This is a genomic window from Nocardia higoensis, assembly GCF_015477835.1.
GTDB lineage: Bacteria > Actinomycetota > Actinomycetes > Mycobacteriales > Mycobacteriaceae > Nocardia > Nocardia higoensis_A.
This window is the reverse complement of sequence record NZ_JADLQN010000006.1, coordinates 1-57,671: the sequence shown is the minus strand read 5'-3', so window position 1 is coordinate 57,671 and position 57,671 is coordinate 1. Positions and strand designations below refer to the sequence as shown.

Genomic DNA, 57,671 nt, shown 5'->3' with positions numbered 1-57,671 from the left:
CAGCCGGTGCGCGAGATCGGCGGGCAGCAGCTTGCGCAGGGTGTCGGCGCGCTTGTCGCGGCCGGGCACCGCGCTGATCCAGGTGGGGCTGCGCTGCAACATGGTCACCGATGCGGCCTGCTCGGCCATCGAGGGCACCAGGGTGACCGCGGTCGCGCCGCTGCCGATCACCACGACCTTCTTGCCCGCGTAGTCGAGGTCCTCGGGCCAGAACTGTGGGTGCACGATCTGCCCGGCGAAATCCTCCGCGCCGGGGAACTGCGGGTCGTGACCGCGGTCGTAGTCGTAGTAACCAGCGCAGACGTAGAGGAAACCGCAGGTCAGCGTGCGCTCGACCGTCGCACCGTGCGCGTCGCGGGACGCGAGTGTGAGCGTCCACCTGGCCCGCGCACCGGACCAGTCCGCCGCGATCACCTTCGTCGAGTAGCGGATGTGGCGGTCGATGCCGTATTCGGCCGCGGTCTCGCGCAGGTAGCGCAGGATGGACGCGCCGTCGGCGATGGACTTCTCGTCGCGCCACGGCTTGAACGGGTAGCCGAGGGTGAACATGTCCGAGTCCGAGCGGATGCCCGGATATCGGAAGAGATCCCAGGTGCCGCCGAGCGCCTCGCGCGCCTCGAGCACCGCGTAACTCTTGCCCGGGCATTCGGTCTGCAGCCGGTAGGCCGCGCCGATACCGGACAAGCCGGCTCCGACGATCACGACGTCGAGGTGTTCCACAGGCGAATCGCTCCCGTTCATAGCGTCCATTCTCCCCGACGTCACCGCCACCATTCTTGACTTCACACGACAACTATTTGATTCTCGACGACATGTCGGTGATTCGTTCGGCGGGGTTACGAGGTTTCCGCTCCACCGTGGCCGAACTCGGCGGCGACGCGGAGGCACTCGCCCACGCGGCGGGCATCCCGGCGGCCGCGCTCGACGCGGACGACCTACTGGTCCCGGATCAGGCGGTGGCCGCGGTCCTGGAGCTGGCCGCGCACCGGCTGCACTGTCCCGACCTGGGCCTGCGCATCGCCTACCGACAGGATCTGGACATGCTGGGCCCCCTGGCGCTGGCGATCCGCAATTCCCCGACCCTTGCCGACACACTGGCATGCACCTCGCGCTACCTGTTCGTGCACGCGCGCTCGCTGAGCCTGGACATCGAGCCCGACCCCTACGGCGATCCGGAGATCGTCGCCCTGCGCTGCGGCGTGCGGCCCGGCCTGCCGGTTCCCGTGCAGGGCACCGACCTGAGCCTGGGCTTCCTGCATCGAGCGCTGCAACGCCTGGCGACCCCGCGCTACGGGCTGCGGTCGGTGGAACTGCCCTATCGGCCGCCCGCGCCCGTCTCTGCCTACGAGCGTTTCTTCGCCGCCCCGGTGCACACCGGCAGGCCGGGCGCCGCGCTGCGCGTCCCGGCCGCGCTGGCGAGCAGGCCGCTGTCCGGCGGCGACGAGACCCTGCACCGGCTGGCCCTGGCGTTCCTCGCCGAACAGACGGCGGCCGGTGGCGAGGACGGTGCCCCGACCCCGACCGCGCAACAGGTCAGGGCCGCGCTGCGGCAACTGCTCGGCACCGCCCCGGCCGAGATCGGTTCGGTGGCGCGGCTGCTGAGTACCCATCCGCGCACCCTGCAACGCAGGCTCGCCGCCGAGGGCACCGCGTTCGCCGTGATCCTCGACGAGGTGCGCCGCAGACAGGCCCGCCGTTACCTCACCACCACCGATATGCCGCTGGCACAGGTGACCTCGCTGCTCGGACTGGCCGACCAGGCCACTCTCACCCGCTGCGCCCGGCGCTGGTGGGGGCGGACGCCGACGGCGGTGCGCCGGGCCGGACCCGGCGCACCGCCGTCGTGACAGCGGGCTCAGTCCGCCTTGCGCACCTTGCTCACGGCGTCGAGGAAGACCTGATCGAAGGTCGACTGATCGACGCCTTCCTTCAGCGCGCCCACCCGCACGATCACGGTCACGCCGCGCACGACCGCCATGCCCTGGTAGGCGGTGGTGGTCAGCGGCTTGCCCTCGCCCACGGTGGAGGTGTTGACGGACTTGAACGCCAGCGCCTCGTCGGCGTTCAAGCCGTCCGGCACGCTCAGGGTCTCGACCTTGCCGACGGTGGTGATCTGCTTGCCCTCGATCGTCGAGACGACGGTGACCTCGGGACAGGTGGAGTTCGACTGCTCGACCTTCGCCAGGTCCCCGGCCCGCGACGCCAGGAACTCGACGTACATCAGGCCCTGGGCGCCGTCGTTGGCCGCGATCACATCGGAGTCGGCCAGCAGCTCGGAGGTGGACGCGCCCAGGTCTTGCTGGGTCCGACCGCACTCGGCCGGGGTGATGGTCGAGTTCTGCTGGAGGCCGGACAGATCGGTGACCGCGGCCTGCAACCGGTCGGCGGGCATGTCGATCTTCGAGGCGCCCTCCGGGAACTCCTCGATGCTCAGCAACAGCTGGTCACGAGGCGTCGTCGGCGATCCGGTCTTCGTGGTCTCCTCGCTGCCGCCGCAGCCGGACAGCAGCAGGGCGGCCGCCGCCAATCCCGCCGCCAGTCGTGTTCCCTGGTAACGCAGTGTGCTCATGCCGGTCAGCATGCCAGCCCTCGAGGGGATCCCCGAATCGGAGACGGCGGGTCCGGCCCGGCCGCACCCCGGTGTTCCGAACGAAAACAGCACCGGCATAACGCAATTCGAAACAGTGAAGTGGGCCACATTCCGTTCGGCACGCTCCGGCGAGCGCTCCCGGTGCTCTAGTTTCGGCCACAGTGCCCCACTCAGCGCGGAGTGCCCGACCCGGCACAGGGCACCCCTCCGCACAGTGCGCCCACTCGGCACGGTGCCCGCGTCGAATCGGAAAGGACTGCCCCGATGCCCGGTCCGAGCAGAATCGTCCTCGCGGTGCTGACCGTGCTGGCGAGCCTCGCCGCCACCGTGAGCTGGGCGCCCCGCGCGCACGCCGAGCCGGTGGTGCGCTGGGAGCACCGCGTCAGTGATCGAATCCTCGACATCGGGGTGTCCTCGCCGCACCTGGAAGGCCCGGAGCTGTCGGTGAAGGTGGTGCGCCTGTTGTTGCCGCCCGGCTGGTCGCCGGACGCCGACCGCACCTGGCCGACGATCTGGGTATTGCACGGCGGCATGGACGATCACACCTCGTGGACCGACAAAGGTGGCCTGGAAGCGCTCACCGCGGGCCGCGAAGCGATCTTCGTACTGCCCGAAACGAGTTGGTGCAGCGCGTACTCGGACTGGTGGAACTACGGCGCGTACGGCGCTCCCGCCTGGGAGCGGTATCTGCTCGACGACGTGCGTCCCCTGCTCGAGACCAGGTACCGGGCCGGCACCACCCGCGCGATCGCGGGCAACTCGATGGGCGGGCTCGGCGCCATGAAATTCGCCGCCGAACACCGGGACCTGTTCCTGGCCGCCGCCGCCTTCAGCGGCAATGTGGATCCGCTACGCGAATCCGGCGCCCCCGGCGGCCCCGACCTGCCCGGCCTCGGATGCGCCGCGGACTGGAAGCGGGTGTGGGGCGACCACGCCGTTCCCGAGCAGCGCGCCATCTGGCGGGAGAACAACCCGTACAGTCGCGCCGCCGACCTCACCGGCATCCCGCTGTTCGTCTCCTACGGCAGGGGCGACCCGGTCGAGGTGCCGGTCTACGAGCAGAATCTGCGCTTCGTCGCCCGGCTGCGCGCGCTCGGCGCCGACGTCGAGGAGCGCTATGGCCCCACCGATGGACACAATTGGGCGGCCTGGCAGGTGCGGATGAGCCAGGCCCTGCCGATGCTGCTGGCAGCGGTCGGCGCCTGATCCGCCGGCGTCTGATCTGTCGGCGCCTGATCTGTCGGCGCCCGATCCGCCGGGGCGGATCCGTCCGGCGGTAGAGTCCGATCATGTCCGGATCCGACGACTCTGCCTCGACGAACCCCGACGCCGAGGATTTCCCGGCAGGAGCGGGGCAGCATGTGGAGCCGCACTCCGAGCGTTATCGAGGACGGCTGAACTGGTTGCGCGCCGGGGTGCTCGGCGCCAACGACGGCATCGTCTCCACCGCGGGTCTGGTCGTCGGTGTCGCCGCCGCGAGCACCAGCACGCAGGCGCTGTTCACCGCGGGCAGCGCGGGCGTTGCCGCCGGGGCGATCTCGATGGCGGTCGGCGAGTACGTATCGGTCAGCACCCAGCGCGATTCCGAGCGGGCACTGCTGGACAAGGAGCGCAGGGAACTCCGGGAGGAGCCGGAGTACGAATTGCGCGAACTGGCCGCGAACTATCGCGCCAAGGGACTGTCGGCGGAGACCGCGCGCAGAGTCGCCGAGGAGATGACCGCGCACGACGCCTTCGCCGCGCACGCCGAGGCCGAACTCGGCATCGACCCGGAGGAACTGACCAACCCGTGGGCGGCGGCGGGATCCTCGGCGCTGGCTTTCGTCCTCGGCGCGCTGCTGCCCATGCTGGCGATCCTGCTGCCGCCGGTGAGCTGGCGGATTCCGGTCACCGTCGCCACGGTGCTCGCGGCGCTGGCGCTGACCGGGACGATCAGCGCGAGCCTGGGCGGCAGTCCCCGGACCAGGGCGGCGGTGCGTGTGGTGACCGGTGGCGCGCTGGCGATGGGCATCACCTACTGCGTCGGTGAACTGGCCGGCGTCGTGGTCGGCTGACACCCGCCCCTCTCCTTTCGGCCACCCGCGCGTCACGACATCGGGTGGATCGATTCCACTTGCCCCGCCGATGGGCGAGAATCCGTGTGTGCGCACCCAGTTCACCCATGAGCTCCACGACTTGACCAACAGCCTGACGCTCATGTGCCGGCTAGCCCATGACACCGTCGAGCGAGGCGTCGATGCCTTGGCCGACGCCGATCTCACTGCCGCGTACGAGGTGTTCGCGCTCGAGGAGCAGCTACGCGCGGCGCACCGGACGTGCGAGTCGCGCACCGTGGCGCTGCTGGCCTTGCAGGCGCCGGTCGCTCGCGATCTGCGCCGTGTCGTCACCGCGATGCAGATCGCGGGACAGCTGGCCAAGGTCGGTGCGCTGAGCAGCCGGGTCGCCGACCAGGTCTATCGCCGCCACCCCGAACACGCCGCGCCGCAACCGATCCTGGAGGTGCTCACCGAACTCGGCCGGGCCGCCGCGCTGCGGATGGCTCGCGTCGGCACGGCGATCGCCTACGATCATCCGCCGTCGGACCGGGTTCGGGAGGACTCCCTGCCCGCCGATCCACCTCGGCGCGAGCATCGCCGGGCCGAACACCGCCTTCCGGACAGCGGCGTCGGCATCGAATCCGACACCACCCCCGCGCAATTGCTCGAACGGCTGCACGCCGCCCTCACCGACCCCGGCAACCCGCATCCGCCCGCCGACGTCATCGCACTCACCTTGCTCGGCAGCCATCTCGAGCGCTGCGTCGAGCACGCCGACCGCATCGACGGGCTGGTCCGCTTCCTGGACACCGGGGTGCCACCCACCGCGCAAACCACCGACAGCGACTCCCGACCCGCCGAGATCTGAGGTTGCGCCCGATTCGGCAAACGCCACTATGCTCTGCACGAGTCACCGGCTCCGGCCGGCGATCTCGGAGAGTGAATGCGGGACAGCCCGTCCTGGTCGTGAGGGAGTCGTTGTGAATGTGTCCTCGTCCCAACGGTTCCGACGCACCCTCGGTGTGATCGCGCCCACACTGCTGGCGGCCGTCCTCGCCTGCGCGTGCACGGTCGTCGAGAACAACGGCGGCGAGGTGGGCAACTCCGCGGGCGTCGTCTCCTCCGCCACCGAGGTCGAGGCATTGTTCGCGCAGGTGAAGGTCGCCGGGGAACGCCCGATGGCGGGATACAGCCGAGAAGAGTTCCCGCACTGGGACACCGCCAAGGCCGAGCACGGCTTCGGCGACCAGTTCAGCCGATACTCGCGCTGCACCACCCGCGAGGTGATGATGCTGCGCGACGCCGAGGGCGAGGTGACACTGGACGCCGCCACCTGCGATCTGAAGATCGGCGCGAACGGCGGCTGGCGCGACGAGTACGGCACGCTCGACCGAAAAACGGGTGCGCTCAAGCCCTACAAGTGGATCACCGACTCCTCCGGCGTGGACGCCGAGCACATCGTGGCGCTCGCCGAGGCGTGGCGTTCGGGCGCGGATCGTCTGGACAAGGACACCCGCAGGCGCATCGCCAACGACGCGCTGAACCTCGAGGCCTCCGACCCGACGGCCAACCGTTCCAAGGGTGATCAGGACGCCGCGAACTATCTGCCGCCCGGGAAGTTCCGGTGCGCCTATGTCGACCGTTACCTTCGAGTGAAAGTAAAGTACGGCCTGACCGTCGACACGGCCGAACAGGCCGCGCTGCGCACAGCGATCGACGAGTGCACCCGGCAAGGAGGGTTCCGATAAGCGACATCCGGCAGATCAGCGGCAAGGCCGCCGTGATGACCGACGAAGAGGGAACGGTCTCCGGCGAACTCGACGTCAGGCTCGACGATTCCGGTAGAGGCCTCGTCCGCTACCGCGGCACCGACACCTGGCTCACCATCGGCAACCTCGACGGCGAGCCCGCCCACCCGTGGGACAGCCTCGCCCGGCTGGCCGCCGCGATCGAAGCCGGAATCGGCCGACGCGATGCCGCGGGCAACACGGTCCCGTTCGAGGTGTTCGCCGAGGAGGACCCCGCGGAGGCGCTCCCCGCACCGGACGGCACTCCGCCCGACACGGCGCCCTCCCCCGACACGGCGGGACCGGCCGTCGAGCCGGAGACACCCGACGCCTCCACCTCCGATGGCGCGGGCGCGCCGGACCCCACCGGCGGTGTCCCGCCGTCGACCTCGCCGGATTCCGGGAGCGGTCCGTCCGCCGCGACGACCCGTTCCGCCGAGACATCAGCGGCCGGTCCCGCGCAGCAGACCTCAGCGACGGCTGGCCCGCCGGTAGCCGAGGGCGGCGGGGACCGCGCAGACCAGGATGGCGCCCAGCGACCAGGCCAGGATGAGCGTGAGGGGCCGGGCGAGCGGCCCGCCCAGGGATAGCGCCTTCATGGTGTCCACCGCCGCCGACATGGGCTGGTTGCGCACGACCGGCTGGATCCATTCCGGATAGGCCATCAGCGGCACGAACCCGGTGCTGAAGAACATCAACAGCGTGCTGAGGATCGTGATCCCCTCGACCAGCACCGTTTTGGCGGTGAACACGGCGACCGCGGTGACCAGCGTGGCGAAGGCCAGCCCGAACAGCACCGGCACGGCGATGAACGCCGCCGCCGCCATCGGCCCCTGCTGGAACCGGAAGCCGAGCAGATACCCCACGGCGACGACCACCAGCGTGCCCGCCAGGATCCGGCAGCCCTCGGCGAGTACCCGTGCGATCAGCCCCGAGGCCCGGTGCACCGGCAGCACCCAGAACCGCGCGAGCAGTCCGCTGTCGCGTTCGCGTCCGAGCATCACTCCGGCGGCGACCGCGCCGGACAGCGCTCCCACCGCCGCCACCATCGGCACCGAGCCGTAGAGCGCGTCCTCGCCGGTGAACCGCTGGATCTGCCCGCCGACCACGATGTCGAGCATGAGCAGCAGCAGGCACGGGATGATCAGAGTCTCCAGCAACGCCACCGGATTGCGCAGCCAGCGCAGCAACAGGCGTTGAGTCTGCACCGAGATGTTCGACAGCAGGGTCACTACCGAATTCTCGGCGCGCAGTTCGCCGCTGATCGTCGACACCATCACGACCTCCGCATCGCGAAACGAACGGCGAACGGCAGCGCGATCGCCAGAATGGCCCCGATCCACAGCAGCGACGGCGTCATGGTCGCCCAGCTCACCACCCCGGCATTGCCCTGGGTGTCGCCGGCCAGGGCGCGCAGCGCGGTCGCGAACTGCGAGACCGGTTGATTGCGTACGAACGGCTGCACCCACTCCGGGAACTGGGCCGCCGGGGCGATGCCGGTGGAGAGCATCCCGAGGATCAACGGCGGCAGCAGCAACGCCTGGGTGGTGGTCTCCGGACTCTTGGACGCGGTGCCGATGACATCGGCACCGATGGTGAAGGCGATGCCGATGAGCAGGCCGAGTGCGACGAATCCCAGGGTGTGCGGCCAGTCCAGCCGAAAACGGAACCCGATGACGTGCCCGCAGGTCAGCGCGGCGGCTTGGGCGATGACCAACCGGATCACATTGCCCGACATGCGCGCCGAGAACGGGATCAGCCGTGCCACCGGCATGGCCGCGAACCGGCGGTCCAGTCCCGACACCGCGTCGGTGGCCGAGCGGAACGCCGCGCCGATGGCGGTGAAGGCGGCCGCTTGCAGGATCACCAGCGGCATCATGAACTGCGCGTAGCTGCTGAAACCGAGGCCGGAGAAGCTCATCACGGTCTTCAGCGGAATGTAGAAGCTTGCCGTGAAGGCCGCGGGAGCGACGATCGAGGTGAGTATCTCGCCGGTCTTGACCGCGGGCGTGATGAGCCGGATGGTCAACACCCACCACTGCCACAGCCGCACCGGCGCGGCGCGCAGTTCGGTCACCCACGCACCGCTGTGCGGTCCGGCCGGGGCGGTCAGGGCTACCGGCCGGGCGGCGCTCACGCGGGCACCTCGCTGTCGACGGCGACCTCGGCGGGATGGCCGGTCAGGTGCAGGAAGACCTCGTCGAGCGAGGGCCGGCGCAGGGCGATGTCGAGCAGTTCGACATCGGCCGCGTCGAGCCTGCGCAGCGCCTCGGCGAGAGTCTTGGCGCCGTCGGGGGCCGGGATGGCGAGCCGGTCGGCGTCGGGCGCCAGCGCGGCCAGGGTTTCCGGCGGCAGCAGCGGGCCGAGCGCGGTGACGATGACGGGCAGATCCTCGAGCCGCAACGGCACCACCTCGCAATAGCTGCCGCCGGTGCGGGATTTGAGTTCGTCGGCGGTGCCCTCGGCGATGACGACGCCGTGGTCGATGACGACGATCCGATCGCACAGCGCGTCGGCCTCCTCCAGGTACTGCGTGGTCAGCAGGGTCGTGATGCCGTGTTCGCGGAAGCCGCCGACCAGATCCCAGACGCCCTGCCTGCTGCGCGGGTCCAGGCCGGTGGTGGGCTCGTCGAGGAAGACGACCTCGGGGCGCACCACCAGCCCGCAGGCGATGTCGATGCGCCTGCGCATACCGCCGGAGTAGGTGCCGACACGACGGTCGGCGGCGCCGGTGAGGTCGAATTCCACCAGTAGTTCCCGTGCCCGCGCCCGCGCCGTCTGTTTGCGCAGGCCGAGCAGCCTGCCGAACATGACCAGGTTCTCGTAACCGCTGAGCATGTCGTCCAGTGCGGCGAACTGGCCGGTGAGCATGATGCGGCGGCGGACGTTCGCGGCGTCGGCGACGACGTCGTACCCGGCGACCGAGGCGCGTCCGCGGTCCGGGGTGACCAGCGTGGACAAGATGTTGACCATGGTGGTCTTGCCCGCGCCGTTGGGTCCCAGGATGCCGAGCACCTCCCCCTGCGCGGCGGCGAAGTTCACCCCGCGCAGGGCGCGCACGTCGCCGAAGGACTTCTCGACGCCTTCGATCACCACCGCTGCGTCGTTCACTCCCCTGCCTCCACGGTCGTTCACTGCGTGCCTCCAAGGTGCCGGTCGAGCTGCCGGGCGATTCCCGGCAGGATGTGCGGTGCGGTCAACTCGTCGTGGGTGGCGTCGATGTCGTAGCTGGTGATCGGGCCGGTGATGTAGGGCCGCCAGCCGTCGGGACCGAAGATGCCGTCGGTGCCGGGAGTCGGCACGGCGGCGCGGAAGTAGACCGCGTCACCGTGGAAGACCGGGCGCCGGTAGCCGGTGCGGGTGCGGGCCGAGGCGTTGTAGGACGCGGCCATCCTGGTGAGGGTGTCGGCGTCGAGCACCTGCGCGCCGCCCATGCGTGCGCCGATGTGCTCGGCGGCTTCTCGCGCGGTGGCGGTCTCCGGGATGTCGTCGATGCCGAAGACCGAGCCGAAGGTGTGCGCGAACTCGCCCGGCGTCAGCGGTGCGATGCTGTCGCCGTCGATGTCGCCGCTGTCGGCGTCGAGGAGGGCCAGCACGCCGACCCGCGCCCCGTCGCGTTCCAGCTGGGCCGCCATCGCGTGCGCGATGAGCCCGCCGAAGGACCAGCCGAGCAGGTGATACGGGCCCTCCGGTTGCACCGCCCTGAGCTCGGCGACATAGCGGCGCGCGAATTCCTCGATGCTGCGCGCCGAGGGCTCGCGTCCGCTGAGGTCGGGGGCCTGCAGGCCGTAGATCGGGCGGCCGGGGGCCAGGGCGTCGGCCAGGCCGAGGTAGGTCCAGGCCATGCCGGAAGAGGGGTGCACGCAGAACACCGCGGGCCCCTCGCCTTCGGTCCGGATCGGCAGCAGCACGTCGAGCCCGAGGCCGGGCGGCGCGCTCGGCGTACTCGCCGCCGCGCGCTCGGCGGCGGCGCGACGTTCCTCCTCGCCCGCGCGTCTCCCCTCCGGCGTATGCGCGAACCGCGCCGAGGCCGTGAGGAATTCGATCCACAGATCCGCCAGTTCGGCGACGTCGGCGCGGTCGAGGAGAGTGGCGGGGAAGCCGAAGCTCGCTTGCAGGCGGTCGCCGACCACCACCGCGTTCACGTCCACCTCCACCTGCGCGGGCACGCTCGGGTGCTCGACGGCGGGCAACTCGCCCAGGTCGTCGGTGGGCAACCAGCCCAGGCCCTCCAACCCGGCGGGGATGTCGGCGGTGGAGTAGCGGCCGAGGTAGTTGAAGGCGATCCGGCCGGGCATTGCCCGCGGAAGCTGTCGCGCGGTCTCGGGGTTCAGGTAGCGGAGCAGCCCGAAGCCGATGCCCTTGTCCGGGACAGCGCGCAGCCGGTGTTTGACCGCCCGTACGGCCGAGCCCAGCGCCGCCGGGTCGTCGAGGTCGCCCGTGCTCAAGCGCACCGGATGGATGGTGGTGAACCAGCCGATCGTCCGCGAGAGATCCGCGCCGGGGATCACCTCCTCCTGGCGGCCGTGGCCTTCCATCCGGACCAGCACGTCACCGGTGTCGGTGCCCCGCCGGGCCCGCCAGGTCCGCACGGCGCAGGCCAGTGCGGTGAGCAGCGCGTCCTCGACGCCGCCGTCGAACAGCGCGGGCAGTGTCGTCAGCAGATCGGCGGTGACCGGTGCGGGCACCTCGACCTCGACCTGCTCGAGCACGCCCGCCGTGTCGACGCCGGAATCGAGATCCCTGGTCCCGAAACCCGGGTCGGGGCCGTCGAGCACGTCGAGCCAGTAGCCTAGTTCGGCCGCGCGCCGGGGGCTGTTGGCGTGCTCGGTGAGCGCGTGCGCCCAGCGTCGCACGGAGGTGCCGGTGTCGGCCAGCACTGGCCTGTTGCCGGTGGAGACCTGCGCCCACGCCGCCATGAGGTCCGGCACCAGGATGCGCCAGGAGACGCCGTCGATCACCAGGTGATGCGCGACGACGATCAACCGGCCCGAGCGCGGCCGCGCGCCCGCCACACCGACAGGGTCGAGCCAGATGAACCGCAGCACAGCGCCGTCGGCGGGATCGAGGCCGTCCAGTGCCGTCTCGAGTTCGGTGACCGCGAACTCGCGAAGGTCGACCGGGTCGGCGTCGGCGGGGAACTCCACCCGCCACACCAGTGCGGACACGTCCACCTCCGCCGGATCGCGAGTCTCCAGGCGCCACTGCGCCCCGTCGCGGGTGAGCCGCGCGCGCAGCATGTCGTGGCGGTCGAGCACCGCCGCCAGCGTCGCGGTGAGCCCGTCGGCGTCGATGCCCGGTGGCAGTTCCAGCACCGCTGTCTGGGCGAAGCGGTCGAAATCGCCGCCCCGGCCGATCATGTAATGCACGATCGGCGTCAACGGCATCTCGCCCACACCGCCGCCCGGCAGTTCGTCGAGGGTCGCCGCGACACCGGCCTCGTCGGCGACGACGGCCAGCGCGCCGATCGTGCGATGCTCGAAGATCTGCACGGGCGTGAGTGTGATGCCTGCCGCTTTGGCCCGCGAGACCAACTGGATGGCCAGGATGCTGTCCCCGCCGAGCGCGAAGAAGGAATCCGTCGCGCCGACCCGTTCGCGGCCGAGCAGTTCGGCGACGATACCCGCGAGTGTCTGCTCGGTCGGGGTGGACGGCGCGACGTACTCGCCCTGGTCCGCACCGAACACCGGCTCCGGCAATGCTTTCCGGTCGAGCTTCCCGACCGCGTCGAGCGGGATGGCCGCCAGCACGACGAACGCGGCGGGCACCATGTGACCGGGTAGTGCGGCGGCGGCGTGCGAGCGCACCTGGGCCACGTCGATCTCGCGGCCGGGTTCGGCCACCAGATAGGCCGCCAGCGCCGTGCCACCGCCCGGACCGGGCACACCGCGGGTGAGTGCGAACTCGACCCCGTCGGCATCGGTCAGGACCGCGTCGATTTCGCCGAGTTCGACCCGCTGACCGCGCACCTTCACCTGGAAATCGGTGCGCCCGAGGTATTCCAGGCCACCGGCGCCGGTCCACCGCACCAGATCGCCGGTGCGATACATCCGCTCCCCCGGCACACCGTAGGGATCTGCGACGAACCGCGCGGCGTTCAGCTCCGGTCTGCCGTGATAGCCACGCGCCAGGGCGGGACCGGCGAGATACAGCTCGCCCGCCACGCCGACCGGGACCGGGCGCAACCGCGCGTCCAGCACCAACGCGCTCATGCCCCGGATCGGGCCGCCGATGGTCACCAGCTCACCCGGCCGCAGCGGCGCCGAGGTCGCCCAGATGGTCGTCTCGGTCGGCCCGTACAGGTTGATCATGGTGCGACCCGCCGCCCAGCGCCGCACCAGCTCCGCGCCCGCCGCCTCGCCCGCCACCGCGAGCACCCGCACCGACGGCACCGAGTCCGGCTCCAGCGTCGCCAGCGCCGACGGGGTGATCACCATGTGCGTGACCCGTTGTTCGGTGATCAGCTCGGCCAGCGGCGCCCCGCCGAAGACGTCCGGCGGGGCGACCACGCTCGTCCCGCCGGAGCCGAAGGCCATGATCGCCTCGAACAGCGAGGCGTCGAAACTCGGTGAGGCGACCTGCAGGACCCGCGCGTGCTCGTCGAGCTGCAGCGTCTGCCGTTGCGCGAGGACCAGATCCGCGATTCCGCGGTGGGTGACGGTGACCCCCTTCGGGGTGCCGGTCGAGCCGGAGGTGTAGATCATCCACGCCGGCTGGTCGGGGTGGAGCGCGGCCCGATGCCGCGTCGCGCCCTCGAGCGCGGCGGGATCGGCCGCATCCGTCTCCGGGGCGATCGCCGGATCGGGCACGCCGGGCACGCCGGGCACGCCGGGCACGCCGGGCACGCCGGGCACGCCGGGCACGCCGGGCACGGGAGCAGTGTCCTCCGCTGAACGGTGCCCGGACGGACCCGGCCGGGCGGGTGAAGGCACGCGGGATCCGGGCGGGCTCGGATCGACATCGCGGTACTCGTCCAACAACAGCCAGCGCGCCGATCCGGGCAGGTGGTCGCGGTGCGCGGTGCGGGTGAGGCCGAGGACGGCTCCCGAGTCGGTGAGCATGTGCTCGACGCGCTCGCTCGGGTACGTCGGGTCGACCGGCAGGAAGGCTGCTCCGGCGCGCGCGACGGCCCAGATGCCCAGGAGCAGCTCCGCGCCACGGGTCAGCCCCAGCGCGACCACCGTCTCCGGGCCCGCGCCCGCCCGCACGAGCTGTTCGGCGCATCGGCCGGCGCGCTCGTTCAGTTCCCGGTAGGTCCAGGCGACGCCGTCGGCGACCAGCGCGGTCCGGTCGGCGTGCGCGGCGGCGGTGGCGGCGAACAGGTCGGGCAGCGTACGGAGTTCGTGGCGGTACTCCGGTCCGCGTGGCTCAGGTCCCCGTGCCGGAACGAGTGCGCGTTCGGCGGGCAACAGCAGGTCGAGGTCGCCGACGCGGGTCTCGGGGTCGGTGAGCGCGGCGTCGAGCACAGTCAGCCAGCGCCGCGTCATGGCCTCGGCGGTCGCGGGCTCGAACAGGTCGGTGGCATAGGTCAGGACCGCCTCGATGCCGGCGTGTTCGCCGCCCTCTCGACGTTCCCGCAGGTCCAGCGCCAGATCGAACTGGGTGGCGTCGCGGTCGAGGTCCTCGACGGCGACGCGCAGGCCGGGCAGTTCCAGGACGGGTTCGACGAAGTTCTGCAGCGAGAGGGTCACCTGGAAGATCGGGTGGTGGGTGGTCGAGCGCGGCGGGTCGAGGTGCCCGACCAAACGCTCGAACGGGACGTCGGCTCGGGCGAAGGCCGCCAGGTCGCCCTCTCTGACATCCGCGAGCAGCGCGCGGAAGGACCGTTCGGGATCGACGGCGGTGCGCAGGGCCAGGGTGTTGACGAACATGCCGACCATGCCGTCCAGCGCGGCCTCTCCCCGGCCCGCCACGGCGGTGCCGACCAGCACGTCCTCGGTGCTCCCGAGCCTGGACAGCAGTACGGCGAAGGCGGCGTGCGCCACCATGAACAGGCTCGCGCCGGAGGCGGTGGCCAGCTCACTCATCCGCCGATGCAGCTCGGCGGGGACGGTGAACGACAGGTCCGCGCCCCGCATGGACTGGACGGCCGGGCGCGGGTGATCGGCCGCTAGTTCGAGGGATTCCGGTGCGCCCGCCAGGGTGTCACGCCAGAACGTCGTCTGGTCGGCGGCCAGGGAGGCGGGATCGTCGTCCGCGCCGAGCAGCTCCCGGTGCCACAGCGCGTAGTCGGCGTAGTGCAGCGGCAGCGGGGCGAGCTCGACCGGTCGGCCCGCCGACTCCGCGGCGTAGGCCGTGACCAGATCGGCCGCCAACGGCGCCATCGACGCGCCGTCGGCGCTGATGTGATGGACCACCAGCACGATCACGTGCTCCTCGACGGCGGACACGCGCAGCAGCAGGGCGCGCAGCGGCGGATCAACGGTCAGATCGAACCCGGCGCCGGCGCACGCCGCGATGCGGGCACGCAGGTCGGCGCCGTCGGCGACGGTCTCGACAGGTAGCTCCGGCACGGCGTGCGCGGTGTCGATCACCACCTGACGCGGCCCTTCGGCGTCGGCCGGATACACCGTGCGCAGCGTCTCGTGCCTGCGCACCACGGCGGTGAGCGCCCGGTGCATGGCCTCGGTGTCCAGCGCGCCGGTCAACCGCAGGGCGACGGCGATGTTGTAGGCCGGAGACTCCGGTTCGAGACGGTTGAGCACCCACATGCGTTGCTGGGCGGGCGAGAGCGGCACCCGGTCGGGACGCGGACGCGCGGCGAGCGCGAATCGGGCGCGCTGCCCTGGCTCGGCGGGCACCACCCGGGCGGCGAGCTGCGCGGGCGTGGGCGCGTCGAACAGATCGCGCAGGGCGATCCTGGCGCCGAGGGCGGCGTCGATGCGGGCGACCACCTTGGTGGCGCTGAGCGAATTGCCGCCCAGGTCGAAGAAGGAGTGATCGATGCTGACCCGCTCCAGCCCGAGCACCTCGGCGAACACCTCGGCCACCGCCCGCTCCACCGGCGTGCGCGGAGCGAGGTATGGGCGGGCCGAGATCGAGAAGTCGGGCAGCGGAAGGGCTTTGCGGTCCAGCTTGCCGACCGGCGTCAGGGGGACATCGTCCAGTTCGACCACGACCGAGGGCACCATGTATCCGGGAAGCGCCGCGGCCACGCGTGTGCGCAGCCGCTCGGTGTCGAGCCGCGCGGGGGGCACTGCGCCCTTCGCGAGGACGTAGGACACGAGCACCGTTTCGCCGGAAGGTCCGGGGCAGCCGAGGGTGGCGGCGTACTCGACCTCGTCGTCGGCCGAGAGCACGGCGTCGATCTCGCCGAGTTCGATGCGCAGGCCGCGGATCTTGACCTGGAAATCGCTGCGGCCGAGGTACTCCAGCTCGAGAACGGCCCCTGTGGGGTGCTGGGCTTCGCCCCAGCGGACCATGTCGCCGGTGCGGTACATCCGCTCGCCCGCCCCGCCCCACGGGTTCGCGACGAAACGCGCCGCGGTGAGGGAGAAGCGGTTGAAGTAGCCGCGGGCGATGGCGGGGCCCGCGAGGTAGAGCTCGCCTTCCACGCCCACCGGCACCGGACGCAGCCAGGCATCGAGAACCAGTGCGGCGGCGCCGCGGATGGGTCCGCCGATGGTGACCCGCTCGCCCGTGCGCAACTCGCCGGGGCCGGTCGCCCAGATGCTGAACTCGGTGGGGCCGTACAGGTTCAGCAGGCGTCTGCCGGGCGACCACTGCGCGGTCAGTTCCGGCCCGGAGGCCTCGCCCGCGACCGCGAGCACCCGCAGGTCGGGCAGCCGATCGGGGTTCATGGTGGCCAGCACCGACGGGGTGATGACGGCATGGCTGACCCGCTGCTCGCGCAGCAGCCGTTCCAGTTCGGTGCCGCCGTAGACTTCCGCGGGCGAGACCACCAGGGTGCCGCCGGCCGCGTGGGCGGACAGCAGCTCGAACACCGAGGCGTCGAAGCTCGGGGAGGCGACCTGCAGAGCGCGGGCCGAGGGGTCGAGGGCGAGCGATTCGCGCTGCGCGGTCACCAGATCCGCGATACCGCGATGGCCGAGCAGCACCGCTTTCGGTTTGCCGGTGGAACCGGAGGTGTAGATGAGGTAGGCGACCTGGTCGAGCCGGATGGCGCCGCCGCGTTCGACATCGGTGATCGGGTCGTCGGGCACGGTCATGACGCGGCGGATGGTGTTGAGGTCGTCGAGCAGCAGCCAGTCGATGGTGCCGGGCAGGGTCTCGCCGGTGGCGCGCACGGTCACCCCGATGGGGGCCTTGGAGTCGGTGAGAATGTGCTCGATGCGCTCGACCGGATGGTTGGGGTCAAGGGGCGCGAACGCGGCGCCGGTCTTGGCCAGCGCCCACACCGCCACCACCGACTCCACCGAGCGGGTCAGCGCGAGCACCACGAACACCTCGGCCCCGATCCCGCGCCGCAGCAGCACCCGGGCGAAACGGTTGGACCACGCGTCGAGTTCACGGTAGGTCATGGTGTCGGCGCCGGAGCGGATCGCGATCGCGTCCGGGTTCAGAGCGGCCGCGGCGGACAGGATCTCGGGCAGCGTGCGCGCGGGCACGGAGGCCGGGCCGTGCACCGGCAGCAGGGCGGCGCGTTCGACGGGATCGCAGTGCTGCAGGGCCGCCACCCGCCGCCCCGGGTGCGCGGCGATCTGGTCGAGCAGGGCGACGAAACGGTCGAGCAGTCGCGCGGCCTCGGCTTCGGGCAGGTGATCGGCCATGTACTTGATCGACAACCGCAGCCGGTCCCCCGGATCGCCGGGTTCGCCGTGCAGCGGAATCACCATGAGGTTCAACGGATACGGCGTCGCGTCGGTGCCCGCCACGTCCAGCACGCGCATGCCCGCGATGTCGAGGGATTGTGACAGCGCCGCGCGGTCGATCGGGTAGGACTCGAACACGGTGAGGGTGTCGAACAGCTCGGGCAGCCCGACCGCCTCGTGGATGGCGGCCAGGCCGACGTGCTGGTGGTCGAGCAGCGCGGCCTGCTCGGCCTGCACCCTCGCCAGCAGGTCGGCGACCTGCTCGGCCGGGTCGAGCCGCACCCGGACGGGCAGGGTGTTGATGAACAGCCCGACCATCTCCTCGACGCCGGGCAGTTGCGGCGGCCTGCCCGAGACCGTGCCGCCGAACACCACGTCGGTGCGGCCGGTCAGCATGGTCAGCAACAGCGCCCAGGCCGCCTGCACGGCGACATTGACCGTCGCGCCCGCCGCGCGGGTGGTGGCCTCGAGTCGCGCGACGGCCGTCGCGGGCAGATCCACCGACACCGTGCCGGATTCGGTGGAGCGGATTCCGGCCAGCGTCGGGATCGCCCGGGTGGGGGCGTCGATCCCGGCCAGCGCGGCCCGCCAGGCCGCCGTCGAATCCTTCCCGTCGGCAGCGCCGGCCTGCTGCTGCTCGGCGAGCCAGGCCAGGAACGCGCGGTAGGACGGTGCGGGGGCGAGCACCTCGGAGGGCTGCGCGCCGACGCCCGCGGCGATGTAGACGGTGAGCAGTTCACGCACCAGCAGCGGCGTCGACCAGCCGTCGAGCACGAGGTGATGATTGGTCATCAGCAGCGTGCAGACGTCCTCGGATTCGCGGACGAGCTGGAAACGCAGCAGCGGTGGGCGGGTCAGGTCGAAGCGGGTGTTCGCGTCCACGGCCAGCAGCCGTTCCAGTTCGCGGCCCCTGTCCTCGCGCGGCAGCACGGTGAGGTCGGTGTCGCGCCAGGAGACCCGGGCATCGGCGAGCACCAACTGCCGTGGTCCCTCCGGGGTTTCGACGAAGGCCACTCGCAGGTTCTCGTGGCGGTCCACCAGGACCTGCGCCGCCTGTCGCAACCGGTGCGCGTCGACGCGGCCCGCGAGGGTGAGGCGGGTCTGCACGGTGTAGCCGTCGGCGGTGTCGGTGTCGTAGCGGGCGTGGAACAGCAGGCCGTACTGCAGCGGCGAGAGCGGCCACACCTGCGCCAGATTCGGGTATGCGCGTTCCCACTGGTCGATCTGGGCTTGGGTGACGGTGGTGAGCGGGAAGTCCGACGGCGTGTGCCCGCCCGCGCCGGGCGTGGCGGCGTGCGCGGCCAGCGCGGACAAGGCCGCGGCCCAGTGCGCGGCGAATTCGGCGACCTCGTCCTCGTCGAGGATGTCGCGCGCGTAGGTCCAGGTGACGTCCAGTCCCTCGCCGCCGAGGATGGCGTTGATGTCGACGACGGCGGGCAACGGCGCTCGTTCGTCGGTGGTCGAGGCGAACCGCCTCGGCAGCCAATAGTTCTCGCCGCCTTCGGTATCGGCCGTGACGCGCCCGAGGTAGTTGAACCCGATCTGCGGTACCGGCCCGCGGGCGAGCTGCGCCGCGGTGTCGGGATTCAGGTGGCGCAGTATGCCGTAGCCCACGCCTTTGTCCGGGATCGCGCGCACCTGCTCCTTGATCGCCCGCACGGCCTGCCCCGCCGCCGGGCCGCCGGCGAACGCCTCGTCCAGATCGATGCCGCTCAGGTCGAGGGCGAGCGGGTGGACGGTGGTGAACCAGCCCACCGTCCGCGCGAGATCCGCGCCGGGCAGCACCGCTTCCTCCCGGCCATGGCCCTCCAGCGTGACCAGCGTCCGCGGCCGGTTCCGCCACCGGCCCACCGCCATGGCGAGTGCGGCCAGCAGCACGTCGTCGGCGCCGCAATGGAACAACTCCGGCACGGCATCGACCACCGCGCCGGCGACCTCGGCGGAGACCACGGTGCGCAGTTCCCCCGCCGTGGCGACCACGTCGCGCGCTGGATCGGCGGCCCGCCGCCCGAGCGGCGGGTCCTCGCCCGCGAGAATCCGCTGCCACAACGGCGATTCGACGGCCCGCGCCCCGGCTTGCTCGACGAGCGCGCGCGCCCAGCGCCGGAACGACGTCCCGGTCGCCTCGGGTTCGCCACCCGCCCACGCGGTCACCAGGTCCGGCAACAGGATGCGCCACGAGACGCCGTCGACCACCAGGTGATGCAGCACCAGCCACAGCGACGGGGCCGCGCCGGGATCGGCGGGCTGGACGAGCGCGAATCGCGCCATCACCCCCGCCGCCGGATCGAGCCGGTCGGCCGCGGCCTGCAACGCGGCATCGAGCACACCGTCCCACGCCGCGTCGCCCGGCACGGCACCACGACCGCGCGCGGCACCATTTTCGTGCGCGGCGTCACCGCCGTCCGCACCACCATCGCGCGCAGCACCGCCGCCGATTCCGGCAGCAGCGCCACGCGCGACACCGCCGGGGGTGACACCGTCACCGGCGGCGCCGCTCTCGAACGCGTCATTGCCACGCGTGGACGACGCGGTGACGACGTCGATCAGCGCGGCCGCGTCCACCGACCCCGGCTCGGCGACGACCCACTCCCACCCGTCGCCACTCGGGCGCAGACTGCTGCGGAGCATGTCGTGCCGGTCGAGCAGCGCCTGCACGGCCGGGACCAGCTGCGCGGCGGTGGTCCCTGGCGGCAGCTCGACGAGCGCGGCCTGGCCGTAGCGGTGCCAGGTCGGCCCCTGTTCGAGCATGGCCGCCACGATGGGCGTGATGTCGACGGGGCCGACACCGCCGCCGGGCAGTTCGGTGACCGCGTCCTCGGCGGCGTCGACGGCCACGGCGGCCAGCGCCGCCACGGTCTTGCGCTCGAAGACATCACGAGCGCTGACGCGCAGGCCCGCCGCCCTGGCGCGGGAGACCAGCTGGATGGAGATGATGCTGTCGCCGCCGAGTGCGAAGAAGTTCTCGTCCACGCCGACCGCGTCCAGCCCGAGTACCTCGGCGAACAGCGCCGCGAGTGTCTCCTCGCGCGGGGTGGCGGGACCGCGGTGCACGCCGGGGCGTGCGCCGAAATCCGGTGCGGGCAGGGCGCGCCGGTCGACCTTGCCGACCGGGGTCAGCGGCAGCGCGTCGAGGACCATGATCACGCCGGGCACCATGTACGCCGGAAGCGACTCTCCCACAGCGGCTTTCAGCGCCTCCGGCTGCACCTCGCAGCCGGGGGCGGCGACCACGTAGGAGGCCGTCGCCGTGGCTCCGGCGGGCGTGCTCACTCCGACGGTGACGGCCGAGGCCACCTCGGGCCTGCGTTCGAGCGCCGCGTCGATCTCGCCGAGTTCGATGCGGTATCCGCGCACCTTGACCTGGAAGTCGAGGCGTCCGGTGTAGTCCAGCTCCCATCGGTCCCCCGACCGCCGCCAGCGGACCAGGTCGCCCGTGCGATACATACGCCTGCCCGGCGCGTAGGGGTCGGCGACGAACCGGCCTGCGGTCAGGCCGTTGCGCCGGTGGTAGCCCCGCGCGACGCCCTGGCCGCTCAGATACAGCTCGCCGACGACACCGGGGGCCACCGGCCGCAGCCAGGGATCGAGCACCAGCGCTGTGACGCCGGTCGTCGGCCCGCCGATGGTGACCGGGCCGTCCGTCCGCAGCGGCGCGCTCAGCGTGGTGGTGACGGTGGTCTCGGTGGGGCCGTAGCCGTTGAGCAGGCGCCGCCCGGCCCAGCGCGTCACCAGTTCGGGCGGGCAGGCGTCGCCGCCGACGACGACGGTCGCCAGGTCGGGCAGTGTCGCCGGATCGAGCGAGCCGACCACCGCGGGTGTCACGTTCAGGCAGGTCACCCGGTGCTCGCGCAGCACGGCCGCCAGCTCCTCGCCCGCGTACGCCGCGGGCGGCACGATCGCCACGCTCGCCCCGGCCGCGAACGCCACGAGCAGTTCTTCCACGGAGATGTCGAAACTCGGCGAGACCGCGTGCGCGACCACCGAGGACGCGTCGACGCCGAACGCGGTCCCCGAGCCCGCAACGAGATTGGCCAGCCCACGGTGGGCGACCATCACGGCCTTGGGCAGCCCGGTGGAGCCGGAGGTGTAGATCAGGTAGGCGATCTGGTCGGGGCGCACGGGGGCGAGGCGGTCGGCGTCGGTGACCGTGGCCGGGTCCTGGTCGTCGATGATCTCGGCGGTCGCGGTGTCGTCGAGGATCAGCCAGGTGATGTGGCCGGGCAGGGCCGGTCGCGCCGAGGCCACGGTCAGTCCGGCGAGCACACCGCTGTCGCCGATCATGTGCTCGATGCGGTCGGCGGGCAGCGCGGGATCGATCGGCGTGAACGCCGCGCCGGTCAGCGCCACCGCCCAGGTCGCCAGCACCGATTCCAGCGAGCGCGGGATGGCCACGGCCACCGCGGTTTCCGGTCCGGCGCCGTGCTCGATGAGCAGGCGGGCCACCCGCGAGGCGTAGGCGAGGACCTCGCGGTAGGTCATGGTCCGCTCGCCGGCGCGCACCGCCACCGCGCCGGGATCGCGGGCGGCGCCCTCGGTGAGGATCTGCGGCAGTGTCCGGAGCGGGACGTCGGCCGGGCCGCGCGCGGGCAGCAGGTCCGCGCGCTCGGAGTCGTCGAGCAGCGGCACCGTGTGCCACGGCGCGTCCGGGCCCGCGGCGAGGAAGGCGTGCAGGAAGGCCAGGAAGCGGCGATGGTGCCCGGCCAGTTCGCGCGCGTCGTAGAGGTTGGGGTTGGCCTGGAAGTCGATGTGGGTGGTCTCGCCGCCGATGCCGGGATACAGGTTCAGGAACAGGTCCTCGATCATCCCCGACGTGAGCACATGCGTGCGGCCGACGACCTCGCCGAGGCCGATCCTGGTGTCGATCATCATGAGATTCACGGTCGGGCCGAAGGAGCCCGGCTCGTCCAGCGGTCGGCCCAGATCGCGGACGATGTCCTCCTGCCGGTAGCGCTGCCTGCGCAGTGCCGAGGTCAGCTCGCCCTGGGCCGCCCGGATGAGGGCGCCCGTCGTCACGGCGGCCCCGGTCTCCACCCGCAACGGCACCACGTTGGCGACCATGCCGCCCGAGCGGCGCAGCACGGCGGTGGTGCGGCCGGAGACCGGCAGGCTGAGCGTGACCTCGGACGAGGAGGTCATGGCGGCCAGATAGGCCGCGAACGCGGCGACCACGACCGGCGCGACGCCCGAGTTCTCGGCTGTGGCCACCCGGTCGAGCAATTCCGCTGTCGCGGAGGGGAGTTCGGCCGAGGCGACGATCGGGTGCGCGTCCACCGGCGCGGTGCGCCCGGCGAGCCCGACCGTCTCCGGCATCCCGGCCAGATGCTCGCGCCAGTACCGCGCGTCGGCGCGGAAACGATCCGAATCCCGGTACGCCACATCGGCTTCGACGATCCCGCGTAGATCCTCGGCCCGGCTCGGCGGCGGTTGTTCCCCGGCCGCTGCGGCGGTGTACAGCTCGGCGATGCGTCGCACCATGGTGACCGCGCCGAATCCGTCCAGCACGATGTGGTGGATGCGCTGATACCAGTACCAGTGGTCGTCGGCCAGGCGCAGCATCGCGAAGGCGCCGAGCCGCTCGCCGAGCAGGTCCACCGGGGCGCTGTACTCCGCGTGCATCCAGGCCAGCGCCGCCGCGGCCGGATCGGGCTCCCCGCGCAGGTCCACGATCGTCAACTCGTGCTCGATCTCGGTGTCGACCACCTGATAGGGCAGCCCGTCGACCTCGATCAACCGCAGATAGCCGGTGCCGAACTCGCGGCCCGCCTGTCGCGAGGCCGCCGCGAGCAGGTCGAGATCGACCGGTCCGGCGAGCTCGACGTACTGCGCGATGGAGATCGGGGTCCGGCCGGCGAAGTGCTGGGCGAACCAGATACCGCGCTGGGCGGCCGAGAGCGGGAAGGCGCCTGCGGGCAGGTGCGCCTGCGCGGCGACCGGGGCGGCGGAACTCTGGGGCATGAAATGTTCCTGCGTACTCGGGAGGGAGTCGGCTGGGGGACGGATCCATCGAGGAACTCGGACCGGCTCTGTCGAGATCGGACGAGCTCTGTCGACATCGGAGTGGTGGTGGCACGCCGCGCCCGCGAGGGCGGGCACACCCCAGCCGTCGGCGGGCCGGGCCCGGCGACGAGGCGCCCGGCGGGTCGATCGACCAGCATGCGTGGAGAGGTTCCGCCGGGAATTTTACCGCCGGGCGGTGCCCTGCCAGCTCGGAATGCGCATGTCCGCCGCGTGGGCGGGCGTGCCACGGCTCAGGAAGCCGGGCGCAGCCCGCCCAGGTCGGCGTCGGTGATCGGGGCGTCCGAGCCGGTCAGGTACCGCAGCAGGGTGGATCGGTCGTCGAGCACCAGCCACGGGATCGTGTCGCCGAGCGCGCCGCGCGTGTCCTCGGTGGTGACGCCGAGCACGGGCGCGGGCACCTGGGTCCCCGCCGGGACCGCGGTGGCGCCGATCTTGGCGACCGCGGTGCGGGTGACCAGATCCTCGATCAGCGGCTCGACGGCCACGGCCACGACCGCGCCGGGACCGGCGCCCCTGCCCAGCAGCACCCGCGCCAGCCGGTTGGACCAGCTGTCGAGTTCGCGATGGGTGAGCGCGCCCTCCGGCGTCCAGACAGCGATCGCGGCGTCGGAACGGAAGGTGCGGGTGGCGGTGGTCTGCATGAGGGACTCCTGACGAGTCGGCGGGTCGGTGTCGAGGTGGTGTCTCCACTCTGTCCGCGAGCGGGCGCCGTCGACAGGAACCCCAGTGCTGCACCGCCCTCCTCCGAGGGTGAGCGTTTGCCCACCCTCGGTGGACACCGCGATCAGGCTCCGATGAGCTCTTGCCGGACCGGCGCCGCCCAGTCGATCCGATAGCCGCGCTCCGCGGCGGTGCGCTGGTCGGTCTTCATGACAGTTCGCGTCATCACCGGCATCAGCATGTTCATCACCGCCCGGCCCACCGGACCGGGCGTCTTGCTGCGATTGATCCTGGCCGCGCGGGCGGCGATGCCCTCGACCCTGGGGCGACGCAGCCGCTCGTAGGCGGTGAACGCCGCGACGGGATCGGGCAGGTCGCGCAGGCAACGAGCCAGTTGCACGGCACTCTCCACCGCCAGCGAGGCGCCCTGGCCCGAACTGTTGGACGGCGCGTGCACGGCGTCGCCGACCAGCACCATGCGACCGCGGAACCAGTGCGGCACCGGCGGCATGATGTGCAGCCCGCCGGTCACTTCGAGCTGGTCCGGCCGCGTCCGGCGCGCGAGTTCCCCGCCCGGGGTGTCCGCGCCGTAGGTCTCCCGCAGGATCTCCAGCCACCGCTCCGCGGGCACCTCACGAGCCTGTGCCAGCGTCAGATACTGCTCGGAAGGCAGATTGGCGCCCCAGCCGACCCGCCCGGCGCGGTCGGCCCAGTACAGGTAATAGGCGCGTCTACCGTAGGCGAAGACCATCGTCCCGGGCGGGGTGCGCACCTCGCATTCGACGGTCGCGCCGAAGCCGAGCAGTCCGGTGTAGTCCGGTCCCGGCGCCGCGGGGTCGATGAGAGTGCGCACGGTGGAACGGATTCCGTCGGCGCCGATCAGGATGTCGGCGGTGGCGGTGGAGCCGTCGGCGAAGCGTGCGGTGACGCCGTCGGCGTGCTCGTCGGCGCCGACGAGCCGATGGCCGTAGTGGAACGGCACCCCCGCGGCGCGCGCGTGCTCGTGCAACACGGTGTGCAGTGCGGCACGGTCGACCAGCTGCAGGGGCGGCTCGCCCTCGGCGACGGGCAGGCGGTGCGTGCGGCCACCGATCGCCAGCATCATGGCCGAGACCGGAATGGCGATGGCGCGCACCGGATCTCCGGCGCCGAGCAGGTCGAGGGCGGCCAGGCCGTTGGGCGCGAGGGCGAGCCCGCTGCCGATGCCGTAGGAGGGGCCGGGATAGGCCTCGTAGACGCGGGCGTCGATACCCGCTTTCAGCAAAGCGGTGGCGACGACGGGGCCTGCGATGCCGCCACCGGCGACGATGGCGGAACGTGGTGCGGACATGGAGATACCTCCGAAAGGGTTTGTTCGGGAAACGGCGAACCGCCGCGCCTGACCCACCCGGAGCTATCCTGTGGTTGCCAGCCTCGTGGCCGGGTGTGCGTTCGCGTGCGCGGTTCGAGTCGGTTGCCGGTCCCGGCGGCGGTGTTGCCGCACCGCCGTCGGGAGCGGGTTCGTCACGGATGCTCCGGGTCGGTCGTCCCCCTTTCCGCGAATTCTTCGTGGACCGTGCGCCACAACGCGAGATCGGGGAAGGTGCCGTCGACGAGTTCGGCGCGCCAGCCGCGCGCCCAGGCCGCCTCGGCCTCCAGCATGGCCAGCCCGTACTCGCTTTCGATCACGAACAATCGAGGCAGGCTTTCGGCCAGTTCGGCGAGTTCGGCGCGCACCCCGGCGACAATGGCCTCCAGCGCCGCGATCCGGGCGCCGAGCAGTTCGATGACCTGTTCCGGCGGCAGCATGGCCGTCACCGACAGCCCCGCGGTGAACGCGTTGCGTTCCGGACGCGGTTCGGCCAGCAGTTCCCTGGTCCAGTCGATCATCTCGGCGCGGCCCGCGTCGGTGATGCGGTAGATGACCCGTTCCGGCCGCGCACCCTGACGTTCGCTGCCGACTTCCTCGAGGAAACCGGCCTTGGTCATGTTGCGAACGACGGTGTAGAGCGATCCCCACTTGATGTCCATGTCGCGGTCCTTGCCGCGCTCGCGCAACGTGGAGGCGATCTCGTAGCGGTGCATGGGCCGTTCGGCGATCACCGAGAGGATCGCCAGCGCCATCAGATTGTCGACCTTGCGTTTGGTGGGCACCACGCCTCCCTACTCGCCTACAAATATACGTCTGCGAGTATTCGGCAGCAACCACCTTCGGTGTTCGATGCCGACGAAGGCAAGCGGGTCAGGGATTCTCGATCAGCGAGGCCGCCACCGGCACCAGCAACTCCACCAGGTCCGCGATCGGCGGGCGCGGATCGGAGAGCAGCCATTCGCCGGTCACCGCGTTGATCGCGCCGATCAGCGCGATCGCGGCCAAGCCGGGAGTGCCCCGAACCCGGCCATCGGCAACGATTCTCGGCACCACCGCGGTTTCGAGCATCACGCCCCATCCACGCCTGCGCTGCCTGCGGTGCCGCTCCATCCGCTCGCTGACACCGACCACCTCGACGAAAGCCAGCTTGGCCCGCCACGGATCGGCCCCGATCGCGCCGAGATAGGCGGTCAGCACCGCGGTCATCGCGTCCCGCCGGTCGGCTTCGTCGCCGATTCCCACGAGCGCGGCGACGACGGCGGCCGCGGCCTCGTCCTGCACCCGGTCGTACGCGGCGACCAGCACGTCTTCTCTGGTCTCGAACTCCTCGTAGAACTGCCGCTTGGACAGCCCGGCCGCGGCGCACACTTCGGCCAGCGAGCAGTCGGCGTAACCGTGCTCGGCGAACAACCGGGTCGCGGCGTCGAGGAAACGGGCGCGCCGCTCGGCCTTGCGTTCGGCCACCGCCCGCCCACCGTACTGCCTGCCCGCCGAGATCGTCACCAGCCAAAGGTAGCGAAGACGCGCGGGCGACTCCCGGTTTCGTCCGACACACGGCCCGGGAGTGTGCCCGCTCCCCTTCCGCCGAAACCTTACTTGGCAGTAAGGTTTCGCCCATGGCGTGGAACCCGACACAGATCCCCGATCAGAGCGGCCGGACGTTCGTGATCACCGGAGCCAACGGCGGCCTGGGAGCCGAGACGACCCGAGCGCTGGCAGCCAAGGGCGCGACCGTCCTGATGGCCTGCCGCAATGTCGCCAAGGCCGAGCCGGTGGCGGCCCGGATCCCCGGCGACGTGCGGGTGGTGCCCTTGGACCTGGCCGACCTGTCGTCGGTGCGCGCGTTCGCGGAGAAGACCGGTGAATTCGATGTGCTGGTCAACAACGCGGGCCTGATGTACATCCCGTTCAGCCGCACCGTCGACGGTTTCGAGACCCAGTTCGGCGTCAATCACCTCGGCCACTTCGCGCTCACCGGACTGCTGCTCGACCGAATCCGCGACCGGGTGGTCACGCTGTCGAGCATCGCGCATCGCCAGACCCCGAAACTGCGCGTCGACGACCTCAACTACGACCACCGCCGCTACTTCCGCAATCTCGCCTATTCCCAGTCCAAGCTCGCCAATCTGATGTTCGCGCGAGAACTTCAGCGCCGTCTCGCCGCGGCCGGATCGGCCGTGCGCTCCTACGCGGTCCACCCGGGCGTCTCGCCCACCGAACTGTTCGCCCGCACCGAGACCCCACTCGATGTCGTCTTGCGCCCGACCATGCGGATCGTCGGGCATTCCCCGGCCAAGGCGGCGCATTCGACCCTGTTCGCCGCGACGACACCCGATGCCGACCCGGAGACCTACTGGGGCCCCAACCGGCTGTTCGGCAGCCGGGGCCCGGTTGCGCCGTGCCCGTCGACCAGGCTGTCGAAGAACCGGGAACTACAGCTCGCGCTGTGGACCGAGTCCGAGCGCATGACCGGGGTCACCTACCGGTTCTGAGTGCGGTTTCCACGGGCGACCTGCTCCTACGGACCGCGTAGTAGACAGGTACCGTGGTAGACGTGTCCGCTCCCGCTCCCCGCTCGGCCTACCGCCGCCCGGCTCTGATCGCGCTGGTCGTGGTCGCCTTCGCGGCATGTCTGGCGCTGGCCTGGTGGCAGTGGGAGCGGTACGAATCGGCCGCCGGGACCGGGCAGAACCTCGGCTACGCACTCCAGTGGCCGCTGTTCGCCGGTTTCGTGGTGTTCGCCTACTACCGGTTCGTCCGCCTGGAACGCGAAGCCGAAGAGGCTTCGGCCGAGCCGGACACCGAGCAGCCGAGCCCCGCCCCCGCGAGTTCCACGGCGGCCGACCCCGGGACAGCACAGGCGCGCCGCGGTCGCGGACGGGACCTCCCGCGCAAGCGGGAACTCCCCCGCGAGATCCCGGCGGGCATCCTGCCCGAGCGACCCAAGGCAGCCCGCTCGGCCGACCCGGCGCTCGACGAATACAACCGATACCTGGCAGGACTGCATGCCGCCGACGTCGAGGACGCGATGCGCACCGCCCCTGCCCCGACCAGTGGCTCGAGCACAGGCACGAGCGAGAGGAGCGCTGGGTGAACGCCGGCGACAACGAGACCGTCTCCGTCGACGAACCGGCGACCCCGGCGCCCACGGCCGCCGCGGTGGACCCGGCCAAGCGGGCCAAGATCAAGGGCGCGCTGTTGCGCTACCGGGTGCTCGCCTGGTTCACCGGTCTGTGGCTGCTGCTGCTCACCGCCGAGATGATCGCCAAGTACGGTTTCGACGCGAACCCGCCGAGCTGGATCGCGATCGTGCACGGCTGGGTGTACTTCGTCTACCTGATCCTGACCGCCGACCTCGCGCAGAAGGTCCGCTGGCCGATCGGCCGGACCGTCGGCACTCTGCTGGCGGGCACCATCCCCCTGCTGTCGTTCGTCGTCGAACACAAGAACGCCACACAGGTCAAGCGCGACTTCGGCGTCTGACCTCTCCGCGTCGGCATCCACGCCCGTCACCGCGGTCCGGTCGCCCGCATCACGCTGGTGACCGCGCGCCGAGGCGACAGCCGATCGTGGAGGTCGGCCTGTCGGATGTCCGGCACGGCGGTCCGGCGGGGTCGTGAGCCGGCGATCGGGCAGTCCGGCCGCCGATCGGAGACGGGCGGCCCCGCGAGACCCGGGTCTACTCCGCGAGCGCGGCCAAGGCGGGAAGTAGTTGACGCAGGGCGCGGCCGCGATGTGAGGCCGCGTCCTTCTCGGCGGGAGTGAGCTGCGCGGCCGAGCCGGTGCCGCCCTCCGGCAGGAACAGCGGATCGTAGCCGAAACCGCCGTCGCCCACAGGCTTGCGGCCGATCACGCCCGGCCATTCGCCGCGCACCACGATCTCGTCCCCACCGGGCACCACCAGCGCGCAGGTGGAGACGAACCGCGCGCCACGCCGTTCGTCGGGGACATCGCCCATTTGCGCGAGCAGCAGCGCGTTGTTGGCCGCGTCGTCGCCGTGGGTACCCGACCAGCGGGCGGAGAGCACACCGGGCATGCCGTTGAGCGCGTCCACTTCCAGGCCGGAATCGTCGGCGACACAGGGCAATCCCGTGGCGGCGGCGCCGTCACGGGCCTTGGCCAGCGCGTTCTCCTCGAACGTCGCGCCGGTTTCGGGCGCTTCGTCGTAGGCGGGCACATCGTCGAGTCCGACGATCTCCACGCCCACCACCCCGGCGTCGGCCAGGATACGGCGCAGTTCGGTCAGCTTCTTGGCGTTACGGCTGGCGACCAGGACGCGCGCGCTCATCACTTCTTCTTCGACGGCTCGGCGGGCTCGGGCAGGGTGCCGGGGTACGGCAGCGCCAGCGCCTCCTTCTGCACCACGAACAGTTGCTCACAGCCCGCCAGCGCGGCATCGAGCATCTTGTCGAGAGTGGAGCGCGGGAAGGTGGCGCCTTCGCCGGTGCCCTGGATCTCCACCAGCGTGCCGGTGTCGGTCGCCACCACGTTCATGTCGACCTCGGCGCGCGAGTCCTCCTCGTAGGGCAGGTCCAGCCGGACCCGGCCGTCCACCACGCCCACGCTGACCGCGGCGATGGCGCACGAGATGGGCTGCGGGTCGGCCAGCGCGCCCGCCGCGCCCAGCCAGGTCACCGCATCCGCGAGCGCCACGTAGGCGCCGGTGATGGCGGCGGTCCTGGTGCCGCCGTCGGCCTGCAGCACGTCGCAGTCGATGGCGATGGTGTTCTCCCCGATCGCGGCCAGGTCGATGCAGGCGCGCAGCGAGCGCCCGACCAGCCTGCTGATCTCCTGGGTGCGGCCGCCGACCTTGCCCTTCACCGACTCACGACCGGCGCGGGTGTGGGTGGCGGCGGGCAACATCGCGTATTCGGCGGTGAGCCAGCCCAACCCGGAGTCGCGCCGCCACGGGGGGACCCCCTCGGTGACGCTGGCCGTGCACATCACTCTGGTCTGCCCGAACTCCACCAGCACCGAACCCGCTGGATGCGTGGTGAATCCCCGGGTGATCCTGACCTCGCGGAGCTCATCGTCCGCCCTGCCATCGGCTCGTCTCGACACGGGGCCAGCCTAGACGACAGCGCGGATCCGAATCCGAGGTGTCGCTCAGATCTCGAAGGTCTCGCCCGGGGCGACCGCGTGCACCGGACCGGTGAACTCGGCCTTCGCCTCGGCGATCACATCCTCACGGGAGGTCCACGGCGGGATGTGGGTGAGCAGCAACTCCTTGACCCCGGCGCGCGCGGCGATCTGCCCGGCCTCGGTGCCCGAAAGATGGATGCCCGGTGGGCGATTGGCGGGATCGTGGGTCCAGGAGGCCTCGGCCATCAGCACGTCCGCGCCTTGGGCCAGTTCCCGCACGGCATCGCACATGGCGGTGTCGCCGGTGTAGACGAACGTGCGCCCGGCCGCGGTGGCGATCCGCAGACCATAGGACTCCGGCGGATGGAACATCCGGCGCGCGGTGACGGTGTGACCCGCACCGAACTCGACGGTCTCGCCCTCCCGCCAGGCTCGGTGATCGATCACATCCGACCAGTCGTCGCATTCGCCGCCGACCTCGGCCGAGGCGTTGCCGATGCGCAGCGGCGCATCGGCGGGGCCGCGCACGATGGCGCGGCCGACCGGCGGACTCGGGTGATAGCGCCGCCACACCAGCAGACCGGGCAGGTCCAGGCAGTGGTCGGCGTGCAGGTGGGTCAGGAAGATGTCGGCCTCACCCGGGTCGACGTGACGCTGGAGCGCTCCGAGCACTCCCGGTCCGAAATCGATGACAACCGGGTTCATGTCCGGGCCGGTCAGCAGGTACCCCGACGCTGGGGAGTCCGGGCCGGACACGCTGCCCGAGCACCCGAGGACGGTAAGGCGCATGCCCTCATGCTGCCACGCCGAATCGCCGCTCACGAAACGATCCCCCGAATTCCCCGGCGGCCCAGCCGCGCGCGGTGCGACCCCGCCGGTTGCCGCTCGAACCTGCCACGAACCTCGTCGTCCATCTTCCGAGGGTACCCAGCCGCCGGTGCCGCCATGCGCGGGCGGCGAATCCCGGTGGCGCGCAAGCGCTCAGAACCGGGTGCGCGACGACGCTGGCTGCTCGGCCGCGCGTGCCCCGCGGTAGGGCGCCCACGCCGCGACCACGCCGCCGATCGCGCCGAAAAGGTGCCCCTGCCAAGAGATCCCGTCCTGACCTGGTAGCACACCCCACAGCAGCGAGCCGTAGAAGACGAGCACCGCCATGCCGAGCAGGATCTGCCAGGCACTGCGCGCGAACCACCCGCGCAGGATCAGGAAGGTGAGCCACCCGAAGACCAGCGCGGAGGCGCCGATATGGACGGTGCCCTCGCCTCCGGTCAGCCAGGTGCCCACGCCGGCGATCACCCAGATGATCGCGGTCGCCGCCAGTCCACGGCCGATGCCGGCGACCAGCACCAGGAAGCCGAGCACGAAGACCGGCACGGTATTGCTGATCAGGTGGTCCCATCCGTTGTGCAGCAGCGGCGCCCACAGGATCCCCCACAGCCCGTCGGCCTCACGCGGCTGGATGCCGGCCTGGTCGAGATTGCGGGGATCGACGGCGTCGTAGCCCTCGACCCCCCAGAGCACCAGCACGAAACCGGAGACCAGCGCGACGGCCTGTATCCCCACCTGCCGCACCGCCGCGAATCCGGAGGCGGGCGGTCGTGTCGATCCCGGCCGGCCCGGTCCTTGTCCTGGACGTGGCGGCGCGAACCGTTGCGGGTCGAACGACGGGCCGAAGCCCGAACCACCTCCGGACATGGCCGACCTCCTGGGCGCGCTGGCACATTCGATTCCTGCTTCGAGCCTACCGAAGCCCCACCCGGCCGACCGGGTTCGTCACGGCCCCGCTCAGGCCCAGAGCTGCCCGTCCAGCCTGCTCTCGGCTTCTTCCAGAGTGCCGTCGTAAGCGCCGGTCGACAGATACTTCCAGCCGCCGTCGGCCACCACGAACGCGATGTCGGCGCGCTTGCCCGCCTTCAGCGCCTTGCGCCCCACGCCGAGCGCGGCGTGCAGGATGGCCCCGGTGGAGATGCCCGCGAAGATCCCCTCCTCGGCGACGAGTTCGCGGGTGCGCTTGACCGCGTCGTAGGGACCGACCGAGAACCGCGAACTCAGCACGTTCTCGTCGTACAGCTCGGGGATGAAGCCCTCGTCGATGTTGCGCAGGCCGTAGACCAGTTCACCGTAGCGTGGCTCGGCGGCCACGATCTCGATGTCGGGCACCTTCTCGCGCAGGAACCGGCCGGTGCCCATGAGCGTGCCGGTGGTGCCGAGCCCGGCCACGAAATGGGTGATCTCCGGCAGGTCGGCGAGCAGTTCGGGGCCGGTGGTGTCGTAGTGCGCCTGCGCGTTGGCCGGATTGCCGTACTGGTAGAGCATCACCCAGTCCGGATTCTGCGCGGCGATCCGCTTGGCGACCGCCACCGCCTCGTTCGAACCGCCCGCCGCGGGCGAGTCGATGATGCGCGCGCCGTACATGGTCAGCAGCTGGCGTCGTTCCACCGAGGTGTTCTCCGGCATCACGCACACCAGTTGGTAGCCCTTGAGTTTCGCGGCCATCGCCAGCGAGATGCCGGTGTTGCCGCTGGTCGGTTCGAGGATGGTGCACCCCGGGCGCAGGGTGCCGTCGGCCTCGGCCTGCTCGATCATGCGCAGCGCGGGCCGGTCCTTGATCGAGCCGGTGGGGTTGCGGTCCTCGAGTTTCGCCCACAGCCGCACGTGCTGCTCGCCGTCCCACTGTGGGGACAGCGTTCGCAGGCCGACCAGCGGCGTGTTGCCGAGGGTCGCGATCAGCGATTCGTAGCGCGCCACGTCGGGTCAGCGATCGGTCGGGGCGCCACCGGCGACAGCGGGCAGGATGGTGACACTCGCGCCCTCGGGCACCTCGGCCTCGAGGCCCCCGGCGAAGCGGACGTCCTCGTCGTCGACGTAGATGTTGACGAAGCGGTTCAGTTTCCCGTCCTTGAGCAGGCGCTCCGCCAGCCCGGGATGGCTGGCGTCGAGGTCGGCGATGAGCGCGGAGAGGGTTTCGCCCTCGGCCTGCACCCGCTTCTCGCCGCCGGTGAGGCCGCGCATGATGGTCGGGATGGACACGGTTACCGACATGAAGACTCCTGATGTCGTTCGGGGGGAATTCTGCTGGGGCGGTCAGACGGTGTCGTAGGCGTCGACGACACGGACCGGCTCCTCGGTGACCACGCCGTCGAGTATCCGGTAGCTGCGCAGTTCGTACTCGTCGGGGTGGCGGGTGGAGATGAGCACGTAGTGGGCGTCGGGCTCGGCGGCGTAGGCGATGTCGGTGCGGCTCGGATAGGCCTCGGTGGCGGTGTGCGAGTGGTAGATGACGACCGGTTCCTCGTCGGCGTCGTCCATCGCCCGCCAGACCTTCAGCTGCTCGCCGGAGTCGAAGCGGTAGAAGGTGGGCGAGCGCTCGGCATTGACCATGGCGACGAAGCGCTCGGGGCGATCGGAGCCCTCTGGTCCGGCGATGATGCCGCAGGCCTCGTCCGGGTGATCGGCGCGGGCATGAGCCACCATCGCGTCCACCAATTCGGATGTGATCACCAGCACCTGTCTCACGCCTTCCGCACGCCTGCTCGGGTCACTGCCCTCAACCAGCCGGGACCGACGCGTATTCCCGCGGCGGCGCCGACGCGGCGAGCGGCTGGAGTCAGGCGGGGAAGAGGTCGCGGTAGGCGGGGATGCCCGCGACCGACGTCGCGCTGAGGACGGCATCGACGACGGCGCGTTCCACGCACACCGCGGCGGCCGTGCACAGGGCGTCGAGCACGAGCAGTTCGGGCGGGAACGCGGCGGGCAGCGTGGTGTCCGGGATCGGGACCGCGCCGGTCGCGACGGCGAAGAGGGTGTCGCCGTCGAGCGGGGAGTGCGCGGGCCGGATCGCGCGGGCGAGTCCGTCGTGGGCCGTGATGGCCAGCCGGCGGCAGGCGGTGGTGCCGAGCGCGGCATCGGTGGCGACGACCCCGATGGTCGTGTTGAGAACGGTGCCTTTGACCGGGAGAGCGTTGGCCGCGGCCAATCGTTCGGGTGCCGGTGGGCGCAGACCGAACCGTTGCGGCCCGTCGGTGCCCACACCCCACGGCAGTCCGGTGCGCGGATCGAACACCGAGCCGACCGGGTTCGCCACGACCAGCGCCGACACGGTGATGCCCGCGGCGGGGCCGTCGCCGAGCACGACGCTCGCCGTGCCGACGCCGCCCTTGATCGATCCCGCCCTGGCGCCGACGCCCGCGCCCACCGAGCCGCGGGCGACATCGACGGCGGCGTCCCGGGCGGCCCGATAGCCGAATTCGGCGGTCGGCCGGACACGCCAATCCCCCACCGGCAGATCGAAGATCACCGCGCCGGGCACGATCGGCACCACCCGGCTCGGGTCGGCCGGGTCCATCGGGATGCCCTCGCCGTTCTCCTCGAGCAGGCGCATCACCCCGTCGGCGGCGGCCAGTCCGTAGGCGCTGCCGCCGGTGAGCAGCACAGCGTCCACCCGCCTCACGGTGTCGGCCGGGTCGAGCAGATCGGTCTCTCTGGTGCCGGGACCGCCGCCGCGCACGTCGACCGCCGCGACCGCGCCGCCGGGAATGCGCACCACCGTGCAGCCGGTGGCCGCACCGGATCCGAGCGCGGCATCGGGATCGAGGACGTGGTGATGGCCGACCAGCAGACCGGCGACATCGGTGAGCGCGTCACGCGCGCCGGTGACCGCGGTCAACGACTCCTCCTCGGTTCCGGATCCTCGATTCCCGGATCCTCGGGGCGATGGCGGCCGGTGCGCCTCAGGGGGCGAGCGCTTGCAGCAGGCTGTCCTGCATCCAGGTCAGCCAGTGGTAGACGTCCAGGTGCGGAGCGCGCGGATCCGCCGGATCGAACTGCTCGGGGGTGTCGGCGTCGATGCCCAGGACCGTGCCGAGTGCCAGCCTGACGTCGGTGAGCGCGCTGAGCCAGGCGTCGGCCTGTTCGGGTGTCAGCACGATCTTGCCGCCGTGGGCGGGCACGGTGTCGAGCACGACCGCGCCCGCGGCCAGCTTGCTGTCGATGATCTCCGGCTCGTGCAGAGCGCGCAGGGCGCTGTTGAGTCCGGCCCGATCGGCGTCCGGCGAGCCGGGCTCGCTGCGATGGAACTCCGGCAGCAACCGGGCCAGACGCGGGTCGTCGGGGGGCGCGCTGTTTCCGGTGCGCATACCGGTAAGCGCGCTGAGCTCGTCCTCAGGGGCCGAGTGCGCCCGATCGGAGAGCAGGCCGGCGACCGCGCCCACCAGTGAGCGCAGCACTTCGGCCTCGTGGGGGTCCATCTCGGCGCGCAGCTTGAGCCCGCCCAGCGAGTTCTTCCTGGTCCACTTACGCACGGCTGTCCGTCCCATCACGCACGAGCGTCAGGGTAGTCGCGAGCTCTACTGTCTCGGCAACCTCGGTGGTCACGGCGAGCTCAGTTGTCACGCTGCATGGTGGCCCAGAGTCCGGCGGCGTGCAGACGGCGGACATCGTGCTCCATCTTGTCGCGGGAACCGCTGGAGACGACGGCTCTGCCTTCGTTGTGCACCTGCAGCATCAGCTCGGTCGCCTTGGCCTTGCTGTAGCCGAAGAGCTTCTGGAAGATGTAGGTCACGTAGTGCATGAGATTGACCGGGTCGTCCCATACGACAGTCACCCACGGGCGATCCTCGGCCTCCAGGATCTCGGTGTATTCCACCGCTTCCGGGGTCGCCTGTGCCGCCTGTGCCGCTGACAGGGTTGGCTGTGCCGCTGACATGATCGCCGGCGCCGGGTACGAATTGCACAAGCCCATGCCGTCAAGGGTACGACTCGCCGAGCGAACCTCAACACCCCGCCGGTCCCCGCCCGAACGCGAGCGGGACAGGACCGTGACCGCGCTGTCTACAGTGGCGGAGTGGACTCCCGTGGCCAGGCCGCGAGCACAGCGCTGCTCACCGATCAGTACGAACTCACCATGCTCGCCGCGGCCTTGGCCGACGGTTCGGCGCAGCGCCGCTGCGGATTCGAGGTCTTCGCCCGGCGCCTGCCGCACGGCCGCCGCTACGGCGTGGTCGCGGGGACCGGCAGACTGCTCGCCGCGCTGCGGCAGTTCCGCTTCGGCGAGGCCGAACTCGCCGTGGCCGCGCCGATACTCGACGAGCGAACCCTGGACTGGCTGCGCGACTACCGCTTCACCGGTGACATCGACGGCTACCCGGAGGGCGAGCTGTATTTTCCCGGCTCGCCGATCCTGTCGGTGCGCGGCAGCTTCGCCGAGTGCGTGCTGCTGGAGACGCTGATCCTGTCGATCGTCAATCACGACAGCGCGGTCGCCTCGGCCGCGGCCAGAATGGTCTCGGCGGCAGGTGGCAGGCGGCTGATCGAAATGGGTTCGCGGCGCACCCACGAGTGGGCAGCGCCGTCGGCGGCCCGCGCGGCGTACCTGGCCGGGTTCGACGCCACCTCGAATCTGGAGGCGGTGCGCCGCTTCGGCGTGCCGGGGGCGGGAACCAGCGCGCACGCCTTCACGTTGCTGCACAGCGGCCCCGACGGCGCGCACGAGGCCGCGGCGTTCCGCAGCCAGATCGCCGCGCTCGGGGTGGGCACCACCTTGCTGGTCGACACCTTCGACATCACCGAGGGGGTGGCCACCGCGGTCCGGGTGGCCGGGCCACAGCTGGGTGGGGTGCGCATCGACTCGGGAGATCTCGGTGTGCTGGCCGGTCAGGTGCGCGCTCAGCTCGACGCGCTCGGCGCGCGCGACACCCGCATCGTGGTCTCCGGCGATCTGGACGAATACGCGATCGCGGCGTTGCGGGCCGAGCCGGTGGACGCCTACGGGGTCGGTACCTCGCTGGTCACCGGTTCCGGCGCGCCGACCGCGGGCATGGTCTACAAACTCGTCGAGGTCGACGGTGTCCCGGTGGTCAAGCGCAGCAGTCACAAGCAGTCGCGCGGCAGCGTCAAACGGGCGCTGCGGCTGGCGAAGAGCTCCGGCACGATCGTCGAGGAAGTGGTCTTTCCGGCCGGCGCGCAGGTGCCCGGCACGGCGGAGTTCCAGGCGCGCGAGCTGCTCGTCCCGCTGGTGCGCGGCGGCGACGCGGTCCCCGGATTGCCCACCCTCGACGACAGCCGCGAGCTGGTGCGCCGCGGTCTGGTCAGCCTGCCCTGGGAGGGGCTCAAGCTCTCCGAGGGCGAACCCGCCATCCCGACGACCTTCGTCGGCTGACACACCGGCCGAGCAGGCAGGTAGCGATCGCGCGCCGCATCGACACCCGAGACGGCCCGCAGCGGCGCGGGTAATCTCGGATCATGAACCGGGCGCTCATCATCGTCGACGTGCAGAACGATTTCTGCGAGGGCGGCTCGCTCGCTGTCCCCGGTGGTGCGGCCGTGGCCGGGCGGATCACCGAACACCTCGCCGCGCACGCGTACGCCGCGGTCGTGGCCACCCGGGACCATCACATCGACCCGGGCGCGCACTTCTCCGATTCCCCCGACTACGCCGACAGCTGGCCGCCGCACTGCCTGGCCGGCACGCCGGGCGCGCAGTTCCACCCCGACCTGGACACCACCCCGGTCCAGGAGATCTTCTCCAAAGGGCAATTCGCCGCCGCCTATTCGGGTTTCGAAGGCGCGGCCGACGACGGGACCACGCTCACGGACTGGCTGCGCGTCCGGGACCTCGATGCCGTGGACGTGGTCGGCATCGCCACCGACCACTGCGTGCGGGCCACCGCGCTCGACGCGCGCTGCGCCGGGTTCCCGACCAGGGTGCTGCTCGGTCTCACCGCGGGCGTCGCCCAGGTGACGGTGGATCGCGCGCTGGCCGAATTGCACGCCGCCGGGGTCGAGCTGGAGGGCTCGGTGCCGGGCGGCCGTTAGGGGGCTGCGGCGGGAGAACAAGCCCGCTCGCCGGTGTCCGGCGAGACGCCGCCGGTGTCGGTGGCGGGCAGTAGGCTGCTCGCGTGCCCGAACTGCCTCCCACCTCGGAACTGCTGACCACCGCTGTGCGCGCGCTCGGGGGTAAGGAGCGTTCCGGGCAGATGACGATGGCCTCGGCCGTCGATCACGCCATCGACACCAAGCGGCATCTGGCGGTGCAGGCGGGCACCGGCACCGGAAAGTCGCTGGCCTACCTGGTGCCCAGCCTGCGCCACGCGGTGCGCACCGGCCGCACCGTGGTGGTCTCGACCGCGACGATCGCGCTGCAGCGTCAGCTGGTCGATCGCGACCTGCCGCGCCTGTCCGAGGCGCTGGCCGAGCCGCTCGGTCGCCCGGCACGTTTCGCGATCCTGAAGGGCCGCAACAATTACCTCTGCCTGAACAAGATCAACAGCGCGATCCCCGAGGAGCCCGCCGAGGCCGAACTCTTCGACGCCTTCGCGATCTCCCGGCTCGGCCGCGAGGTGCAGCGGCTCAACGACTGGGCCTCCGACACCGAGACCGGCGACCGCGACGATCTGGCCCCCGGTGTCAGCGATCGGGCGTGGCGGCAGGTCAGCGTGTCCTCACGGGAGTGCCTGGGCAAATCGCGCTGCCAGTTCGGCCAGGACTGCTACGCCGAGCGCGCCCGCGCCGAGAGCGCCCAGGCCGATGTGGTGGTGACCAATCACGCGCTGCTGGCCATCGACGCCATCAGCGGCATCCAGATCCTGCCCGAACACGATGTCGTGGTCATCGACGAGGCGCACGAACTGGTCGACCGGGTCACCGGTGTGGCCACCGCGGAACTGTCGGCGACGGGCATCGGCGCGGCCGCCCGCCGCTGCGCCAAGCTCATCGACGACCGCGAGGTCGACAGGCTGGAGGGCGCGGCGGAGGCCTGGCACGCCCTGCTCGACGAACTGCCGCCCGCCCGCTGGGACCGGCTGCCCGAGGGCGCGGCGCAGGCGCTCGCACTCGTCCGCGACGCGGCGTGGAACGCGCGCACCGAACTCGCCCCACCGGGCAGCACGCAGGCGCCGGGCGATCCGGACAGCGCCGCGGCCCGCACCCTCGCCGTCGCCGCGGTCGAAGAGGTGCACGACAGCGCGGTGCGTGCGCTGACCTCCTTCGACGAGCCCGACCCGGCCGCGCGCCGCGATGTCGTCTGGCTGTCCGCGGAGGAGTCCAAGACCGGCGTGGCGCGCAAGACGCTGCGGATGGCGCCGCTGTCGGTCGGCGGTCTGCTGCGCGCGCGGCTGTTCGGCGCCTCGACCGTGGTGCTGACCTCGGCGACCCTGCAGATCGGCGGCTCCTTCGACAGTCTGGCGGTCACTTGGGGTCTGCCCGCGCGATCCGGCGACAAGGTCGACCCGGCCACCGCCAACGGCGCGGCAGCCCCCTCGGATTCCGGGCCGGTCCACTGGGACGGCCTGGATGTCGGCTCGCCGTTCGACCACGCCAAGTCGGGCATCCTCTATGTCGCCAAGCATCTTCCGCCGCCGGGACGCGACGGCCTGCCGCCCGCCTATCTCGACGAGATCGAGCGGCTGATCGACGCCGCGGGCGGTCGCACGCTCGGGCTGTTCTCGTCGATGCGCGCCGCCAGAGCGGCCGCCGAGGCCATGCGGACGCGGCTGAGCACCCCGCTGCTGTGCCAGGGCGAGGATTCGACCGGCGCGCTGGTGCGCAAGTTCGCCGACGATCCGCAGACCTCGCTGTTCGGCACCCTGTCGCTGTGGCAGGGCGTCGATGTGCCCGGTCCGTCGCTGAGTCTGGTGATCCTGGACCGCATTCCGTTTCCCCGCCCGGACGATCCGCTGCTGGCCGCCCGGCAGCGCGCGGTCGAATCCCGCGGCGGCAACGGCTTTCTCGCGGTCGCGGCCAATCACGCGGCGCTGCTGCTCGCCCAGGGGACCGGCCGCCTGCTGCGCAGCGTCGACGACCGTGGCGTCATCGCGATCCTGGATTCCCGGCTGGCGACCGCGCGGTACGGCGGATATCTGCGAGCCACCCTGCCGCCGTACTGGGAAACCGCCGATCCCGAGGTCGCGGCAAAAGCGTTGCGGCGCCTGACAACCGAGAGCACAACCGTGTGATTCAAGACACAAACCGCTCATTATGTTTCTGCTCGGAACTACATTGAGCATCGGTACAGCGGTGGAACCCCAATTCCCCCACCGGCGTATCCCGGTCCCCGCGCCAAGCCCTGCACGCGGCGCGGGGGCGCACCGGGAGCTCTCCCGTCGCTCCCCGGCGTGGATCACTCGGCCAGAAAGAAGAAGTAGCCGAGGAAAACCGCCAGCAACCCCCACATCACCGGGTGCACCTCCCTGAACCGGCCGCGCGCGGTCATCACGATCGGGTAGAAGATCATGCCCAGCGCCAGCCCGTTGGCGATCGAGTAGGTCAGCGGCATGATCACGATGGTGATGAACGCCGGGATCGAGTACTCGAACTCGTTCCATTCGATCTCGCCGAGCGCGCGCGCCATCAACACGCCGACCACGATCAGCGCGGGCGCGGTCACCTCGCCCGCGGCGGCCACCACCGAGAAGACCGGATAGCAGAACATCGCCGCCAGGAACCAGCCCGCGGTGGTCACCGCGCTCAAGCCCGTGCGCCCGCCCGCGCTGACACCGGCGGTGGACTCCACGTACGCCGTGGTCGTCGAGGTGCCGATGACCGCACCGGCCGCGGTGCCCACCGAGTCCGCGGCGAAGGCCTGCATGGCACGCGGCAGCCTGCCCTCCGGCGTCAGCAGCCCGGCCTGCTTGGCGACGCCGATCAGGGTGCCCGAGGCGTCGAAGAAGTCGACGAACAGCATGGTCAGAATGACGATCGCCATCTGTCCGGTGAAAGCGTCGGGCAGATGGATGATCGCCTGACCGAAGGTTTCCTCCAGCCCGCGCGGCAACGCGAACACCCCGCCGGGCAGATCCACCTGACCGGTGAGGACACCCAGCAGGGCGGTGAGCACGATGCCGTAGAGAACCGCGCCGTGCCAGCCTTTGACCAGGAAGACCACCGTCACGAGCAGCCCGAACAGGGCCAGCAGGGTCCGGGGCTCGGTGAAATCCCCCAGCTTCACGAAGGTGGCCTCGCTCGCCACGACGATCCCGGCGTTCTTGAACCCGAGGAACGCCACGAACAGGCCGATCCCCGCGCCGACGGCGAGCTTGAGCTGTAGCGGGATCGCGTCGAGAATCCGCTCGCGCACCTTGGTGACGGCGAGCACGAAGAAGATCACACCGGACAGGAACGTGCCCGACAGCGCGACCTGCCAGGGGATGCCCATCCCCAGCACCACCGAGAACGCGAAGAACGCGTTCAGGCCCATGCCGGGCGCCAGCGCGATCGGATACCTGGCCCACAGGCCCATCACCAACGTGCCGAACACCGCTGCCACCGCGGTCGCGGTGAACACCGCTTGCATCGGGATGCCCTGCTCGCCCAGCGCGCCCTCGTCGCCGAGAATGCTCGGGTTGACGGCCAGGATGTAGGACATCGCCAGGAACGTCACCGTGCCCGCCATGATCTCGCGGCGGTAGTTCGATCCGTTCTCGGTGACGCCGAAGTACTGATCGATGCGACCACGGCCGAGGGGCCGCGTCTCGATTGTCATTGCGCGTTCTCCGGTCGTCGTGAGGTACGGAAGGGCGCAACGGAGGTTAGCGGAGAATTATCCGGATCGTGCGGCCGACCGACCGCACTCGTGACCGTGCTCACCGGGGCGATCGCGGAGTGCGGCCGGTCCTGCTCTCAGGGCGCGGCGACCAGGCCCAGCTCCGCCTCCGACGCCAGCAACCGATGTCGCGGCAGCACCCGGACCGTGTAGCCGACCGCGCCCGAGCGCGACAGCGGCGTCCGCACGGTGAACACCTCGGCGCCGGAATCGCTTCCGGCGTGGCTCATCTCGACGGTCGTCACCTCGCCGAGATCGTCGCCCGCGTCCACGCGGCCGAGCACCGCCTGCACCACCACATCCGCGACGGCGAGACCGCCCAGATCCACTCGCGCGGTCAGCGACAGCGGCGCGCCGATGACCGGGGTGTCGGGCAGTCCGGCGCTGTCGACCTGGACGACCTTGACCGCTCCCCAGGCTCCCTCGATTCGCCTGCGGTACTCGGTGAGCGCCTCGGCGCCGGCGAAATCGTCGGCGCTGACCTGCCGGTAGGCCGCCGCCGCCCGGCTGTAGTACTCCACGGCGTAGTCGCGCACCATCCGCGAGGCCAGCACCTTCGGGCCCAGCGTCTGCAGGGTGTGGCGCACCATCTCCACCCAGCGCACGGGCAGCCCGGCGTCGTCGCGGTCGTAGAACCGCGGGGCCACCGACCGCTCGACGAGGTCGTAGAGCGCGGCGGCCTCGAGGTCGTCGCGGCGCTGTTCGTCGCGCACGCCGTCGGCGGTGGGGATCGCCCAGCCGTTCTCGCCGTCGTACATCTCATCCCACCAGCCGTCCCGGATGGACAGGTTGAGTCCGCCGTTGAGCGCGGACTTCATCCCCGAGGTGCCACAGGCCTCGAGCGGACGCAGCGGATTGTTCAACCACACATCGCAACCCCAGTACAGGTACCTGGCCATGGACATGTCGTAGTCGGGCAGGAAGACGATGCGGTGCCGCAACTGCGGGTCGTCGGCGAAGCGCACGACCTGCTGGATCAGCGCCTTGCCGCCGTCGTCGGCGGGGTGGCTCTTGCCCGCGACCACCAACTGCACCGGCCGCTCGGGGTCGAGCAGCAGTGCGCGCAGCCGTTCGGGATCGCGCAGCATCAGGGTGAGCCGCTTGTAGGTCGGCACCCGGCGCGCGAAGCCGACGGTGAGTACGTCCGGGTCGAACACCTCGTCGATCCAGCCCAGCTCGGCTTCGGCGGCGCCGCGTTCCAGCCACGAGGCCCGCAGCCTGCGACGCACTTCCCGCACCAGCGTGGCTCGCAGGACATTGCGGGTGGACCAGAGTTCACCGAGATCGACCTCGCGCAGTTGCTCCCAGCCGCGTCCCTCCTCGGCGAGTTCGGGCCCGACCAGGTCGCGCGCTTTCTCCACCCATTCCCTGGCCGCCCACGTCGGCGCGTGCACGCCGTTGGTGACCGAACCGATCGGCACCTCCTCGGGATCGAATCCCGGCCAGAGCGCCGCGAACATGCTCCGGCTCACCTCGCCGTGCAGGCGTGAGACGCCGTTCGCGCGTTGCGCCAGGCGCAGCCCCATGTGCGCCATGTTGTAGACCGAGGGATCGGCCTCGCGCCCGAGCGCCAGGATGCGGTCCACCGACAGCCCGGGCAGCAGGGGCGATTCCGCCTCCCCGTGCCCGCCGCCGAAGTAGCGGCGCACCATCGGCATCGGGAACCGGTCGATCCCCGCGGGGACCGGGGTATGCGTGGTGAACACCGTCGCCGCTCGCACCACGGTCGATGCGGTGTCGAAATCCATGCCCCCCGCCACATATTCGCGGATGCGCTCCACACCGAGGAAGCCCGCGTGCCCCTCGTTCATATGGAAGACCTCCGGGTCCGGCAGCCCCTCGGCGCGGGTGTAGGCGCGCACCGCCCGCACCCCGCCGATGCCGGCCAGGATCTCCTGCTTGATGCGATGGTCCTGGTCGCCGCCGTAGAGCCGATCGGTCACCGCGCGCAGGTCCGCGTCGTTCTCGGTGATGTCGGAGTCCAACAGCAGCAACGGCACCCGCCCGACCTGGGCGATCCACACCCGCGCGCGCAGCACCCGGCCGTCGGGCATCGCCACGTGCACCAGCACCGCCGAGCCCTCGCTGGTGAGCAGGCGCAAGGGCAGGCCCTGCGGGTCGAGCGCGGGATAGTGCTCGATCTGCCAGCCGTCGGCCGACAGCGACTGCCGGAAGTACCCGGACCGGTACAGCAGCCCGACGCCGATCAGCGGCAGTCCCAGGTCGGAGGCGGCTTTGAGATGATCGCCCGCCAGGATGCCCAGACCGCCGGAGTAGTTCGGCAGCACTTCGCTGACACCGAACTCCATCGAGAAGTAGGCGATACCGCGTACCCCGTCCTCGCGGCCCTGCCGCTGGAACCAGGTCGCGGCGCCGAGGTAGTCCCGCAGGTCCGCTGCGGCCGCGTCCACCTGCGCGAGGTACTCGGGATCGGCGGCGAGCTCGTCGAGCCGGGCGGCGGGCACCTCACCGAGGATGCGCACCGGATCATGGCCGACCTCACGCCACAGCCGCGGGTCGATGGCGGCGAAGACGTCCTGTGTCGGCGGATGCCAGGACCACCGCAGATTCGTGGACAACTCACCCAGTGCCGCCAAACGCTCGGGCAGATGAGCACGGACAGTGAACCGACGCAATGCCTTCACTCCGGGAACCCTACCGAACGCCGCGCCGCTCGGCCGCCTGGACGCTCGAGCCCTCGGCCACCCCTCGTCCACCCCCACGCCCTACCCTTGGTCACCCCGGCGATCGGCCGTCGTCCATCCCGTCCCTCCGTCGCCCCGGCGACGTGGTTCACCGGTCGGCGAACTGCTCGGTGGCGTACTCGGCGCTGAACTGATCGGCGTACTCCGCGCTCGGCGGGATCTGCGTGATCATGTCGATCAGCACGCCACTCGGGTCGGCGACGATGAAGTGGCGTTGGCCGAAGTCCTCGCTCCTGATCTCGAGTTCGGCGCGCAGTCCGCCCCGCACGACCAAGCGCTCCCATTCCGCGTCGACGTCGTCGACCTCGAAGTTCAGCAGCAGTCCCTGCACCGGCTTGCGGTAGGCCGACGGCACCGTCGGGTGGGTGTGGTCGAGCAGGGCGAGCTCGTATTCGGGCTCGTCGGCGCCGCCGGGGCGGCGCATGCTGACGTACCAGTCCGCCTCGAAGGTGATCTCGAAGCCGAGCCACTGGGTGTAGAAGTCGCGCGATTGCGCGATGTGGGTGGTGCCGATGACGGGGTAGAAGCTGCCGAGTTTCATGTCCAACCCTTTCGCGTACCGATGGTATGTGAAGTAAGCTAGTTCACATACCGATGGAATGTCAACGAGAGGTTTCCCATGCCGAGCACCGTGCGCACCCAGCAGCGCGAACAGACCCGCCGCGCGCTGCTGCGCGAGAGCAGGCGCCTGTTCGCCGCGAAAGGCTTCGGCGCCGTTGGTCTCTCGGAGATCGTCGCGGCGACAGGTGTCACCAAGGGCGCGCTCTACCACAACTTCGCCGGCAAGACCGACCTGTTCCGCGCGGTCCTGGAGCAGGTGCAGCACGAGGTCGGCGAGCGGGTCGCCGAAGCCGCCGACCCCGCCTCGGACGCCTGGACCCAGCTGGTCTCCGGATGCGAGGCGTTCCTCGCCATCTGCACCGACCCCGCGATCCAGCGCATCATGCTGATCGACGGCCCCGCGGTGCTCGGCTGGCACGAATGGCGGGCACTCGACGAGGCCAACTCCGCCCGGCATCTCGGCGAGGCTCTGCGACTCCTGGTCGACACGGGCGTGCTCGCACCGCAGCCGATCGCCCCGCTCACCCACCTGCTCTCCGGCGCGATGAACGAGGCCGCGCTCTGGCTCGCCACCGCCTCCGAGCCCGACGCGCTCGACCAGACCACGACCGCCTTGCGCGCACTGCTCGAGGGGCTGCGCGACCAGCAGGCGCGCTGAGAACCGATCCACCGGCCGACGCTCGGTCGGATGAGCACGGACAGTGAACCGACGCGATGCCCGCACCGGCTGGACCCCACACAGGCTCCCGCCTCGCGCCGACCAGGAAACTACGTCTCAACAGGCACGACCGCCACCCCCCTCGCCGTCACAGTCCTCGCCACCGGAGATCGTCCAGTAGGTTGGTGCACGTGACCGGCCGCATCGCCATCGATGACACTGCTCCCTCGATCCCCGGTGGTTTTCCGGCCAAGGCTGTGGTGGGCGAGGTGTTCCCGGTGCGCGCCGTGGTGTGGCGCGAGGGACACGACGCCGTCTCGGCGAATCTGACCGTGCGCGCGCCCGGCGCGAACCGCCCGACCCGCATCAGGATGACCCCCGCCGCCGAGCCGGATGTGTTCGACGCCACCTTCGTCCCCAACGCATCGGGACTGTGGACCGTGCGCGTGGAGGGCTGGAGCGATCCCATCGCGACCTGGCGCCATGCCGTGGAGGCCAAGCTGTCGGTCGGCCAGAGCGCCGCCGACCTGGCCAACGACCTCGAGAACGGCGCGCGGTTGTTCGAACGCGCCGCTCGCGCGGTACGCAAAGCCGAGTTCGAGAAGCTGCGGGCGGTCGCGGCCGCCCTGCGCAGCGATGAGCAGCTGCCGGCCCGCGTCGCGCCCGCCTTCGCCGAGGAGATCGGCGAGATCCTGCGGGTGAGCCCGCTGCGCGAGCTGGTGACCCGCGGCCCGGCGCATCACGTGCAGGTCGAGCGCACGCGGGCGCTCTTCGGCTCCTGGTACGAGTTCTTCCCGCGCTCCACCGGGGGTCGCGACGCCGACGGCACACCCGTGCACGGCACGTTCGCCACCGCCGCCGCCGAACTGCCGCGTATCGCGCGCATGGGCTTCGACGTGGTGTACCTGCCGCCGATCCATCCGATCGGGGAGGTGAATCGCAAGGGCCCCAACAACTCCCTGGTCGCCGGGCCGGGCGATGTCGGCTCGCCGTGGGCGATCGGCTCGAAGGACGGCGGCCACGACGCCGTCCATCCGGCGCTGGGCACCGAGTCCGATTTCGCCGCGTTCGTCGCCACCGCCGACGAGCTCGGCCTCGAAGTCGCCCTCGACCTGGCCCTGCAGTGCGCCCCCGACCATCCGTGGGTGGCCGCGCACCCGGAGTGGTTCACCACCTTGCCCGACGGCACCATCGCCTACGCCGAGAACCCGCCGAAGAAATACCAGGACATCTACCCGATCGACTTCGACAACGACCCCGACGGCCTCTACGCCGAGATCCTGCGGGTCGTGCGGCACTGGATCGGGCTGGGCGTCACGATCTTCCGCGTCGACAACCCGCACACCAAGCCCGCCGACTTCTGGGAATGGCTGATCGCCGCGGTGCGCAAGGACAGCCCCGAGGTCGTGTTCCTCTCCGAGGCGTTCACCCGCCCGGCCCGGCTCTACGGCCTGGCCCGGCGCGGATTCAGCCAGTCCTACACCTATTTCACCTGGCGGGTGGCCAAGTGGGAGCTCACCGAGTTCGGCGAGGAACTGGCCGCCAAGGCCGACGAGGCGCGCCCGAATCTGTTCGTGAACACCCCCGACATCCTGCACGAGAGCCTCCAGCACGGCGGTCCGGGCATGTTCGCCATCCGCGCGGCGCTCGCCGCCACCCTCTCCCCCACCTGGGGCGTCTACTCCGGTTTCGAGCTCTTCGAGCACCAGGCCGTGCGACCGGGTAGCGAGGAATACCTGGACTCGGAGAAATACGAACTGCGCCCGCGCGATTTCGTCGGCGCACTCGACCGAGGCGAATCGCTGGAACCCTGGTTGACCCGGCTCAACGAGATCCGTCGCGCACACCCCGCGCTGCAACAGTTGCGCTGCCTGCACTTCCACCACATCGACAACGACGCCCTGATCGCCTACTCCAAGTTCGACCCGATCGGCGGCGACGCCGTGCTCGTCATCGTCAACCTGAACCCCTACAGCGCCGAGGAGGGCTTCCTGTCCCTCGACCTGCCCGCGATCGGCCGCGAATGGCACGATCATCCCGTCGTGCGCGACGAGGTCAGCGGCGAGGAATGGCATTGGGGTCAGACCAATTGGGTGCGCCTGGACCCGGCACACGCGGTCGCGCACATCGTCGCCCTGCCACCGGTCCCCGCCTCCGCCCGCGCGGCACTGTCCTATCGGAGGAGTCTGCATTGAGCGCCAAGGAGCCCGACCCGGACACGACCACCCCCGCCTCGCCCGACACCGCGCCCAGCACGCGTGGTGGCGGGCCGGATGCGAGCGGCACCCGCACGGACAACGCGAACGGCGCTGACGACGTCGGCGTGTCGAACGGCGTACTCCCGCCCGACCGGAGCCGGCCGCTGGTCGAAACGCGCGACCTCATGCTGCTGGCCGCGGGCACGCACCGCGACCCGCACACTGTGCTCGGCGCGCACCCCCATCCGGACGGAACCGTCGTGCGGGTCCTGCGCCCGCATGCCGAGTCCGTCCGGGTGCGTGTCGGCGGCACGAACCATCCGCTCGAGGACCACCCGCTCGAGTTCCTCGGCTACGACATGTTCGCCGCCGTCCTGCCCTACCCGGAGCTGATGGACTACCGGGTCGTCACCGCGTACCCGGGCGGTGGCGCCGTCGTGGCCGCCGACGGCTACCGCTTCCTACCCACGCTCGGCGAGTTCGACCTGCACCTGATCGGCGCGGGCCGCCACGAGCATCTGTGGCAGGTACTCGGCGCGCACCCGCGCCGCTACGAAACCCTCGACGGCGCGGTGGCGGGCACGTCCTTCGCGGTGTGGGCGCCCGCCGCCCGCGGCGTCACGGTGTTCGGCGACTTCGACGGCTGGGGCGGCCGCACCGCACCGATGCGAGCGCTGGGCACCTCGGGTGTCTGGGAGGTGTTCGTTCCCGACGTCGGTCCGGGCACCAAGTACAAGTACCGGGTGCACGGCGTGGACGGTCGCGTGGTCGACCACGCCGACCCGCTGGCCTTCGCCACCGAGATCCCGCCGCGCACCGCCTCGGTCGTCACCGAGAGCGCCTACGTCTGGAACGACGAGCAATGGCTCGACCAGCGCCGCGCCGGCGATCCGACCCGGTCACCGATGAGCGTCTACGAGGTGCATCTGGGTTCCTGGCGCCCCGGCCTTGATTACCGGGAGCTGGCGCGGCAACTGGCCGACTACGTCCGCGAGACCGGATACACCCACGTCGAACTGCTGCCGGTCGCCGAGCATCCGTTCGGTGGTTCCTGGGGCTATCAGGTCACCTCCTACTACGCCCCCACCGCCCGCTTCGGCTCCCCCGACGACTTCCGCGCCTTCGTCGACCACCTGCACGGCGCGGGCATCGGCGTCCTGCTCGACTGGGTGCCCGCGCACTTCCCGCGCGACGAATGGGCGCTGGCCCGCTTCGACGGCACCCCACTCTACGAGCACGCGGACCCCCGGCGCGGTGAACAACCCGACTGGGGCACCTACGTCTTCGACTTCGGCCGCAACGAGGTCCGCAACTTCCTCATCGCCAACGCCCGCTACTGGATCGAGGAATTCCACATCGACGGCCTGCGCGTGGACGCCGTCGCCTCGATGCTCTACCTGGACTACTCACGCGGCGGCGACTGGGAACCCAACATCCACGGCGGCCGGGAGAACCTGGAGGCCGTCGCCTTCCTGCGCGAACTCAACGAGACGGTGCATCGGGCGCATCCGGGCGTGGTCACCGTCGCCGAGGAGTCCACCACCTGGCCCGGCGTCACCCGCGGCGCCGATGTCGGCGGCCTGGGATTCACCATGAAGTGGAACATGGGCTGGATGCACGACACCCTGGGCTTCCTCGGACGCGACCCGATCCATCGGGCCTGGCACCACCACGAGATCACCTTCTCGATGGTGTACGCGTGGAGCGAGAACTACGTGCTGCCCATCAGCCACGACGAGGTGGTGCACGGCAAGGGCACGCTGTGGAGCCGGATGCCCGGCGACGATTTCGCCAAATCGGCGGGCGTGCGCGCGCTGCTGGCCTACATGTGGGCCCACCCCGGCAAGCAATTGCTGTTCATGGGCCAGGATTTCGGCCAGTACCGCGAATGGTCACACGATCGCGGGCTGGACTGGGAAGAGCTGGGCAATCCGCTGCACCGCGGCATCGCCACGGCGGTGCGCGACCTCAACCGCGTCTATCGCGCCACCCCCGCGCTGTGGAGCCAGGACACCACCCCCGGCGGCTACGCCTGGATCGAGGCCGACGACCGCGAGCACAATGTCCTGGCCTTCCTGCGCTACGGCTCGGACGGCTCGATGGTGGCCTGCGTGTTCAACTTCTCCGGCTCGACGCACGGCGAGTACCGGCTCGGCCTGCCGGTGGCCGGTGAATGGACCGAGATCGTCAATACCGACGCCGTCGAATACGGCGGTTCGGGAATCGGCAACCTGGGCGCGGTCCACACCGAGGACGTGCGTCGGCACGGTCGCCCGTTCTCGGCGACGGTCGCGCTCGCGCCGAACAGCGCTGTCTGGCTGGCGGGCCCGCGCCCCTGATCCGCGCCACGCGCATCGGCTCGTCGGATCGGCCCGCTGGTTCGCGGCGGGTGACCCGCGCCCATCCGCCCCGGTCCCGCACGTCGCCTCGGCGAAGTCCGCGCGGCCCGGTCGGTGGGGAAGCGCAGGTGCCGCCCTGGCGTCGCGAGGCGGTCCACCCACCGACCGGCGCCCCCCTGTTCTGGCGGTCCCGATCGGTCGACTCCGTCCGTCAGGACGGCGATCCGCGGCCCTGACGGATGGTTCGGTGCTCGGGTTCGGCGCGGTGGATCGGTCCGGGCGCCTGCGACGGGCGCGCTCAGTACAGCGCGGCCGCCAGCCGACGACGGGCCGCGACCACGAAGGGCTCGGCCTGGTCGAAGAGTTCGAACAGTTCGAGCAGGTGGGTGCGCGCCTTGGTCCTGTCGTCGCCCGCGGTCCGCTTGACCACCGCGATCAGCCGGTCGAAGGCGGCCTCCACCCGCTGGCCGAGCAGTTCCAGATCGGCCGCGGCGATGGCCGCGTCCACGTTCGAGGGATCGGCGTCCGCGGTCTGGATCGCCGACTCGGGCACCTGCTGGGCCCGGGCCAGGAATTTCAGCTGCCGCAGCGCGGCCTTGGCCTCGGTGTTGTTCGGCTCGGCGGCGAGGATCGCCTCGTAGGCGGCCTCCGCGGCGTCGAAGTCACCGCGCTCGAGCGCGTCCTCGGCGGCCACGAAGCGCGGGTCCTCTTGCTCCGGCGCCTCGGCAGCGGCGCCCTCGAGCTTGCCCGCGACGGCGTCGACCACCGCGTCGAGCCACTGACGGACCTGCACCTCCGGCTGCGCGCCCTCGAAATCGGCCAGCGGCTGACCCGCGGCGATCGCGATCACGGTCGGGATGCCCTGCACCCGCAGCGCCTGCGCGATGCGCATATTCGCCTCGGCCTCGACCGTGGCCAGCGCCCAGGAGCCGCCGTCGGCCTCGACCAGGCGTTGCAGAGTCCGTACCAGCTCGACGCTGCCCGGACTGCGTTGGGAGTACAACGCGACAACCACCGGCACCTGCATGGACCGGTGCAGCACCTTAACCTCGAAATCGACTTCCGAGACGGCGTGGTCACCACCGGGTGCGCCGCCGCCGGATGCTCCGGGGGCGGCGGGCGGCTGCTTCAGGCTGGACAGATCCACCGCTCCTGACATGGCGGCGGCGACTGCTGGCGAAGGACGACGTGCGGCTGGTCGAGTCACGGTTCCCAGTTTGTCACGAAGACGCGCGCGCGGGGGCAGTCGCGTCCGTGGATTTCGCGATGGCCGACGCCCCCGCGGCGGGCGCGCCGAGCTTGCCGGTGCGCACGGCCCAGACCTCGAAGAGCACCGTGAAGAACGGCGGAATGCTCGACGCCAGCGCCAGCAGGGTGGTCTTCCAGTTCCACTCGAACTCGCGCGCGGTGAGCAGCGCGGTCAGCACGAACATCACGAAGATCGCGCCGTGCACGGGGCCGAAGATTTTCACGCCGATCTCGTTGCTCTCGGCGGGCAGGTACTTGAACGCCATGCCGGTCAGCAGACCCAGCCAGGACAGGGCTTCGAGTACGGCGAACAGACGGAACCTACCGGCGACGGTGCGCGGGTCGAAAGAGGCCATGGCGACCATTGTGCCGTATCAACTACGTGAGGTCGTAGTCGATCCGGTCACACCGGACAGTTCGGACGCCTACCCGGGGTGACCGGCCGAATCACCGAATCTCTGCGCTCGGGAAACCTTCGGCGATCAGGGCACCTTGACGATCAGCGCGTCGCCCTGGCCACCGCCACCACACAGCGCGGCCGCACCGATACCGCCACCGCGCCGCTTCAGTTCCAGCGCCAGGTGCAACAGGATGCGCGCGCCGGACATGCCCAGCGGGTGCCCGATCGCGATCGCGCCGCCGTTGACGTTCACCTTCGCCGGATCGATGCCCAGCTTGCGAGTGGAGGCGATACCGACCGCCGCGAACGCCTCGTTGATCTCCACCAGATCCAGATCCGCGGGAGAGATGCCCTGCTTGGCGCAGGCCTTGGCGATGGCGTTGGCCGGCTGGTCCTGCAGCGTCGAATCCGGCCCCGCCACCACGCCGGCGGCGCCGATCTCGGCGATCCAGCTCAGGCCGAGCTGCTCGGCCTTCTCCTTGCTCATCACGACCACCGCGGCCGCGCCGTCGGAGATCTGCGAGGCCGAGCCCGCGGTGATGGTGCCGTCCTTGCGGAACGCCGGGCGCAGCGCGGCCAGCGATTCGGCCGTCGTGTCGGCGCGGACCCCTTCGTCGCCGGTGACGAACACCGGGTCGCCCTTGCGCTGCGGCACCGCCACCGGCACCACCTCGTAGTCGAAGACGCCGTTCTTCCACGCCTGTGCCGCGCGCTGGTGCGAAGCCGCGGCGAACGCGTCCTGCTCCTCGCGGCTGATCGGGTCGCGATCGTTGCCCTGCTCGGTCAGCAGACCCATCGCCTGATCGGTGAAGATGTCGTACAGGCCGTCGTGGGCCATGTGGTCACGCAGGTTCACATCGCCGTACTTGAACCCCTCGCGGCTCTTCTCCAGCAGATGCGGCGCCTGGCTCATCGATTCCTGGCCACCCGCCACGATGATCTCGTGCTCACCGGCGCGGATCAGCTGATCGGCCAGCGCGATGGCGTTGATGCCCGACAGGCACACCTTGTTCAGGGTCAGCGCTGGCACATCCATCGGGATGCCGCCTGCCACCGCGGCCTGCCGCGCCGGGATCTGCCCCGCGCCCGCGGTCAGCACCTGCCCCATGATCACGTACTCCACCAGCTCCGGCGCCACGCCGCCTTTTTCCAGAGCGGCCTTGATGGCGAACCCGCCGAGGTCCGAGCCGGAGAAGGTCTTCAGGCCGCCGAGCAGCCGGCCGACCGGCGTACGGGCGCCGGAGACGATGACGGAAGTGGTCACGACGAGCCTCGCATTCTCCACGGCCGCACCGGTGCGTGGCGGGCCGGATATCAAGAAGATCGATGTCAACGGGTTTCTACCCCACGGTAGCCGGTCGCCCGGACCGGACATCGCGCAGGTGGAGCGCTACCGTCGAAGGGTGAGCAACGCTGACAAGTCCGCTGAGACTGCCGAAACTTCCACCTTCATCCCCGGCGACTACGTGGTGGCCGTCGACCACGTCGGTGTGGCCGTGCCCGATCTGGATACCGCGATCGCCTGGTACGCGGAGAATCTCGGCATGATCGAGACCCACCGGGAGATCAACGAGGCCCAGGGCGTGCACGAGGCGATGCTGTCGCTGCCCGGTGCCCCCGACGGCGCCACCGCCCTGCAGTTGCTGGCGCCGCTGGACGAATCCTCCACCATCGCCAAATTCATCGATCGCAGCGGACCGGGCCTGCAGCAACTGGCCTACCGCGTTACCGATATCGACGCCGTCTCGACCTATCTGCGCGAGCGCGGACTGCGTTTGCTGTACGAGGCCCCGCGCCGAGGTACCGCCGATTCCCGCATCAATTTCATCCACCCGAAGGATGCTGGAGGTGTGCTGGTCGAGTTGGTCGAACCCAACCCCGAGGTTACGCACTAGTATCGCGGTCGGAGCAGGGAAAGTCGGCCGGTTCACATTCGCGGTCGAGTCACCATCGGCCGCGAACAGGCTGTAGTTTGTGTGCCATGTCGTCACCTGAGTCCGATCGCAATCGCTTCGTCGCGTTGCCCTTCACCGTTGTGCGGAAGGGCTATGCGCAAGACGAGGTGCGTAATTATTTCGACCGCTTCGACGCCGAACTGAGGGTCACGGCCACCGACCGCGACGCCGCCGCGGCGCAGGCACGCAACCTGGCCGCGCAGCTCGAGGACGCGCGGGACGAGATCGACGAACTCCGCAAGGAGGTCGATCGCCTCTCGGTCCCGCCGACCACGGCCGAAGGCATGTCCGACCGTATCTCCCGCATGCTGCGGCTGGCCTCCGACGAGGCCAGCGAGGTCAGGGCCCTGGCCCAGGCCGAGGCCGCCGAGATGGTGTCCATCGCCGAGCAGCAGGCCGCCGAGATGCGCGGCAAGTACGAGTCGCTGCTGTCGGAGACGAAGGAAAAGCGCGAAGCGCTCGAGATCGAGTACGAGCAGACCCTCGCCAACGCGCGCACCGAGTCGGCGAAGATCATCGAAGCGGCCCAGGCCGAGTCCGAGCGCATCCTCAAGGAGGCCGAAGCCAAGCGCAAGGCCGCGCAGCAGGACTTCGAGGTCACCATGTCCGAGCGGCGCACCAAGCTCACCCGCCAGATGGAGGAGCTCGAGGCCACCAGCCGGGCCGAGGCCGCGCAGCGGATCAAGGACGCCACCGACGAGGCCAACCGCCTCATCACTTCGGCGACCCAGACCTCCGAGCGCAAGATCGCCCACGCCAAGGAACTCGCCGAGGAGATGCGCGTGCTGCGCGGCCGGGTGCTCGCCCAGCTGCTCGGTATCCGCGGTCAGCTCGACTCGGTTCCCGCGATGCTGGCGGCGGTCAACCGGGAGAGCGAACTGCTCGACGGCGTGCCGGAGCAGCGCAAGATCGGCGGCGGTCCGTCCAAGTCGGTCGGCTCCCGCACCACCAAGGCGATCCCGGAGGCCACCGCCGACGACGACGAGGACATCGAAGCCGACGAGCGCGAAGCCGCCGATATCGCCAACTGACCTCGGATCACCCCGAAAGGCGACGACGCGGTCTCTCCACCAGTTCAGCCCGAAGGCCGCCCCCGATGACCGGGGGCGGCCTTTCTCGTCGCTGATCCCGCGGCGCGATCCGCATCAGGGAGTCTGTATGAGGGTGTCTGTACGGCGATCCGCAGTCCGCGCAGTCGGCCGGGAGCTGCGCGTCAGGCGACCGAGTGGCCGCACGTCGGCACCGGTTCTCGGTGCGCCCGGCTCCGCTCAGGACCAGCGGCGGGTGATACGGCGTGTGTGCCTGCCGTTCCAGCACCCCCGATGCCAGTGCCTGCGGTCCTCTTCCCCGCCGAGTCGCGGCCACGCGACGATATGCGCCACCCCGGGTACGATCTCGTGATCACAGCCCGGGCAACGGTAGGTCTTCAGCGCGCGAGCCGCCGGAATGGTGCGCACCGAATATTCCTCGTCGCCCCCCGGGCCGAGCTCGATCGAGCCGAAGACGTCCGACAACGGCCGGCTGCCGTCCGAACGTCCCGCTCGGCGATCGGTACGAGAATTGCGGCGCGACACGCCACCAAGCCTAGAACAACCGGAATTCGTTGCTCTCCGTGCCACGCAGCGCGTCGTAATCGAGTGTGAGGCAACGGATGCCCCGATCCTGCGCGAGCGTGCGAGCCTGCGGTTTGATCTGCTGGGCCGCGAACACCCCCGTCACCGGTGCCAGCAGCGGATCACGGTTCAGCAGTTCGAGATAGCGCGTCAGCTGCTCGACTCCGTCGATCTCGCCGCGTCGCTTGATCTCCACGGCCACCGTCGCGCCGTTCTCGTCGCGGCACAGCAGGTCCACCGGCCCGATGGCCGTCATGTACTCCCGGCGGATCAGCGTGTAGCCGGCCCCGAGGGTCTGCACGTGCTCGGCCAGAAGTTCCTGCAGGTGCGCTTCGACGCCGTCCTTCACCAGGCCGGGATCGACCCCGAGTTCGTGCGAGGAATCGTGTTCGATGTCCTCGATGGTGATGCGCAGTTCCTCGCCCGCCTTGTTGGTCACCACCCACAGCGCCTTGGCCGCTTCCGGCACCTCCACCGCGGCGATATCGCGCTCGTCCAGCCAGCAGGGCGGGCTCATCCAGTTGAGAGGCTTGTAGGACCCGCCGTCGGAATGCACCAGCACCGAACCGTCGGCCTTGATGAGAAGGAGTCTGCGGGCCATCGGCAGGTGAGCGGTCAACCGACCGACGTAATCGACCTGGCAACGAGCAATCACGAGGCGCACCGGGAAGAGTGTAGGGCCTGGGCGCGCCCGAGCTGTCGCCCGGCCCGGGGCGAGGCGACAGCTCAGTGCCCGAACAGCCTCGAGCGGTAGAACCACGGAGCCGAGCCGGGCACAGCCGCATCAGTTGCGGGGCAGCACGATACGTAGCGGCACAGTGCCCGACATGGTTCGGCCCTACTCCGACGGATCGGGGAGCGAGAATCCGGTGATCTTGTGGGGTTTCACCCGGACGATGATCCGGCGGACGTGGCCGGGCTCGACAGGCGGATTCTGTCCGAGGTATTTGTGGGACAGCATGCGGGGCAAGGACTTGTCGGGGTCATCGACGAGTTCGGCGGTGCCCTGGATGTCGATGGATCTGTAGGGGTTCGCCGAATCGAAGACCGTGATCCCGATTCGCCCGTCCCTGGCGAGGTTCCGTACCTTGCGACGACCGGCCGTCGAGGAGAACAGCACCGCCTCGCCGTCGCGCGCGATCCAGACCACCGAGGTGTGCGGACTTCCATCCGGCTCGATGGTCGCCACCGTGGCGAAGTTCTTCCCGTCCAGCAATTCCCGGGTCGCCTCGTCCATTCGGACAGTCATGATGTGCTCCGCTCTCGTCTACTCCGATTGCTCGGGCATGGCCACGACACGACGGTCGACGAGACGATCTCGAACAACGTCGGCGCGGCGACCTCTCGAACAGAACGAACTTTAACAGATAGTTGAAAAGCAGACCATCCGCATAGCTACTACTTTCGCGGGCGGCGTACCGCGGATGGCGCTTCCGGCGCGGCGGCCAGATGCCCTTCGGCCAACCGCCGCAGTGCCCGCAACAACGCCTCCCGCTCGTCGGTGGGCAGCGAGTCGAGCACCGCGCCGTGCACACTGTCGACAATCTGCTGACTGCGCGCCGCGAGCTCCTCACCCTTCTCGGTGACAGCGATGATCCTGGCCCTGCGATCGACGGCAGACGGCCGGCGTTCGGCCAGCCCGGCCTCCTCCAGCGCATCGACAGTTCCCACCATCGTGGTCTTGTCCATATCACCGATCGCCGCCAATTGCGCCTGCGTGCGCTCTTCCTCCAAGGCATGGACCAGCACGCAGTGCATGCGTGCGGTGAGGCCGACCTCGGCAAGAGCCGCAGCCATCCGACCGCGCAGAACATAACCGGTGTGGTCCAGCAGGAACGACAGATCCGGTTCGGTGCGCCGGGGTGGCATAGCGGTCATGCCCTCATATTAGTTTCGTTACGGATAGTCTCCAGCGGCATCGACCGCGAGGATGCGGAAGGCCGCGACAACGTCGGAATTCGCCAGGTAGTCACGACGCATCCCATTTCCCGAATACGCCGAAGGCCCCCAACAGTGTTGGGGGCCTTCGGGAAAGGATGTTCCGGCGGTGTCCTACTCTCCCACACCCTGTCGAGTGCAGTACCATCGGCGCAGGTGGCCTTAGCTTCCGGGTTCGGAATGGGACCGGGCGTTTCCCCACCGCTATGACCGCCGTAACT

At 70.7% G+C, this 57,671-nt stretch carries 47 protein-coding genes and 1 rRNA gene (1 of these 48 running past the window's edge); 17 read left to right on the top strand and 31 right to left on the bottom strand.

Features of this window, described 5'->3' with window-relative positions; all coding sequences use genetic code 11:
* Positions 1-741, bottom strand: partial view of a flavin-containing monooxygenase gene (locus IU449_RS24220; RefSeq protein WP_195004460.1) — the start only. 768 nt of this gene lie to the left of the window's left edge; the window shows 741 of its 1,509 coding nt (coding positions 1-741); the start codon lies at positions 739-741; the stop codon falls past the left edge of the window.
* A 71-nt stretch (positions 742-812) separates the two neighbouring features.
* On the opposite strand from IU449_RS24220, the gene IU449_RS24215 reads away from it, so the two are divergent.
* Complete coding sequence (locus IU449_RS24215) at positions 813-1,847, top strand: AraC family transcriptional regulator (RefSeq protein WP_195004459.1); 1,035 nt, start codon at positions 813-815, stop codon at positions 1,845-1,847.
* A gap of 8 nt (positions 1,848-1,855) precedes the next feature.
* Here IU449_RS24215 and IU449_RS24210 read toward each other — a convergent pair whose 3' ends face one another.
* Positions 1,856-2,569 (bottom strand): hypothetical protein, encoded by a 714-nt coding sequence (locus IU449_RS24210; protein ID WP_195004458.1) that lies wholly within the window; start codon positions 2,567-2,569, stop codon positions 1,856-1,858.
* Between the two features lie 285 nt (positions 2,570-2,854).
* Here IU449_RS24210 and IU449_RS24205 point away from each other — a divergent pair, with 285 nt between their 5' ends.
* The 5 genes from IU449_RS24205 to IU449_RS29240 all read left to right on the top strand — a co-directional run bounded on the left by IU449_RS24205 (position 2,855) and on the right by IU449_RS29240 (position 7,003).
* Positions 2,855-3,796, top strand: a complete 942-nt coding sequence (locus tag IU449_RS24205; RefSeq protein ID WP_195004457.1) for an alpha/beta hydrolase — start codon at positions 2,855-2,857, stop codon at positions 3,794-3,796.
* Between the two features lie 83 nt (positions 3,797-3,879).
* Positions 3,880-4,644, top strand: a complete 765-nt coding sequence (locus tag IU449_RS24200) for a VIT1/CCC1 transporter family protein (RefSeq protein ID WP_195004456.1) — start codon at positions 3,880-3,882, stop codon at positions 4,642-4,644.
* Between the two features lie 88 nt (positions 4,645-4,732).
* On the top strand, positions 4,733-5,494 hold the full coding sequence (locus IU449_RS24195) for a PhoU domain-containing protein (RefSeq protein ID WP_324188414.1): 762 nt from the start codon (positions 4,733-4,735) through the stop codon (positions 5,492-5,494).
* Positions 5,495-5,612: 118 nt separating this feature from the next.
* The gene (locus IU449_RS24190) at positions 5,613-6,374 is read left to right on the top strand and encodes an HNH endonuclease family protein (RefSeq protein WP_324188413.1); all 762 of its coding nucleotides are present in this window, start codon (positions 5,613-5,615) and stop codon (positions 6,372-6,374) included.
* A 35-nt stretch (positions 6,375-6,409) separates the two neighbouring features.
* Complete coding sequence (locus IU449_RS29240) at positions 6,410-7,003, top strand: hypothetical protein (protein WP_228805648.1); 594 nt, start codon at positions 6,410-6,412, stop codon at positions 7,001-7,003.
* Here IU449_RS29240 and IU449_RS24180 read toward each other — a convergent pair.
* From IU449_RS24180 to IU449_RS24145, 8 genes are all read right to left on the bottom strand, one after another.
* Positions 6,884-7,690 carry an ABC transporter permease gene (locus IU449_RS24180; RefSeq protein ID WP_195004453.1) on the bottom strand — a complete coding sequence of 269 codons (807 nt, stop codon included), beginning with the start codon at positions 7,688-7,690 and terminating at the stop codon, positions 6,884-6,886. The two genes, IU449_RS29240 and IU449_RS24180, sit on opposite strands and share 120 nt — an antisense overlap.
* Complete coding sequence (locus IU449_RS24175) at positions 7,690-8,550, bottom strand: antibiotic transporter (RefSeq protein WP_324188412.1); 861 nt, start codon at positions 8,548-8,550, stop codon at positions 7,690-7,692. The genes IU449_RS24180 and IU449_RS24175 overlap by 1 nt, the downstream gene beginning before the upstream one ends.
* Positions 8,547-9,524 carry an ATP-binding cassette domain-containing protein gene (locus IU449_RS24170; protein ID WP_195004452.1) on the bottom strand — a complete coding sequence of 326 codons (978 nt, stop codon included), beginning with the start codon at positions 9,522-9,524 and terminating at the stop codon, positions 8,547-8,549. Before IU449_RS24170 ends, IU449_RS24175 begins: the two co-directional genes overlap by 4 nt.
* A 20-nt stretch (positions 9,525-9,544) precedes the next feature.
* Complete coding sequence (locus tag IU449_RS24165; protein ID WP_195004451.1) at positions 9,545-23,143, bottom strand: non-ribosomal peptide synthetase; 13,599 nt, start codon at positions 23,141-23,143, stop codon at positions 9,545-9,547.
* Between the two features lie 293 nt (positions 23,144-23,436).
* Positions 23,437-23,847, bottom strand: a complete 411-nt coding sequence (locus tag IU449_RS24160) for an AMP-binding protein (protein WP_195004450.1) — start codon at positions 23,845-23,847, stop codon at positions 23,437-23,439.
* Between the two features lie 143 nt (positions 23,848-23,990).
* Positions 23,991-25,196, bottom strand: a complete 1,206-nt coding sequence (locus IU449_RS24155; protein ID WP_195004449.1) for an FAD-dependent oxidoreductase — start codon at positions 25,194-25,196, stop codon at positions 23,991-23,993.
* Positions 25,197-25,369: 173 nt separating this feature from the next.
* Complete coding sequence (locus IU449_RS24150) at positions 25,370-25,999, bottom strand: PadR family transcriptional regulator (protein ID WP_195004448.1); 630 nt, start codon at positions 25,997-25,999, stop codon at positions 25,370-25,372.
* Positions 26,000-26,087: 88 nt separating this feature from the next.
* Positions 26,088-26,720 carry a TetR/AcrR family transcriptional regulator gene (locus IU449_RS24145; RefSeq protein ID WP_195004447.1) on the bottom strand — a complete coding sequence of 211 codons (633 nt, stop codon included), beginning with the start codon at positions 26,718-26,720 and terminating at the stop codon, positions 26,088-26,090.
* 113 nt (positions 26,721-26,833) lie between these two features.
* On the opposite strand from IU449_RS24145, the gene IU449_RS24140 reads away from it, so the two are divergent.
* The 3 genes from IU449_RS24140 to IU449_RS24130 all read left to right on the top strand — a co-directional run bounded on the left by IU449_RS24140 (position 26,834) and on the right by IU449_RS24130 (position 28,700).
* Positions 26,834-27,709 (top strand): oxidoreductase, encoded by an 876-nt coding sequence (locus IU449_RS24140; RefSeq protein WP_195004446.1) that lies wholly within the window; start codon positions 26,834-26,836, stop codon positions 27,707-27,709.
* A 62-nt stretch (positions 27,710-27,771) separates the two neighbouring features.
* Positions 27,772-28,311: a transcriptional regulator gene (locus IU449_RS24135; protein WP_324188411.1), complete on the top strand. Its 540-nt coding sequence runs from the start codon at positions 27,772-27,774 to the stop codon at positions 28,309-28,311.
* 65 nt (positions 28,312-28,376) lie between these two features.
* Complete coding sequence (locus IU449_RS24130; protein WP_195004620.1) at positions 28,377-28,700, top strand: DUF3817 domain-containing protein; 324 nt, start codon at positions 28,377-28,379, stop codon at positions 28,698-28,700.
* A 196-nt stretch (positions 28,701-28,896) separates the two neighbouring features.
* Here the strand turns inward: IU449_RS24130 and rdgB are convergent, their stop codons facing one another.
* The 10 genes from rdgB to clpS form a co-directional block, all read right to left on the bottom strand.
* Entirely contained in the window at positions 28,897-29,505 is a 609-nt protein-coding gene (gene rdgB, locus IU449_RS24125; protein ID WP_195004444.1) for an RdgB/HAM1 family non-canonical purine NTP pyrophosphatase, read from the bottom strand.
* The gene (rph, locus tag IU449_RS24120) at positions 29,505-30,278 is read right to left on the bottom strand and encodes a ribonuclease PH (RefSeq protein ID WP_195004443.1); all 774 of its coding nucleotides are present in this window, start codon (positions 30,276-30,278) and stop codon (positions 29,505-29,507) included. The genes rdgB and rph overlap by 1 nt, the downstream gene beginning before the upstream one ends.
* A 45-nt stretch (positions 30,279-30,323) precedes the next feature.
* Positions 30,324-31,088 carry a cyclic nucleotide-degrading phosphodiesterase gene (locus IU449_RS24115; RefSeq protein WP_195004619.1) on the bottom strand — a complete coding sequence of 255 codons (765 nt, stop codon included), beginning with the start codon at positions 31,086-31,088 and terminating at the stop codon, positions 30,324-30,326.
* 192 nt (positions 31,089-31,280) lie between these two features.
* Positions 31,281-31,994, bottom strand: a complete 714-nt coding sequence (locus IU449_RS24110; protein WP_195004442.1) for a rhomboid family intramembrane serine protease — start codon at positions 31,992-31,994, stop codon at positions 31,281-31,283.
* Positions 31,995-32,084: 90 nt separating this feature from the next.
* Positions 32,085-33,047, bottom strand: coding sequence for a PLP-dependent cysteine synthase family protein (locus IU449_RS24105; protein WP_195004441.1), 963 nt, complete (start codon positions 33,045-33,047; stop codon positions 32,085-32,087).
* Positions 33,048-33,053: 6 nt separating this feature from the next.
* Positions 33,054-33,341, bottom strand: a complete 288-nt coding sequence (locus tag IU449_RS24100; protein ID WP_195004440.1) for a MoaD/ThiS family protein — start codon at positions 33,339-33,341, stop codon at positions 33,054-33,056.
* Positions 33,342-33,383: 42 nt separating this feature from the next.
* Positions 33,384-33,806 (bottom strand): M67 family metallopeptidase, encoded by a 423-nt coding sequence (locus IU449_RS24095; RefSeq protein ID WP_324188409.1) that lies wholly within the window; start codon positions 33,804-33,806, stop codon positions 33,384-33,386.
* Positions 33,807-33,906: 100 nt separating this feature from the next.
* Positions 33,907-34,965 carry a P1 family peptidase gene (locus tag IU449_RS24090; RefSeq protein ID WP_195004439.1) on the bottom strand — a complete coding sequence of 353 codons (1,059 nt, stop codon included), beginning with the start codon at positions 34,963-34,965 and terminating at the stop codon, positions 33,907-33,909.
* Between the two features lie 64 nt (positions 34,966-35,029).
* Complete coding sequence (locus IU449_RS24085; RefSeq protein ID WP_195004617.1) at positions 35,030-35,599, bottom strand: DUF2017 domain-containing protein; 570 nt, start codon at positions 35,597-35,599, stop codon at positions 35,030-35,032.
* Between the two features lie 80 nt (positions 35,600-35,679).
* Positions 35,680-36,003 (bottom strand): ATP-dependent Clp protease adapter ClpS, encoded by a 324-nt coding sequence (clpS, locus tag IU449_RS24080; protein WP_228805672.1) that lies wholly within the window; start codon positions 36,001-36,003, stop codon positions 35,680-35,682.
* Positions 36,004-36,141: 138 nt separating this feature from the next.
* Between clpS and IU449_RS24075 the strand changes: the two genes are divergently transcribed.
* From IU449_RS24075 to IU449_RS24065, 3 genes are all read left to right on the top strand, one after another.
* Complete coding sequence (locus IU449_RS24075) at positions 36,142-37,455, top strand: nicotinate phosphoribosyltransferase (RefSeq protein ID WP_195004437.1); 1,314 nt, start codon at positions 36,142-36,144, stop codon at positions 37,453-37,455.
* 83 nt (positions 37,456-37,538) lie between these two features.
* Positions 37,539-38,111: an isochorismatase family protein gene (locus IU449_RS24070; RefSeq protein ID WP_195004436.1), complete on the top strand. Its 573-nt coding sequence runs from the start codon at positions 37,539-37,541 to the stop codon at positions 38,109-38,111.
* A gap of 83 nt (positions 38,112-38,194) precedes the next feature.
* The gene (locus IU449_RS24065; protein ID WP_324188408.1) at positions 38,195-40,249 is read left to right on the top strand and encodes an ATP-dependent DNA helicase; all 2,055 of its coding nucleotides are present in this window, start codon (positions 38,195-38,197) and stop codon (positions 40,247-40,249) included.
* A gap of 164 nt (positions 40,250-40,413) precedes the next feature.
* Here IU449_RS24065 and IU449_RS24060 read toward each other — a convergent pair whose 3' ends face one another.
* The 3 genes from IU449_RS24060 to IU449_RS24050 all read right to left on the bottom strand — a co-directional run bounded on the left by IU449_RS24060 (position 40,414) and on the right by IU449_RS24050 (position 45,081).
* Complete coding sequence (locus IU449_RS24060) at positions 40,414-41,775, bottom strand: NCS2 family permease (protein WP_195004435.1); 1,362 nt, start codon at positions 41,773-41,775, stop codon at positions 40,414-40,416.
* A 137-nt stretch (positions 41,776-41,912) separates the two neighbouring features.
* Positions 41,913-44,480, bottom strand: coding sequence for an alpha-glucan family phosphorylase (glgP, locus tag IU449_RS24055; protein WP_195004434.1), 2,568 nt, complete (start codon positions 44,478-44,480; stop codon positions 41,913-41,915).
* Between the two features lie 148 nt (positions 44,481-44,628).
* On the bottom strand, positions 44,629-45,081 hold the full coding sequence (locus tag IU449_RS24050; protein WP_195004433.1) for a VOC family protein: 453 nt from the start codon (positions 45,079-45,081) through the stop codon (positions 44,629-44,631).
* 78 nt (positions 45,082-45,159) lie between these two features.
* Between IU449_RS24050 and IU449_RS24045 the strand changes: the two genes are divergently transcribed.
* The 3 genes from IU449_RS24045 (at position 45,160) to glgB (ending at position 50,296) form a co-directional block, all read left to right on the top strand.
* Positions 45,160-45,759 (top strand): TetR/AcrR family transcriptional regulator, encoded by a 600-nt coding sequence (locus tag IU449_RS24045; RefSeq protein ID WP_195004432.1) that lies wholly within the window; start codon positions 45,160-45,162, stop codon positions 45,757-45,759.
* Positions 45,760-45,950: 191 nt separating this feature from the next.
* Positions 45,951-47,954, top strand: a complete 2,004-nt coding sequence (locus IU449_RS24040) for an alpha-1,4-glucan--maltose-1-phosphate maltosyltransferase (protein ID WP_324188406.1) — start codon at positions 45,951-45,953, stop codon at positions 47,952-47,954.
* Between the two features lie 188 nt (positions 47,955-48,142).
* Complete coding sequence (gene glgB / locus IU449_RS24035; protein WP_195004615.1) at positions 48,143-50,296, top strand: 1,4-alpha-glucan branching protein GlgB; 2,154 nt, start codon at positions 48,143-48,145, stop codon at positions 50,294-50,296.
* Positions 50,297-50,594: 298 nt separating this feature from the next.
* Here the strand turns inward: glgB and IU449_RS24030 are convergent, their stop codons facing one another.
* The 3 genes from IU449_RS24030 to IU449_RS24020 all read right to left on the bottom strand — a co-directional run bounded on the left by IU449_RS24030 (position 50,595) and on the right by IU449_RS24020 (position 53,208).
* A complete protein-coding gene (locus tag IU449_RS24030; RefSeq protein ID WP_195004430.1) occupies positions 50,595-51,455 on the bottom strand; it encodes a tetratricopeptide repeat protein in 861 nt (286 codons plus the stop codon).
* Between the two features lie 61 nt (positions 51,456-51,516).
* Positions 51,517-51,909, bottom strand: a complete 393-nt coding sequence (locus IU449_RS24025; protein ID WP_195004429.1) for a DUF3817 domain-containing protein — start codon at positions 51,907-51,909, stop codon at positions 51,517-51,519.
* Between the two features lie 117 nt (positions 51,910-52,026).
* Positions 52,027-53,208 (bottom strand): acetyl-CoA C-acetyltransferase, encoded by a 1,182-nt coding sequence (locus IU449_RS24020; RefSeq protein WP_195004428.1) that lies wholly within the window; start codon positions 53,206-53,208, stop codon positions 52,027-52,029.
* A gap of 187 nt (positions 53,209-53,395) precedes the next feature.
* Between IU449_RS24020 and mce the strand changes: the two genes are divergently transcribed.
* Both mce and IU449_RS24010 read left to right on the top strand, forming a co-directional pair.
* Positions 53,396-53,839, top strand: coding sequence for a methylmalonyl-CoA epimerase (gene mce / locus IU449_RS24015; RefSeq protein ID WP_324188429.1), 444 nt, complete (start codon positions 53,396-53,398; stop codon positions 53,837-53,839).
* Between the two features lie 86 nt (positions 53,840-53,925).
* A complete protein-coding gene (locus IU449_RS24010; RefSeq protein WP_067863738.1) occupies positions 53,926-54,930 on the top strand; it encodes a hypothetical protein in 1,005 nt (334 codons plus the stop codon).
* A 237-nt stretch (positions 54,931-55,167) separates the two neighbouring features.
* On the opposite strand, the gene IU449_RS24005 is transcribed toward IU449_RS24010, so the two are convergent.
* The 5 genes from IU449_RS24005 to rrf all read right to left on the bottom strand — a co-directional run bounded on the left by IU449_RS24005 (position 55,168) and on the right by rrf (position 57,668).
* Positions 55,168-55,473 carry an ATP/GTP-binding protein gene (locus tag IU449_RS24005; RefSeq protein ID WP_195004426.1) on the bottom strand — a complete coding sequence of 102 codons (306 nt, stop codon included), beginning with the start codon at positions 55,471-55,473 and terminating at the stop codon, positions 55,168-55,170.
* A 10-nt stretch (positions 55,474-55,483) separates the two neighbouring features.
* The gene (nucS, locus tag IU449_RS24000) at positions 55,484-56,176 is read right to left on the bottom strand and encodes an endonuclease NucS (RefSeq protein ID WP_195004425.1); all 693 of its coding nucleotides are present in this window, start codon (positions 56,174-56,176) and stop codon (positions 55,484-55,486) included.
* Positions 56,177-56,350: 174 nt separating this feature from the next.
* Positions 56,351-56,761, bottom strand: coding sequence for a PPOX class F420-dependent oxidoreductase (locus tag IU449_RS23995; protein ID WP_195004424.1), 411 nt, complete (start codon positions 56,759-56,761; stop codon positions 56,351-56,353).
* Between the two features lie 149 nt (positions 56,762-56,910).
* Positions 56,911-57,390: a MarR family winged helix-turn-helix transcriptional regulator gene (locus IU449_RS23990; RefSeq protein ID WP_195004423.1), complete on the bottom strand. Its 480-nt coding sequence runs from the start codon at positions 57,388-57,390 to the stop codon at positions 56,911-56,913.
* A gap of 161 nt (positions 57,391-57,551) precedes the next feature.
* Positions 57,552-57,668: ribosomal RNA gene (gene rrf, locus IU449_RS23985) — 5S ribosomal RNA — on the bottom strand.
* Between the last annotated feature and the right edge of the window lie 3 nt (positions 57,669-57,671).

Bases quoted from the DNA above. Each gene is read 5' to 3' on its own strand.
- IU449_RS24010 (WP_067863738.1), top strand. From the start codon at position 53,926: ATGTCGTCACCTGAGTCCGATCGCAATCGCTTCGTCGCGTTGCCCTTC.
- IU449_RS24110 (WP_195004442.1), bottom strand. From the start codon at position 31,994: ATGTCCGGAGGTGGTTCGGGCTTCGGCCCGTCGTTCGACCCGCAACGG.
- IU449_RS24030 (WP_195004430.1), bottom strand. From the start codon at position 51,455: ATGTCAGGAGCGGTGGATCTGTCCAGCCTGAAGCAGCCGCCCGCCGCC.
- IU449_RS24205 (WP_195004457.1), top strand. From the start codon at position 2,855: ATGCCCGGTCCGAGCAGAATCGTCCTCGCGGTGCTGACCGTGCTGGCG.
- IU449_RS24060 (WP_195004435.1), bottom strand. From the start codon at position 41,775: ATGACAATCGAGACGCGGCCCCTCGGCCGTGGTCGCATCGATCAGTAC.
- IU449_RS24045 (WP_195004432.1), top strand. From the start codon at position 45,160: ATGCCGAGCACCGTGCGCACCCAGCAGCGCGAACAGACCCGCCGCGCG.
- IU449_RS24155 (WP_195004449.1), bottom strand. From the start codon at position 25,196: ATGTCCGCACCACGTTCCGCCATCGTCGCCGGTGGCGGCATCGCAGGC.
- IU449_RS24165 (WP_195004451.1), bottom strand. From the start codon at position 23,143: ATGCCCCAGAGTTCCGCCGCCCCGGTCGCCGCGCAGGCGCACCTGCCC.
- IU449_RS24180 (WP_195004453.1), bottom strand. From the start codon at position 7,690: ATGGTGTCGACGATCAGCGGCGAACTGCGCGCCGAGAATTCGGTAGTG.
- IU449_RS29240 (WP_228805648.1), top strand. From the start codon at position 6,410: ATGACCGACGAAGAGGGAACGGTCTCCGGCGAACTCGACGTCAGGCTC.
- IU449_RS23995 (WP_195004424.1), bottom strand. From the start codon at position 56,761: ATGACTGTCCGAATGGACGAGGCGACCCGGGAATTGCTGGACGGGAAG.
- IU449_RS24115 (WP_195004619.1), bottom strand. From the start codon at position 31,088: ATGCGCCTTACCGTCCTCGGGTGCTCGGGCAGCGTGTCCGGCCCGGAC.
- glgB (WP_195004615.1), top strand. From the start codon at position 48,143: ATGCTGCTGGCCGCGGGCACGCACCGCGACCCGCACACTGTGCTCGGC.
- IU449_RS24160 (WP_195004450.1), bottom strand. From the start codon at position 23,847: ATGCAGACCACCGCCACCCGCACCTTCCGTTCCGACGCCGCGATCGCT.
- rdgB (WP_195004444.1), bottom strand. From the start codon at position 29,505: ATGAGCGCGCGCGTCCTGGTCGCCAGCCGTAACGCCAAGAAGCTGACC.
- IU449_RS24140 (WP_195004446.1), top strand. From the start codon at position 26,834: ATGGCGTGGAACCCGACACAGATCCCCGATCAGAGCGGCCGGACGTTC.
- IU449_RS24210 (WP_195004458.1), bottom strand. From the start codon at position 2,569: ATGAGCACACTGCGTTACCAGGGAACACGACTGGCGGCGGGATTGGCG.
- IU449_RS24200 (WP_195004456.1), top strand. From the start codon at position 3,880: ATGTCCGGATCCGACGACTCTGCCTCGACGAACCCCGACGCCGAGGAT.
- IU449_RS24025 (WP_195004429.1), bottom strand. From the start codon at position 51,909: ATGGTCGCCATGGCCTCTTTCGACCCGCGCACCGTCGCCGGTAGGTTC.
- IU449_RS24050 (WP_195004433.1), bottom strand. From the start codon at position 45,081: ATGAAACTCGGCAGCTTCTACCCCGTCATCGGCACCACCCACATCGCG.
- clpS (WP_228805672.1), bottom strand. From the start codon at position 36,003: ATGTCAGCGGCACAGCCAACCCTGTCAGCGGCACAGGCGGCACAGGCG.
- IU449_RS24070 (WP_195004436.1), top strand. From the start codon at position 37,539: ATGAACCGGGCGCTCATCATCGTCGACGTGCAGAACGATTTCTGCGAG.
- IU449_RS24100 (WP_195004440.1), bottom strand. From the start codon at position 33,341: ATGTCGGTAACCGTGTCCATCCCGACCATCATGCGCGGCCTCACCGGC.
- IU449_RS24215 (WP_195004459.1), top strand. From the start codon at position 813: ATGTCGGTGATTCGTTCGGCGGGGTTACGAGGTTTCCGCTCCACCGTG.
- IU449_RS23990 (WP_195004423.1), bottom strand. From the start codon at position 57,390: ATGACCGCTATGCCACCCCGGCGCACCGAACCGGATCTGTCGTTCCTG.